This is a genomic window from Nocardia pseudobrasiliensis NBRC 108224, assembly GCF_001613105.1.
Taxonomy (GTDB): domain Bacteria; phylum Actinomycetota; class Actinomycetes; order Mycobacteriales; family Mycobacteriaceae; genus Nocardia; species Nocardia pseudobrasiliensis.
In genome coordinates this window covers 226,317-283,418 of sequence record NZ_BDBS01000002.1, presented here as the reverse complement: position 1 = coordinate 283,418, position 57,102 = coordinate 226,317, and the positions used below count along the sequence as shown (strand labels likewise).

Genomic DNA, 57,102 nt, shown 5'->3' with positions numbered 1-57,102 from the left:
GGCACATGAGACTGAACGATGAGGCTCGCGCGCTGATCGGGGCCGGGGCCGATGCGACCCTGGTTACCCTCAATCCCGATGGGAGCCCGCAGGTCAGCGTCGTGTGGGTGGCGCTGCGGTCCACGCCGGAGGGCGATGAACTGGTTTCGGCGCATCTGGGCGCCTATCAGAAGGTCCGTAATGTGCGCCGCGACGGCCGCGTCGCGCTGACCATCCTGTCCCCCGAGCGCGGTGAGGTCATGCGGCCTTACCTCACGGTCACCGGCACCGCGCGCATCGTCGAGGGCGGGGCCCCCGAACTCCTGCGCGAACTGGCCCAGACCCTCGCCAGCCCCGAATCCCACTTCCCGCCCGACGACGCCCCGCCCGGCTACCTCACCCGCGTCCGCATCGAGAAAGTCGCCGGCATCGGCCCCTGGGCCTCCTGAGAAATACTGCGCCACGCCCGAATACGCGGCACGCGGCGTGGCGCATCACAGTGCGGCCACGAACACACTCGTCGGTCCACGATGTCCTGCTACCTTCGGTATGCCCGTATCAGCCTGCCGCAAGGAGCGAATGTCATGGGCAGCATCATCGTGATGATCATCATCGGTCTGGTCGCCGGCGCCATAGCCCGCCTGATCGTTCCCGGCAAGGAGAACTTCGGCATCATCTGGACCATCGTCCTGGGCATAGTCGGCGGCTACGTCGGCGGCACCCTCGGCAGCCTGGTCTTCGCCCCCCACAAATTCGACGTCCGCCCACCCATCAACCACGCGGTCCTGGGCGCGATCATCGGCGCGGTCATCCTGCTGGTCATCTACAAGGCAATTCGAGCTCGGGTCTAGTTGGCCCAGTAGGGCCCCAATTTCCCCCGCCGAGGCCGCTTGCGGCCGAGGCGGGGGCAGGCGGTCACTTCAGACGGCGCTTTCCGTGCAGGATTGTCATCGCCTTGCCGATGAAGGCATCCGTCTTGGCCGTCCTGTCGAAGGTCGTCATCGCCATCAACGGCGCGAAGCGCTGACGCGCGACCGCGTGGGCGTAGGTGAACTCCCGCAACCCATCCGGCCCATGAATGCGCCCGAAGCCCGAATCGCCCACGCCGCCGAACGGCAGGGACGGGATCTGCGGGAAGTTGAATACCGCGTTCACGCTGACCATTCCGGCGCGCAGACGCTCGGCGAGTTCTCGGCCGCGGGCCTTCGAGTAGACCGCCGCCGACAGTCCGTAGCGGCTGGCATTGGCGCGCTCGATGGCCGTGTCCATATCGTCGACGGCAGCCACCGTCAGTGTGGGACCGAAGGTTTCCTCGGTGACGGCGAGGGCGTCCTCGGGGACGTCTACCAGGACGGTCGGCTGCACGACCTGGCCATTGATCTCTCCGACGCCGCCGGTGAGTACTCGCCCGCCGCGCACGATCGCGTCCTCGAGGTGATGACGGATCACATTGACCTGCTTGGGCATGGTGATCGGGCCGATCTTCGCCTCGGCGTCGATTCCGGCGCGCAACGAACGCGCCCGCGCCACCAGCCGAGTCACGAACGGCTCATAGACCGAACGATGCACATAGACCCGCTCGGTGGCGATACAGGACTGTCCGGCATTGGCCATTCCGGCCCATACCGCGGCCTCGACGGCCTCGTCCAGATCCGCGTCGGCGTCGACGATGAGCACATCCTTACCACCGCATTCGGCCACCATCGGGGTGAGCGATTCCGCGCATACCGCCATGACCCGCTTGGCCGTCTCGGTCGAGCCGGTGAAGGCGATCTTGTCCACCCCGGACCGGCACAGCGCCTCGCCGGTGCTCGCATCGCCGGTGAGCAGTTGCAGCACCGGCTGTTCGGGCACCACCTCGCCGAACATCTCGACCAGCCAGGCGCCCACGCCGGGGCTGAACTCACTCGGCTTGAACACCACCGCATTTCCCGCCGCCAGCGCATAGACGATGGATCCGAGCGGGGTGAACACCGGATAGTTCCACGGCCCGATCACCCCGATGACGCCCAGCGGCTTGTACTCCACCGACGCGGCTTGATTGAAGGTCAGCAACCCGACTCGAGCACCCCTGCGCCCCAATACCTTCCGAGCATTGCGTCCGGCCCATTTCAAATGATCCAGCACCAGCGCCGCCTCCAGCGCCGCGTCGGAGAACGGCTTACCGGTCTCGTCGTGGATCACCGCCCCCAATTGCCCCATGCGCCGGGAGATCACCCCGGCGAAGCGCGAAAGTCGTTCGGCGCGTTCGCGATACCCGAGCCCGTACCACCAGGCGAAGGCTGCGCGGGCCCGCTCGACCGTCGCGGCGACATCCTCCGGACCATGTACGGGATAGGTCCCGACCAGATCACCGGTGCCGGGATTGCGGACCTCGAAGACGGGACGCGTTGCGACGTCGTGGATTTCCCCGGTGGCGGTCATCGGCTGCTCTCCTTCGCGGCGGGAACGACCGCGGTGGCGACGCCGCGGCCACGGATGAGATCGGCGGCCTTCTCGCCGATCATCACGACGGGTGCGTTGGTATTACCGCGCACGATGCGCGGCATGATCGAGGCGTCCACCACGCGCAGACCCTCCACCCCGCGCACCCGCAATTCGGCGTCCACCACCGCCATCTCACCCGTACCCATCGCACAGGTGCCCACGGGATGGAACAGCGTCTGGGTCCACCGCGCGATGTGGGCGCGCAGTCCGTCCTCGTCGGCGGTGTCGGCTGATTCCGGAAGGTAGGGCCGCGCAATATATTTCGACAGCGGCGCTTGACGGGTGATCTCGATCAGCAGCCGCATTCCGGCCAGCAGCGCGTCCAGATCGCGCGGATCGGACAGATAGGCGGGATCGATCTCCGGTTTCCACAGCGGATCGGCCGAGCGCAGCCGCACCCGACCCCGGCTGTGCACATCGACCAGCGTGGGCCCGGCGGTGAACATCGGGGCGAGACTCTCGTGAAGTCCGTTGTCGTAGAACGCCGTCGGGGCCACATGGAACTGCATATCCGGTGCGGCCAGCTCCGCGGTGGTGCGCGTGAACCCGCCGCCCTCACCGATATTCGAGGCCAGCGGCCCGCGCCCCAGCGCCTGCCACTGCGCCAATCGCAGCGGCGTCTCGAACTGCGCCAGATCCGAGGTGGCGCGGGTATGCCACAGCATCGGCGTGGCCGGATGATCGTGCAGATTCTCCCCGACCCCGGGCAGCTCGGCCACCACGTCGAGCCCGTGCTCGCGCAGCTGTGCGCCCGGTCCGACGCCCGAAAGCAGCAGCAGCTGCGGCGAATTGATCGCCCCGCCGCACAGCAGCACCTCGGCATCGGCGAAAACCGCATGCTCGTCCGCGCCCTGCCGATACTCGACGCCGATCGCGCGCGTTCCGGCGAACCGCACCCGGGTGGCGTGCGCACCGGTGCGCACGGTCAGATTCGGTCGCCCCGCGACGGGATGCAGATAGCCGTCCGCGGTCGACCAGCGTCGTCCGCGCCGATGCGTCACCTGGTATCGGCCCACCCCGTCCTGTTCGGCGGCATTGAAGTCCGCGGTGCGCGGCAATCCGGCGGCGACCGCGGCCTCGACCCACGCGTCGGTGAGTTCGTGGACGTAGCGCGGATTTTCGACATGTAGCGGACCATCGGTGCCGTGATACGGCGAGCGCAGACCGGTATTGGTCTCCGATTTCACGAAATACGGCAGCACATCCTCATAACTCCAGCCGACCGCGCCGAAATCGCGCCGCCAACCGTCGTAGTCGACGCGGTTGCCGCGGATGTAGATCATGGCGTTCATGGAGGAGCAGCCGCCCAGCGCCTTCATTCGCGGCCAGTACGCGCGCTGCCCGCCCAGCTGTTTCTGCGGCGTGGTCTCGTAGCGCCAATCCCATTGTGTGCGAATGAGTTTTCCCCAGGCGGCGGGAATGTGGATCTCATCGGCGTCGTCGGCCGGACCGGCCTCCAACAGCGCGACGGTGACCGTCGGATCCTCGGTGAGCCGATTGGCGAGAACGCAGCCCGCGCTGCCCGCGCCCACGATGACGTAGTCGAACGATTCCCGGTCGGTCATAGTGACCTCCAATGCAGGACCGGTCCAGCGTGATCCCACCCATTGTCACGCGACGGCAGGGCCGGTTCGTTCGATTCGTCAGATCCCCAGTGCCGGAATATCTCCCGGTTCCGCACCGTGGGCCGTGAAATGTTCCGGAGCGACCTCGATGAACAGCGCCTCGGCCCGCGCGGCGACGCGATCGTCCGATTCGAGGGCGACGGTGATGTACAGCTTGCGACCGTCGCGATGATCGAGGCGCGCCCGCACGCTCAGCTCACGTCCGAGCGGAATCGGTTCGGCGAAGGACACATTCAACTGCGCGGTCACCGCGGGCAGTCGCAGCGGCATCAGCGCGGTCCCGGCGGCCTCGTCCAGTGCGGCCGCCACCGCGCCGCCGTGCGCCAGCCCCGGCGCGCCCTCGTGTCGCTTGTCGAAGGCGAAGGCGCCGCGCACCCCGTCACCGTCGCGGACGAAGGCGATGCGCAGCCCGGATTCATTGGCCGGGCCGCAGCCCAGGCAGTTGGGCTGATGATGCGGCAGGCGTCGACCGGCCTCGTCGTCGCGCGACAATAGCGAGGTCATCGGCATTCGCCCTCCGCGGCGGGAACAGTTCGCTTCCCGAAATTAGGTTCTAATTGGCGCTGTGTCAATAGACCTTCAGGGCCGGCAGACCGCCGAGCGGGACTGCCCGCCGATCTGCGGCAGCAGTCCGCGCGGCAGCAGGATGCCGTAGAGCGAGACGTCCAGACTGCACAGATACGACGTGGTGTAGGTGCCCTCACTGGTCATACGGCCCAGATCGCCCAGCAACGCGGGCAGATCCATCGCGGCCCGGTCCAACTGCGCGCCGTGGTCGATCAGCAGTGTCAGCGCGTCGCGCGCCGAATTCTGGGCATCGGTCAGCAGCGGCCGAACGCGGGTGGTCAGCCGCAGCAGGCTGTCGGTATCGCGCGCGATCCGCGTGGTCGAATCCAGCAACGATCGACCCTGCTCGTAGAGTCCGGCGATCAGCGCGCGAGTCTGCGTCACCAGCGTCTCGAGTTCGTTGCCGCGCGCGGCCAATCCGCTCATCACCCGGCTCAGATTGGCGATCACATCGGCGAGGATCGCGTCGCGGCGATGGAAGTCCACGGCGAGATCGGCGGCCTGGGTGATGAACGCCGCCAAGGAGACCCGATCGCCCTGCAGCGCCTGCACCAGCGTGCCGGACAGATTGTTGACCTGTTCGGGGGACAGCACCTCGAACAGCGGCTGAAATCCGCTGAGCAGCCCCGAGATGTCGAACGAGGGTTCGGTGCGGTCGAGCGGAATCGCCGCCCCCGCGGCCAGCGGCCGCGCGTCCCCCGCGACGCCCGGCGCGAGCGCCACATATCGCTGGCCGATCAGATTCTGATAGCGCACCAGGGCCTTGGTGTCGGTGTAGAGCGTCTGCGCGCGCTGCACGACGAAGGAAACCTTCGCGACGTGTCTGCCCGAACGTGCGTCCCGGGCCAGTTCGATACCGGTCACCTTGCCGACCCGCACCCCGGCCATACGCACATCATCGTCGACCCGCAACCCCAGGACATCGGTGAACGTCGCGGAGTAGCCCGCGGTCGGCCCGGGCACGGTGCGCGCCAAGGTGTTCCAGACCGTCGCCGTGACCAATAGCGACACCACCGCGAACACACTGAATACCGATGCGGGCAGCAACATGCGACGCATCTTCGGCGAACCTCCTCGACCCTCCGCGAATACGCTGCTATGGCAATCGGTCAGTTATCGGTGCGCACTGTAGGGCCGATTCGCCGCGCGCGGCGGTCCGCCACGCCGAGCCCCCGAAATCGGGGGCCGCGAATTGGTTCACATCGGAAGTATCGCCCGCCATAGTCGAGGTCATGTTCCACCCGCGCGTCACCCACCCCACCCGCTTCGCCCGCATCGTCGCGGCGAGCGTGGCGGGGACCACGATCGAGTTCTACGATTTCTTCCTCTACGGCTTGGCCGCCGCGCTCGTCTTCGACAAGGCCTTCTTCCCGGTCCACGACCCGCTGACCGGCGTCCTGCTCGCGATGGCGACCTACGCGGTCGGCTTCGCGGCCCGCCCACTGGGCGGAATCCTGTTCGGCCACCTCGGCGATCGCGTCGGCCGCCGCCGCACGCTGTCGCTGAGCCTCGTCGTGATGGGCGGTGCCACCGTGGCGATCGGCCTGGTACCCGGTTACGCCACCATCGGCGTGGCGGCTCCCCTGATCCTCGTCGCGCTCCGACTGATCCAGGGTCTGGCCCTGGGCGGGGAATGGGGCGGGGCGGTTCTGCTGGTCTCCGAACACGGCTCGCCCGCCCATCGCGGATTCTGGAGCAGCTGGCCGCAAACCGGCGGGCCGCTGGGCAATCTGATCGCTACGGGCGTCCTGGCCGTACTGGGTCGGATGGTCACCGCCGATCAGTTCGAGGACTGGGCGTGGCGGATTCCATTCCTGCTGTCGATAGTGCTTGTGGCGGTGGGTATCTGGCTGCGACACTCGGTCGAGGAGTCACCGCTGTTCGTCGAGGCGCGGCAACGCGCGGGGGACGAACGCGCGCCCGTGCGCGTGGTACTCGCACACCATCGCGAAGAGGTGCTCATGGCCGCACTCGCCGATGTCGGGGAGAAGGCGACCTACTACACCTTCAACATCTTCCTCCTGGCCTATCTGACCAAAATCGTGCATGTCCCGAGGGGCACCGCACTGGCAGCGATTACGATCGCCTCGTTCAGCCAAGCCGTAGCAATCGTGCTCGGGGGCGTATTGGCCGATCGATGCGGTCGGCGTATCTCGAGTATCGTGCTGGCCGTGTTGATCGCGTGTTGGTCGTTGGTCGCCCTCCCCTGGGTGGATACCGGCCGCTTCCTCGCGATCCTGGTGGTCATCGCGGTCGGTTTGACACTGCACGGCCTGCTCACCGGCGCTCAGGCGCCCTTCTTCGCCGAACTGTTCCCCAGTGCGGTCCGCTATACCGGAGCTTCATTGGGCTATCAACTGGCGACCGTGGTCGGAGGCTCGGTCGCACCGATCGTGGGAGTCGCGTTGCTGCACCGTTATCCATCCACCCGCCCGGTCGCCCTGCTGCTGTGCCTGATGCTCGCCGCCACGGTGACGGCGTTCCTGTGGGCCGGTGAGACCCGCTCGCGGGATCTGCGCACCATCGGCGTCTCGGAGTCGAAGGCGGTGCGGTCGTGAAGCTGCCGGTACTGGCCGTCGACCTCGGCAAGACCAACTGCCGCAGCTCACTGCGCGTCGACGGGAACGAGGTGCGCACCACCAAGAGCGCGGGCTCGCGCGGACTCGCCGATATCGACGGCGGCCCCGCGGCCTATCGCGCGATCGTCCGGATAATCGACGAAACCACCTATCCCACACCGCCTTTCGCGGTATCGATCGGCGCGGCGGGCGCCTGGTCGGCCCCCAACGCGGCCACGGAACTGGCCGACCGGCTGGTCGAACTGGATTCGGTGGCCGCGGTCGCGGTGACCTCGGACGCGGTGACCGCGCACGTCGGCGCGCTGGGCGGTAATCCGGGCGTGGTGCTGACCGTGGGCACCGGCGTGGTCGCGACGGCCGTGGACGGCGGCGGCGAACTGGTCCGCGTGGACGGCTGGGGTCCGCTGCTCGGTGACGAGGGTGGCGGCGCGTGGATCGGTCTGGCCGGTCTGCGCGCGGCGCTGCGCTCGTTCGACGGCCGCGGACCGGATACCGAACTGGCCGGCGAGGCGATCGAGGAGTACGGCATCCCGCTCAGCGATCTGCCCTACTACCTGGGCCGTCACGATAATCCCCCGCTGCTGACCGCGCGCTTCGCCCCGGTCGTCGCGGCCGCCGCCGAGACCGATTCGGTGGCGGCCGCGATCATGTCCGAGGCAGCCCGCGCCCTGGCCGCCACGGTACTGTCGGCCGCCGAGCGCTCCGGGCTGCGATCACCCGTTCCATGTGCAATTATCGGCGGACTGATCAATCTCGGTGCGCCGCTACTGGATCCACTGGACGCCGCCATCGCGCATCGAGTCGAGCGACGCGACCCGCTCGGCGGGTCGATCGACGGAGCCGCCCTGCTGGCCGTCGACACCGCGACCGCAGTGGAGAAATTGGTGATTCGCCGTGCTGACAATTATTGACAGAAGTGACACGTCAATTGAGAATTGCTCACTAACCGTCCAGCCTGCCTTCGGGGAGTCACGATGAACGCACTCAATGTCGCAGTCATCATCGTGTATCTCGTCGTGGTCGGCTGGGTGGGCCTGCGACGCTCCGGCAAGCAGCGCTCGAGTGGGGACTACTTTGTCGGCGAAGGCAAAATGCCCTGGTGGGCGGTGTGCTTCTCGGTCGTGGCCACCGAGACCAGCGTCCTGACGGTCATCTCCATCCCGGGCGGCGCCTACACCGATCAGGCCTTCGGCAACGTCGAACTCGCACTGGGCTACATCATCGGCCGCACGGTCGTGGCCTTCGTGTTGATCCCCCTGTACAAGCGCGGCGGATTCGTCAGCGCCTATCAGTACCTGCTGCAGCGGTTCGGCCGGTATCTGCAGGGCGTGGCCTCACTGACCTTCGTGGTGACCCGATTACTCGCCGAGGGTGTGCGCCTGTTCGCCTCGGCGATCCCGCTGCAGCTGCTGCTGGACGAATTCGGCGTCCATCTGGGCTACAACGTGATCATCGCGGTGCTGACCATCGTGACGGTGATCTACACCTATCTCGGCGGTATCAAGGCGGTCATCTGGACCGACGCGCTGCAGATGGGCCTGTATCTACTCGGTGCGCTGATCGCGATCGGAGTACTCACCGGACATGTCGGCGCCGACGGCTGGTCGAAGGCGTTCGAGGCCGGGAAGTTCCACGTCTTCGACACCGATTTCGATATCGCGCACATCCTCACCAGCAGCTTCGCCCTGCCCACGGCGATCATCGGCGGCGCGCTGTTCTCGATGGCCTCGCACGGTTCGGATCAGCTGATCGTGCAGCGCATCCTGGCCACCCGCTCACTGCGCGACAGCCGCCGCGCGATGATCGGTTCGGGTATCTTCGTCGCCCTGCAATTCGCCGCCTTCTCCCTGGTCGGCGCGCTGCTGTGGGTCTACAACGAGGGTAAGACGCCCAAGCAGCTCGGCCTGTCCACCACCGACAACCTGTATCCGAATTTCATCCTGCACGGGCTGCCGGTGGTGATCTCGGGCCTGCTGGTCGCCGGAATCCTGGGCGCGGCCATGGGTTCGCTGTCGGCGGCGCTGAATTCGATGGCCAATTCCACCGTGGCCGATATCGTGCACAGCTTCTCCACGCGGGAGCTGTCCGATGCGACCATGTTGCGGTTGGCGCGGATCATGACGCTGGTGTGGGCGGTGCTGATGGCCATCTTCGCGATGGGCTTCAGCGCCACCACGGGCAATGTCTATCTGACCGCGCTGGCCATCGCGGGCTACACCTACGGCGCGCTGCTGGGCGCGTTCCTGCTCGGTCGACTCATCAAGCGGGCCAACCAATTAGACGCCATCGTCGCCTTCGTGGCGACGGTGGTGGTGATGACGTTCGTGGTGCGGGTGATCAAGATCGACGTGACCGTCGCGGGCACCGTCGCGCACAAGGGAATTGCCGCACAGTGGCTGGTGCCCATCGGGGTGGTCGTAACCCTCGTGGTGGGTGGCGTGGCGAGCCTATTGCATCCCGCCCCGACACCCGCCGAACCGGTCAAGGCAGACTGGTGAACCATGGCCGAGGATGACGATGTCCGCACCCGCCTGTTGACGGCGATGCCGCGGCTGACGCCGACCGGATTGCGGGTTGCCCGCGTGATTCTGGACGATCCGCCCGGCGCCGCGCAGCTGACGGTGAATCAGCTCGCCGATCGCGCCGACACCAGTACCTCCGCGGTGGTGCGGTTGGCCAAGACGCTGGGCTATGACGGCTATCCCCAGCTACGGCTGGCACTGGCGGCCGTGGGTGGCGAGGGCGGCACCACGCCGGTGTTCGCCACCGATATCGTCGCCGACGATCCCCTCGGCAAGGTGCTGCACAAACTCACCGCCTTCGAGACCGAGGGGATGGTCGCCACGGCCGATCTGGCCGATCCGGCCACGCTCACCGCGGTGGTCGACGCGCTGGTCGGCGCGCGCCGGGTCCAGTTGCTCGGTATCGGCGCATCGGGTCTGGTCGCCACGGATCTCGAGCAGAAGCTCACCCGCATCGGCAGATGGTGTCGCGCCAGCACGTCCGAGGACGACGCGCTCGTGCAGACCAGCCTGCTCGAGGCCGAGGATGTGGTGATCGCGTTCTCGCATTCGGGGGAGACCGCCGCGATCGTGGAGGCGGTGCGCCGCATCGGAACCCGCGCGACGACCGTGGCGGTCACCGCGACCCCGCAGTCGCGGCTGGCGCGCGCGGCCGCCTACACGATTCTGGTGGCCGGGCGCGAGGACGGTTTCCGCTCCGCGGCCATGGCCAGCCGGATGAGTCAGCTGCTGGTGGTCGACGCGCTCTACATCGGTGTGCTGCAACGAACTCCGTCGGCGGCGCTGGCGCTGCGCCGCACCCACGACGCGGTGGCCGATCGCCGGAGCAACAAGGAAACGTAGTCGATCCTCCAGGAGGCATAGTTGTTCGAGTTCGGTGCCCTCACCACCGAAGCGGTCGATCCGTCGACCGTGGACCTGGACACCATGCCGGTCGAGCGGTTGCTGCGGACGATGAACGCCGCCGACACCTCGGTGGCTCCCGCTGTGGCACAGGCGATTCCGCAGATAGCCCGCGCGGTCGAACGGGTCGTCGCGGCCCGACGCACGGGCGGACGGATGCTGTATGTCGGCGCCGGGACCAGCGGGCGGATCGGGGTGCTCGACGCCTCGGAGTGCCCGCCCACCTTCGGCACCGATCCCGGTGAGGTGCTGGGCATCATCGCGGGCGGACCGACCGCGCTCACCCGTTCGGTGGAGGGCGCCGAGGACGACGCCGAACGCGCGGCCGTGGATCTGGCCGCGGTCGAATTGAACGCCACCGACGTAGTGATCGCGCTGGCCGCCAGCGGGCGCACGCCCTATGCGATCGGCGCGCTGCGCTATGCCCGTTCGGTCGGCGCGGGCACGGTCGCCGTATCGTGCAATCGCGGCGCGGAGATGAGCACCGATGCCGATATTGCCATCGAAATCGCCACGGGCCCAGAGGTTCTCACCGGATCGACCCGATTGAAGGCGGGCACCGCGCAGAAGCTGGTGTGCAATATGATCTCGACCGCGGTCATGGTGCGCTCGGGCAAGGTGTACGGCAATCTGATGGTCGATCTGAATCCGTCCAACGTCAAACTGCGCGATCGCGCCCGGCGGATCGTCTCCGAGGCGACCGGTGTGGATACCGCGGCGGCCGCGGCGCTGCTGGATGCGGCGGACGGACATTCCAAGACCGCGATCGTCATGCAGCTGACGGGTGTCGACGCCGAGCAGGCGCGCCGATTGCTGCGCGACGCACACGGATTCGTCCGGACAGCCGTACGGGAGTAGCGGCGTTTCGCCCGAAAACTTTTGTCATCCGAGTAGCCTTTCCGCCAATGTTTGTTCATTGATAGTCGGAGGTGCGCGTGCAGTACGTGATCGGAGTCGTAGGGCTGCTGGTCTTCCTGCTGCTCGCCTGGCTGCCCAGTTCCGACCGCCGGGGCGCGGTCGGAAAACTCGGGCGGGTGGCGATCCTGCTGGTGGTCCAATTCGGTCTCGGATTCCTGCTGCTGCGGACCGGCGTGGGCACCGCGGTCATCCGAGTCATCCGCGACGGCTTCCAGCACATCCTCGACTATGCCGGGCAGGGCACCACTTTCGTCTTCGGCGATGTGGCCACCTACGGCAAGATGCCCGCCTTCCTGTTCTCGGTGCTGATGCCGATCGTGTTCGTCTCGGCGCTGATCGGCATCCTGCAGCACATTCGGGTGCTGCCGCTGATCATCAAATATCTCGGTCTGGCGCTGTCGTGGATCAGCGGCTTCGGCAAGGTGGAGTCGTTCAATGCCGTGGCCTCGGCGATCCTGGGCCAGTCCGAGGTGTTCATCTCGCTGCGCGGCATGCTGGATCGCATTCCGCCGCAACGGATGTACACGCTGGCGGCCTCGGCCATGTCGACGGTGTCGGCCTCGATCCTGGGCGCGTACATGCAGCTCATCGATGCCAGATTCGTGATCACCGCGATCGTGCTGAACCTGCTGGGCGTCTTCGCGGTGACCGCGCTGATCAATCCGTACCGGATCGAACCGGAGGAGGACGCCGAACTGCTGGCGGCCGAATCCGAGGACGCGCGGAGGGCGCAGTCGTTCTTCGAGATGCTGACCGACTACATCCTGGTCGGCTTCCGCGTGGCCTTCACCGTGGCCGCCATGCTCATCGGCTTCATCGCGCTGCTGGCCATGGTCAACGGCATTTTCGCGGCGATCTTCAACGGCACCACCTTCCAGGACGTGATGGGCCACGTCTTCTCCCCGCTGGCCTACATCACCGGCATCCCGTGGCACGAGGCCGCCGACGCCGGAAAGTTCATGGGCACCAAGCTGGTCTCCAACGAGATCGTCGCCATGCAGGAACTGCACGAGAGCCACGGCGGCCTGTCCGAGCACACCATGGCGATCGTCTCCACCTACCTCGTCTCCTTCGCCAACTTCTCCAGCATCGCCATCATCATCGGCGCGGTCCGCAGCCTCAACGAGAAACAGGGCCTCGTCACCGCGGGTTTCGGTCTGCGCCTGCTGTATTCCGCGACCCTGGTCAGCTTCATCACCGCCACCATCGTCGGGCTCCTCAGCTGACCCTTCGCCCGCACCCCGGAATGACCGCCGGGCGCGGGACGTAAGAATAAGCGGGTGTACGGAACAGGAGACGACCATGAAGATCTGTAGCACCTGCGGCGTAGAGCACGACGATGCCGCGGCGCTCTGCCGGATCTGCGCCGACGAGCGGCAGTGGATACCCGCCGACGGCCAGCACTGGACCACCCTCGACGAATTGGTCGGCGCGGGCCATTCGATCGCCGTGCGTGAACTCGAACCGGATCTGTTCGGTCTGACCGTGGAACCGTCGTTCGCCATCGGGCAGCGCTCGCATCTGATCCGCACGCCCGCGGGCGCGGTGCTGTGGGATCTGGTCGGCTATGTCGACGACGCGGTGGTCCGCCGCATTCGCGAAATCGGCGAGGTGGTCGCCATCGTGCCCAGCCACCCGCATCATTTCGGCGTCCAGGTGGAGTGGAGCCGCGCCCTGGGCGGGGTGCCGGTCATGGTGTCGGAGGCGGATCTGGAGTGGGTCGCGCGGCCCGATCCGGTGATCCGCACCTGGGCCGGCAAGCTCGACGTGCTGCCCGGCGTCACGGTGCGTCAGGTCGGCGGACATTTCCCGGGCAGCGCCGTATTGCACTGGGCCGCAGGGGCCGACGGCGCGGGCGCGCTGTTCAGCGCCGATACGATCCACGGCAATCCGGATCACGGCTCGGTGACCTTCATGCGCAGCTATCCCAACCGCATTCCGCTGTCGGCGGCGGTGGTCCAGCGCATCGCCGCGTCGGTGGAGGAGTTCGAATTCGACCGGCTCTACGACAATGTCGGCAAGATCATCGGCCCGAACGCGCGTGAGATCATCCGCCGATCGGCCGACCGCTACACCGGTTGGGTCCGTGGCGATTTCGACCATCTGACCTGATCGACCGGCGAAAAGCCTTCGGGCCCTCGACACTTGTCGAGGGCCCGAATGTCAGGCGGCGAAATTCCTACTCGTCGTCCCCGGCGCCATTGGTCGCCCCGGCGCGCGTCTGCTTCTTGGCGCGGGCGCGGCGGCGTTCGGCACGCAGTTCGGCGAGCTCCTGTTCGAGGGTTTCGGCGATGCGGAACTGTCCGGTGTCGTACAGATTCATCGAATCGGTGTCCGCGTCGGCCTCGGGCTGACTCTTGGCCTTCTTGCCGTTGCCATTGGCCTTCGGCGCGTCCTTCAGATCCGACATCCAGCTCTTGGCCGACGAATCATTGGCGGCTGGCTTGGATTTCGGCAGCCAGATATCCGGCTCGGACGGGTCGACGGTCTCGGCGTCGCGCACATCGGCGTCGGCCTTGGCCCCGGCGGGCTGAACCGGCTCGGCGGGCGCGGTCGGCAGCGCGGGCAGCGGCGCCGCCTGCCTGGTGTCGGGCGCGGCCTGGCGAATGAAGCTGACGAAGGTCGGCAGCGTCCGCCGGATCTGCTCGGCCGGATCGGGAATGTCCTTGACCTGGTCGGTGGCGCGAGTGATGGCCTGGCCGTAGCGGTTACTGGCCGAATCGTGCACCAGCAGCGCCACGCCGACCATGACCGGCGCGACCGCGTGCACGCCGACGTCGTACCACGAGCCGTTGCGCAGATACGGATAGGTGTTCAGGCCGACCGTCAGTGCCAGCAGCGCCAATTCGGCGATGATGATCTGCCTGCGGCTGTCCAGAATCCCCCACTCGGCGACCTTGTTGGTGCCGATCATGATGATGACCAGACAGACGCTGATCATGCCTTCCAGCAGGTAGCTGAACCAGTACAGCGGATCGGTGGGACCGCCGGGAGCGATATTGTGCTGAACGTTGACGGCCGACCACAGCATACCGGCCACCACGACGCCCGCGAGGGCGCGCTGGGACCAGGCACGATGGCGATACAGCGAGGCCAGTTTGGCATGCGGGCTGGATTCACGCCGCTGGGCGGCGATCGCCTTGCGGGCCATGAGGAGATCTCGCATGTCGGCCTTCGCGATCTCTTCGGACGTCTGCCGTGCGCGGTCGGACGCGGAGGCAGCGGCCTGCACGTTCTTCCAGCGTTGTTCGCGTTCCTGCTCGCGAATCCGTTCCGCGAGTTCGCGTTCGGCCTTGAGCTCGTCCTCCGACAGCGCCTCTGTCAACGACGGGTCGAACTGGAACGCCATGCGACCGCGGGCCTTCTCGACCCGCCTCGCCAGCTGCGTGACCTCGTCTCCCATTGGGTGTTCGAGGGTCACCTCGACCACCGCCCTGTGAGATGCGGTGGCACACACGTGATCACGGGTGGAAACGACACAGGACATTAATAGTCGATTCGACCCGCAAGCGAAACTGTAGATTTGCCGAAAAGCGTGTCGCACCGGCGTGGCGCGCAAGACACGCCGGAGACGGCAACTCTAAATCAGCTGACCAGCAGGACAATTCGTCGTTTTCGGAAACAGGGCGAACCTCGCCATCCCGACACGCCCCGCCCGCCTACGCCGCCGCGGCCGAGACCAGCATCCGCCGTACCGATTCCGGATCCTCGACATCCACGACCAAGCGGGTGAAATCCGCACCCGCCAGATCGATCCGCAGCGCGCCGCCGTCGAACAACGTGTCCCAGAACTCCTTACGCCCCTTGCCACGGAACGTTCCGGCGGCGATCACGCCGGGAAAGAACGTACCGGGCGCGCGCACCCACGGCGGTCGCTGATCGACCTCGGCCGGGGCCACCGCGGTAACCGCCGACAGATCGAAACTGAGCTGCTCACGCAGGCCCAGGAACCGGTGCGCGCCGAGCACATGCACCGTCACGGTCGTACCCGAGACCTCGATTTCGACCATCGTCCACACCTCACTACCGCCGAGAACGCGTACCGACTCCACAGTGACCGCGGACTCTGGCGTGAGCCTGTGCCATTCCTATGATTTCTCGATCATTTTCACAGGATTCCACGCGTGTGCCCGATGACCTGCGCGAACGCCCTGACTAGGCTTCCCCCATGAAACTGAGCACACGCAACCAACTCACCGGTACGGTCGCGTCGATCACGCGCGGCGAGGCCATGGCCGTGGTGCGGGTCCGGCTCGCGGGCGGCGAGGAGATCACCTCGTCGATCACCCGCGACGCCGTCGACGACCTCGGCTTGGCCGACGGCGCACCCGTCACGGTCCTGATCAAGTCGACCGAAGTGGCCCTGGCCGTCGAGTGATCGACCGGCCGTCGGGCCGGATGTCGAAAATTAACTAGCACGAGTGTGTCAAAATAACCGTGTGCCCAAGATCGTCGATCACGACGCGCGCCGCCGCGAACTCGCCGAGGCGGTGTGGCGGGTCATCGCGCGCGACGGCGTGGACGCGGTGTCGGTCCGGGTCGTCGCGGCCGAATCCGGCTGGTCGACCGGAGCGCTGCGCTACTACTTCACGACCCGGGCCGAACTGCTCGCCTTCGCCTGCGAGCAGGTGATCGACCGGGTGAGCGAGCGCATCGCGCGGATCACCCCGACCGAGGACGCCCGCGCCTGGGCGCGTGCGGCGCTGTCGGAGACCATGCCGCTGGACCCGCGCAGACATACCGAGGCCACGATCGCCTTCTCCTTCGTGGCGCTCGGACTGTCCGATCCCGAGCTGGCCCGGGTGCAGCGCCGCCACTTCCGATCCATGCGCGAGCTGTGCGAGCGGGCGGTGGCGGCGTTGGAATCGCGGCCGAGTCCGGCCGCGGCTCGCACCCGCCGCGCGGCGCATCTGCACGCCGTGGTCGACGGCCTGGCTCTGCAGGGTCTCGCGGGATTCCTCACACCCGAGCAGATGAGCGCCGGACTCGACGCCTGTCTCGACGAAACGAACTGATTAGGATTTCACGCATGCGGCCAGGCCCACGCCTTTCCGGATTTCTCGCCTTCACACTGCTTTTCGCGATCGCGGTCGCGACCGCCTGGACCCTCCAGCCGCACGGACACCGCACGGAATCGGCCCCGCGCGAGGCGTTCAGCGCCGGGCGGGCCCTGGGCGTCGTCGAATCCATTGCCACGAAACCGCATCCGGTCGGGACGGCCGAACACGACCGCGTTCGCGACCATCTCGTGGCCGAGTTACGAAAGCTGGGCCTGGACACCGAGATCCGCTCGGGTGTCGGCCGCTATCCGGAGACGCTGAAGCGTGACGTCCTCGGCGTCGGGCGGGTGGACAATATCGTGGCCCGCATTCCCGGCTCCGGCTCGACCGGCACGATCTATCTTGCCGCGCACTACGATTCGGTGCCCTCGGGCCCCGGCGCCAATGACGACGGCGTGGGCGTGGCGACCGTACTGGAGTCGGTCCGCGCGCTGCGCGAGTCGGGTAGGACGTTGCGCAACGACGTGGCGGTGCTGCTGACCGACGGCGAGGAGATCGGACTGCTCGGCGCGGAGGCGTTCGTCGCGGCGGGCGGATACGACCCGCACGGGCTGGTGATCAATCACGAGGCGCGCGGCGCGGGCGGCCCGCCGCTGCTGTGGCGCACCACCCGCCCCGACGGCCCGCTGGTCGCCTCGGTGGCCGCGGCGGCGCCGCATCCCAACACCGATTCGCTGTCGACGGCCCTCGCGGGCGATACGACCTCGAGCAATACCGATTTCGCGGCCCTGAAACCCGGTGGCCTGCGGGTGCTGGACTGGGCCTTCGCCGGGCACAGCGCCTACTACCACAACATCTTCGACGATCCCGCGCATGTGAATCCGGCGACCCTGCAGCAGATGGGCGACAACACCCTGGCCCTGATCGGCGAATTCGGCGATCAGGATCTCACCGCCTCGGGCGGTGCCGATCGGGCGTATTTCCAGCTGCCGTTCGGCCTGCTGGTGGTGCTGCCGCCGTGGGTGATCATCGCGCTCGCGATCATCGCCGTACTCGCCGTCGGCTGGACCGTCGTTCGAGTCCGGCGCACGGGCGAGACCACGCTCGGGCGCGTCTTCGTTTCCGCCGCAACGGCTCTGGTCACGACGCCGATCGCGATGGCCGCGACCTACGGCCTGTGGGAGGCGATCCGGGCGGTCCGGCCCGACTACCGCGCACTGTTCGTGGATCCGTACCGGCCCGAGCTGTACTACGTGGCAGCCCTCGCGCTCTGCGCGACGGTCACGGTCGCGTGGTATGCCGTGTCCCGCAGGCTGTTCGGGCCGACGGCGACCGCGGTGGGCCTGTCGGTCTGCGTCGCGGTCCTGGCCGCACCGGGCGCGGCGCTCGCACCCGCCGCGGCGCAGATCCTCGTGATCCCGGCCGTCGCGGCGACCGTGGCAATCGCGCTGACGTACGAGGTACGGGACCGGTGGCGGCTGCCGCTGCTGACCGTATTCCTCGTCCCCGCGGCCGTTTTCCTCGGCGCGGGCACCTGGACGACACTGCAGTCCGGCATTACCGGCGCACCGTTTCTGGTCGCGCCCACCATGGTGCTGCTCGGCGGTCTGCTGCTCCCGACCCTCACCCACGCCTGGCCGAAGCGCCGCGCCGCGCTGATCCCCCTCACCGGTCTGGCCCTCACCATCGTCCTGGCCGCCTCCGGCGTCGCGATCGACCGCTACGACGACCGCCACCCTCAGACCGTCCAACTGGCCTATACCCTCGACGCCGATACCGGTACGGCACAGTGGATTTCGCGCAACGCCCCCGACCGCTACACCTCCCGCTTCGTCCATTCCGGCCCACCCGACCCCGCCATATCCGCCTTGTGGCCCGATGGCGCCGCCGCGGGTCCCGCCCCCGTCCAGAACCTCACGCCCCCGAAGGCCGAAATCCTCTCCGACACAACCACTGCCGACCAGCGCACCATCCGTCTGCGCCTGAGCTCCCCGCGCGGCGCGACGGCCATCGGCCTGCGTTACGACACTCCGGTAACCACCCTCCGGGCCGCGGGCCGCGACCTGTCCCCCGTCCCCACCAAGGGCTTTCAATTCTCCGCACCCCCGGCCCGGGGCCTCGACGTGGAACTGACCGCTCCCGCGGGCCCGCTCTCCCTGCGCGTGGCCGACTACAGCTGGCTGCCGGACGCCGGGATCGACGCCCTGCGGGACCGCCCGGACGACATCTTCTTCCGCCAGGACAGCACCTGCGTCGTAACGGCCGCGGTGCGGGGGTTGTAAGGATGCCGAGAGTGAGTGTACAGTCACTCACATGGCCAAACGAGGTGCGACGCTCTCGACATCCGACGCCCGGCGCGAGGCCGTGGTGGATGCCGCGATCGTCGAATTCGCCCGGACCGGGTACCACGGGACGCCGATCAACAATGTGGCCGCCAAGGCGGATATCTCACCCGCCTATGTGTTCAAGTTGTTCCCCGGCAAGGTGGCCCTGTTCGTGGCGGCGCTCGAGCGCTGCTTCGAGTTGATCGAGCAGGCGCTGGCCAAGGGTGCGGCCCGGGCCGCCGGGCGCGATGCCGAGGAGATTCTGCACGAGATGGGTGGGGCCTATGCCGAACTCATCGCGGACAAGAGTTTGTTGATGCTGCAGGTGCACGCGCAGTCCGCGGCGGATATTCCGGAGATCGCCGAGGCCGTGCGCCGCGGACTGGCCCGGGTGACCGAGTTCGCCAAGAGTCGCTCGGGCGCGGCCGATCAGCGTGTGCAGCACTTCATCGCCTTCGGTCAGCTCTGCCATCTGATCACGACCCTGGGGTTGGACGGAAACGACAGCGCGTGGGCGGCGATCCTGACCGCGGGCATTCGCCACCCCAAGGCTCCCTGACGAAAACCCATGCCCCACCGGGGCATTTCATTTTACCCATCGAGTGATTGACTAGTCACACACTAGGAGAACATCATGACCACCACCATCGCCACCGAAATCGTCCTGCCGGGCAAGGTCGAGCCGAGCGGACTGCGGGTCGCCGAGCGGGTGCTGCCCGCGCCCGGGGCCGGACAGGTGCTGATTCGCGTCGAGGCCTCGGGGATCTCCTTCGCCGAACAGCAGATGCGGCGCGGGAAGTATTACGACCAGCCCGCCTACCCGTTCGTACCGGGATACGACCTCGTCGGGACCGTGACCGCCGTCGGCGCGGATATCGACCGGAACCTGATCGGACGCCGGGTCGCCGCGCTCACCAAGACCGGCGGCTGGAGCAGTCACGTGGTGCTCGACGCCGACGAATTGGTCCGGGTGCCCGGCGGATTGGATGCCGCCGAGGCCGAGACCTTCGTCGTCAACGGCATCACCGCCTGGCAGATGCTGCACCGGACAGCGAATGTGCGAGCGGGACAGACGATTCTGGTGCACGGCGCCAACGGCGGGGTCGGCTCCACGCTGGTGCAGCTGGCTCGCGCGGCCGGGATCCGGGTGATCGGCACCGCTTCGGCCCGCAATGCCGAGGCCGTCGCGGCCCTGGGGGCCACCTGGGTGGACTACCGCGGCGATGTGCCCGCGCAGGTGCGCGCGCTCGCGCCGGGCGGCGTGGACGCGGTCTTCGATCACGTCGGCGGACCCGGCATCGTGGATTCGTTCCGCCTGCTGGCCCCGCACGGCACCCTGGTGTCCTACGGCACCGCCGCCACCAAGAACGACGAGGGCAATTCCCGCCTGCCGGTGCTGCGCCTGTTCGCCCGCCTGCTGCTGTGGAACGCGCTGCCCAACAAGCGCGGTGCGCACTTCTACAACATCTGGGCGGGTAAGCGCAACGCCCAGCGCTTCCAGAAGCGGATCATCGAGGATCTGAGCGCGGTCTTCGGCCTCGCCGCATCCGGCGACCTGCGCGCCCAGGTCGCCGCCCGCATCCCGCTGACCGACGCCGCCCGAGCCATGGAACTGGCCGAATCCGGCACCGTCATCGGAAAGGTCGTCCTGGTTCCGGGCGAGTGAGCCGCCGCCTACGTGTGGGCCTTGCGCAGCGCTCGCAGTTCCTCACCCCGGGGGTCTATCGCATCGGTCGACTCCGGGAAGTCGAAGCGATGCACCACAAGGGATTCGGAGGTGGCCGCCGCCCAGCCCGGGTCGCCGTGGGTCGCGAAACGCACCCAGGCCGCGTGGGTTTCGTCGGCCAGGGCCTGGGGCGGATTCGGGCCGGTCAGGTTGTGCGCGGCGGCCAGTTGATCGAAGACGAACGGGACCTCGATGACGTGGCAGGCGCCCAGGTCGGGAAGGGCCGAGGGCCAGGCGAATTCGTAGAGGTGGGTGGCGCCGGGAGTTTCGGCCAGGCGGGTGACGTCGTCGCGGAATATCGCGTCGGTGAGGATGGCCGCGTACAGATCCGCCGCGCCGGCGCCGGGACGCTCGGCCCGGTAGATATCGGCGATCGCGGGGTCGAGACCGTAGCGGGGCAGCAGGACCGACAGCGTGTCGTCGGTGATTCCGGCGGCGATACCCGTGGGGAAGGTGAAGAAGCGGAATTCCTCGGCGGTCCACCCGGCCAGCAGCGGGACCCGATTCGATTGGGCGGCAACCACATCGATCGGCCGCGCCGGGAGCAGCTCGCCGTCGATCACCGGGAAGAAGCTCAGCAGGCCCAGACCGCCCGCGAGCACGGAGGCGCCCCAGCGGGCCGGATCCGGATTGATCATGAGCTCGAGGCCGATCGTGTTCTGCGCCTCCAGCAGTTGTCGCGCGCTCACCCGGCCGAAGGCCTCGGCGCTGGCCTCGATGCCGAGCCGGTCGGCCAGCACCTCGCCGAGCCGGACCGCGTCCTGGGCCTCGCAGACACCGGATCCGTTGCCGCTCTGCACGATCGCGCGCCGGAACAGCCCGCGCGCGGCGGGGGCTGCCAGCAGATTCACCACGCTCATCCCGCCCGCGGACTCACCGAAGATCGTGACCTGATCCGGATCGCCGCCGAAGGCCGCGACATTGTCCCGAACCCATCGCAGCGCGAAGATCTGATCGTGCAGACCGCGATTGAGCGGCGCACCGGGCACCGCGGCGAAACCCGAGGCCCCGAGCCGATAGTTGATCGACACCACCACGATCCCGTCGCGGGCGAACGCCCCGCCGTCGTAGATCTGGCGCGCATTGGAACCGCGCGTGAACGCGCCGCCGTGGATCCAGACCAGCACCGGCAGTCCGGAACCGCCCGGATCCGGGGTCCACACATTGACATTCAGATACTCGTCACCGGGTATGCCGTCACTGCCCAGCAGCGCGTGGATCGGCGGCGGATAGGGCGCCTGCACGCAGGTGGCGCCGAATTCGGTGGCCGACCGCACGCCCTCCCACTTCGCAACCGGTCGCGGCAGCTCCCACCGGGCCGGGCCGACCGGCGCGGCCGCGTACGGAATGCCCAGGAAGACGCTCACTCCGTCCCGGATGAAACCACGAATATCGCCGCCGGTGACGGACACGATCGGTGCCATACTCACTCCTCCACAGTCCCCTCGATTATGCGGGTCGCCGCGCGGCGTACCAGTCGAGCAGTTCGGGATCGTCGACCGCGCTGCGCTCCACCACACTCGCCGGATCCGCGCCCTGCAGCACCCGTTTGATCGGCACCTCCAACCGCTTACCGGTGCGCGTGTGCGGGATACCGGGCGCGGAGATGATCTCGTCGGGGACGTGGCGCGGGGAGATCTGTTCCCGAATGACCCGAGCGATCCGATCCCGGATCACCTCGCCGAATTCGAAACCGTCGGCCAGCACCACGAACAGCGGCATCCAGTAGTCACCGTCGGGCCGTTCGATGCCGAGCACAAGTGCCTCGGCGATCTCCGGCAGCTGTTCCACGGCCTGATAGATATCCGCCGAACCCATCCGGATGCCGTGCCGGTTCAGGGTGGAATCGGAGCGCCCGTGTACGACGATGCTGCCGCGCTCGGTGACGGTGATCCAGTCGCCGTGCCGCCACACCCCGGGAAAGGTGTCGAAATACGCAGCGCGGTAACGAGATCCGTCCGGATCGTTCCAGAACCGCACCGGCATTGACGGCATCGGCCGGGTGAGCACCAGCTCGCCGACCTCGTCCCGCACCGCCGCACCGGAGCCGTCGAACGCCTCGACCGCCGCGCCGAGATAGGGAACCGAAAGCTCCCCCGGCCACACCGGCACGATCGGTGATCCGCCGAGGAACGCCGACACCACATCGGTACCACCGCTGATCGAGGCCACCTGCACATGGTCACCGATATTCTCGCCCAGCCAGATCGACGACGGCGCGGGCAGCGCCGATCCGGTGACCCCCACCGACCGCAGCCGCGCCAGATCGAACTCCTTGCGCGGCACCGAACCCGCCTTGATACACCCCAGCACATAACCCGGGCTGGTGCCCAGCACGGTGGTCTCGGTCCGAGCGGCCAACTCCCACAGCGCATCCGCGCGCGGACGGCCAGGGCTGCCGTCGTAGCAGACGATGGTCGCCCCGACCAGCAACCCCGCGACCTGGAAGTTCCACATCATCCAGCTCGGACTGGTGTACCAGAAGAATGTATCCGACGGACCGATATCAAACTGCAGCGCAACGGCTTTCATATGTTCGAGCAGCACTCCCCCGTGGCCGTGCACGATACCCTTCGGCGGTCCGGTGGTCCCGGAGGAGAACAGCACCCACAGCGGATGATCGAAATCTACCGGTTCACAGCGCAATTCACCGCCATCGGCACTGGCGAGCGCCCAGTCGAGCGCGCCGGGCATCGGATCACCCACCCGCGACACCACGACCGTGCCCAGCAGTCCGGGCAGACCCGCGCGAATGGCCTCGATCTCACCGCGTTTGTCGTGGATGCGACCGCCGTAGCGATAACCGTCCGCGGTCACCAGCACCACCGGCTCGAGCTGCCCGAGCCGATCCAGCGCCGCCTTTGCCGAATAGTCCTGTCCGCAGGCGCTCCACACCGCACCCAGGCTCGCGGTCGCCAGGAATGCGATCACGGCCTCCGGAATATCGGGCAGATACCCGGCCACCCGATCACCGGGCCGCACACCCAATTCGAGCAGGGTGCGGGCGAAAGCCGCGGTGCGGTCGAGCAATTCGGCCCACGACAGGTCGGTGAGCCCGCCGTCCTCACTCACATACCGCACGGCCGGGCGGTCGGTGCGCGCATTGCGCCGCACCCGGTCCACGTAGTTGAGCCGCGCATCCGGAAACCACCGCGCCCCCGGCATATCCGTACTCGTCAGCACCCGTTGCGGCGTCGGGCCGAAATCGAAGTACTCCCACAGCACGGCCCAGAACCCGGCCACATCCTCTACCGACCACTGCCACAACGCGTGATAGTCGGGGAACCCACGACCCGTGCGCGCGGCCGCGAACCTCGCGAAGTCGGTCACGCGGGCGCGCTCGACCTGCTCGATCGTGGGTTCCCACTGCGGTTCTCGGCAACCCCTCATCGCGCCGACCAGCCGCCGTCCATCACATAGGACGAACCTGTCACCATGCCCGCGGATTCGCCCGCCAGCCAGCCCACCAGCGACGCGACCTCGCGCGGCTCGATGAGCCGTTTCACCGCGCTCTCGGTCAGCAGCACCTTCTCCACCACCTCCTGTTCGGCGATGCCGTGCGCCTGGGCCTGATCGGCGATCTGCTTGTCCACCAGTGGAGTTCGCACATAGCCGGGGTTGACGCAGTTGCTGGTGACCCCGTGCGGGGCGCCCTCCAGCGCGGTCACCTTCGACAGGCCCTCGAGTGCGTGCTTGGCGGTGACATAGGCGGCCTTGTACCGCGAGGCCCGCAGTCCGTGCACCGAGGAGATGTTCACGATCCGCCCGAATCCGCGGTCGTACATATGCGGCAGCGCCGCGCGCACCAGCAGGAACGGGGCCTCCACCATCAGCGCGAGCATGGTCCGGAACCGCACCGGCTCGAACTCCTCGATCGACGAGATGTGCTGTATCCCAGCATTGTTGACCAGCACATCCACCTCGAGCCGCAACCGCTCGAGCGCGGCGACGTCGAGCAGATCCACCACCCATGCCTCCCCGGCGACCTCCTCGGCCAGCGCCTTGGCCGCGACACCGTCGACATCGGCCACGGTCACCGTCGCGCCCCGGGCGGCCAGCTCCCGCACGCACGCCGCGCCGATCCCGCTCGCGCCGCCGGTCACCAGCGCCGAGCGTCCGGTCAGATCGCTCACTGCGCATTCACCTCCAACTTCTCCACGCGCGCGCCCGAATCGGCGCGATCAACGGTTTCCAGGTCCAGACCGTGGGTTTCGCGTGCGAACGCGACGGCGACCAGAGTGATCGCCGCGGCCGCGGCCAGATACACCGCGATGGGCACCGACGAGCCGAACTGCTCGAGCAGCCGCACCGCGATGATGGGCGCCAGCGATCCGGCCACGATCGAGGTCACCTGATAGCCCAGGGACACACCGGAATAGCGCATCCGGGTCGGGAACATCTCGGCCATGATCGCGGGCTGCGGCGCGTACATGAAGGCGTGGAACACCAGGCCGATGATCACCGCGCCCAGGATCAGCGCACTGTGCTTGCTGTCCATCAGCGGGAAGGCGAAGAAGCCCCACGTCGCCGTCGCGACCGTGCCGATCAGATAGACCGGACGCCGCCCTATGCGATCGCTGAGCCGCCCGACCAGCGGAATCACCACGAAATGTACGGCGTGCGCGATCAGCAGCCACCACAGGATCGTTTTGGTGTCGACCTTGACGTGCACCTTCAGGTACGTAATCGAGAACGTGACCACCAGGTAGTACATGATGTTCTCGGCGAAGCGCAGGCCCATGGCGGTGAAAACCCCACGGGGATAACGCTTCAGCACCTCGACCACGCTGAACGAGGTCGCCTTGATCTGCTCGACCTCGCGCTGCGCCGCGGCGAAGATCGGCGCGTCGGTCACCTTGGTGCGCACGTAGTACCCCACCAGCACGACCACCGCGGAGAGCCAGAACGCCACGCGCCAGCCCCAACCGAGGAATGCGGCATCCGACAGCGTCGAGGTCAGTACCAGCAGCACGACCGTCGCCAGCAGATTGCCCATCGGCACCCCGGCCTGCGGCCAGCTTGCCCAGAATCCGCGCTCGCGACTGGGGCTGTGCTCGGCGACCAGCAGCACCGCGCCGCCCCACTCGCCGCCGACCGCGAAGCCCTGCACGAATCGCAGGATCACCAGCAGCGTGGGCGCCCAGTAGCCGACCTGGTGATAGGTCGGCAGACAACCCATCAGGAAGGTCGACGCGCCGACCAGCACCAGACTCAACTGCAACAGCTGCTTGCGGCCGTACTTGTCGCCGAAGTGCCCGAAGACCACGCCGCCCAGCGGGCGCGCCGCGAATCCGACGGCATAGGTGATGAAGGCGGCGAGGATGGCGTCGAGATCGCTGGTGCCCTTGGCGAAGAACACCTTGCTGAACACCAGCGTCGCCGCCGTGCCGTAGAGAAAGAATTCGTACCACTCCACGACAGTCCCGGCCATCGACGCGGCCACCACGCGTCGAAGTCCGGTGGGTGGTACTGCACTGCGCGCGCTCATCAGAACTGCTCCTTCATGACCCCGGACACATCACTCATTGATTGTGATGGCCAACACAATTCATTGGTCACGACGAGTATTGGTGCAGATTCGCCCGCCCGCAATGCCCAGATCCGCAGGGCCCGTCTGCAAGAATGCAGATATGGCCGAACCGAGCCGCCGACCCAGCGCGGACGATCTACTCGTCCTGCTCGCGGTCGGCCGCTCCGGTCGATTCGTCTCGGCCGCCGAGGAACTCGGTATCAACCACACCACCATCTCCCGGCGCATCGCGGCGCTGGAACAGGCGCTGGGCGGGCGGGTGCTGACCCGGGCCGCGGGCGCGTGGGAGCTGACCGAACTCGGGCGCGAGGCGCTGGCGGCGGCCGAGGCGGTGGAATCGGCCGTGCGATCGCTGAGCGCCGGCGACGACGGGATGCGCACTCTCGAAGGCGTGGTGCGCGTTTCGGCCACCGATGGATTCAGCGCCTATATCGCCGCGCCCGCCGCCGCGCGCGTGCAGCGCCGCCACCCCCGCATCGCGGTCGAGATCGTCGCCACCACCCGGCGCGCCTCGGTCCAGCGCTCGAGCGTCGATCTCGAGGTCGTGGTCGGCGAGCCGAAAGTGCTTCGCGCGCAGGCCATGCGGCTCGGGGACTACTGCCTGGGCCTCTACGGTTCCCGGGATTACCTGGCCGAGCACGGGATTCCGCGCGATATCGAGGAGCTGTCCCGATATCCACTGGTGTACTTCATCGAATCGATGCTGCAGGTCGACGATCTGGATCTGGCCACCAGTTTCGCGCCGATGATGCGCGAATCGGTGTCCTCCACCAATGTCTTCGTCCACGTGGAGGCCACCCGCGCCGCGGCCGGGCTGGGCATGCTGCCGTGTTTCATGGCCGACCGCCACACCGATCTGGTCCGCGTACTGCCCGAGAAGGTATCCGTGCGGCTGACCTACTGGCTGGCGGCCCGCGCGGAGACGCTGCGGCGTCCGGAGGTGGCAACGGTGGTCGAGGCCATTCAGGCCACCGTGCACGAGCAGCGCGAAGTTCTGCTCGGCATTGTCGGCTAATCGCCCTATATGAGGGTCGTCACAGTTCAACGCTGACATGCCATACATCACAAACTTGTTAGCAAATCTTTAGCAACACGTACCGTATGCCGACCGATACGTCTTCCGAGCGCACCACCACGCGCTCGCCCTGCGGCCCCCCCGGTGGGCCGCTCGAGCGAAAGGTCGACAATATGCGAAGGAATCGGGGTACATGGTTACGCCGGTCGGTGCTGGGCGTAGCGCTGGCGATGCTGGCTCCACTGGGCATCTCGGTAGCCGGGTCGGGGGCGGGCGCCTCGGCGGCCTTCACTCCCGCGGCCTTCGATTTCTGGGTCGATTCCGCGGCCATGGGACCGATCAAATCGCGCGTGCTGCGCGCGGCCGACGGCAATACCGACCGGGTCGCGTATCTGCTCGACGGTATGCGTGCCACCGAGGACATCAGCGGCTGGGAACACGAGACCAATGTCCCCGACCTGCTGGCCAGCTGGAATATCAATGTCGTGATGCCGGTCGGCGGACAGTCCAGCTTCTATGCCGACTGGAACGCGCCCAGCTCCTTCTTCGGTGAGCCCGCCGGTTCGGGCTCCTCCAGCGGTTCGGCCGGGCCGGGAAAGAGCTACCGCTATGACTGGGAGACCTTCCTGACCCAGGATCTGCGCGGGGCCCTGCGCGACCGCCTCGGCTTCCGCGCCGACCGCAACGGCATCTTCGGACTGTCCATGGGCGGCAGCGCCGCGCTGACCCTGGCGGCGTATCACCCGGATCAGTTCAGCTTCGCCGGGGCGTACTCCGGCTATCTCAATATCTCCGCACCCGCCATGCGGGAGGCGATCCGCGCCGCGATGGTCGACGCCGGTGGCTACAACGTGGATTCGATGGCCCCGCCGTGGGGCCAGCAGTGGCTGCGGATGGATCCGTTCGTCTTCGCGCCGCAGTTGATCGCCAACAACACCCGGCTGTGGGTGTCGGCGGCCAGCGGACGGCCCACGGTGAACGACGGACCGACCATGGACACCGTCAACGGCATGGCCCTGGAAGCCTTGGCGCTGGCCAATACTCGCGCCTTCCAGGCTCGTATGGCCAGCCTCGGCGGCGGCAATGCGGTCTACGACTTCCCGGAGTTCGGCATCCACGCCTGGAACACCTGGCAGGACGAGGCGTACCGGATGATTCCGGATCTGTCGGCCAATATCGGCTGATCCGGTGGTGCCAGCACCACCGCGCATGCACGCGTAGGCCCCATGGTCCGGCCCGCTTCCGGGCCGGACCATGGAGTGCATGGCCCTGTCGCGCATCGTGTTTCGCCTGCCCGCCCTGCTCGCCGTCGCCGCGGTGGCGATCGGCGCGGCCGCGGGCGGCGCGCGGGCCCGCGACGGGATCGAGTACTGGGAGGTCCAGGACTACGGGACGGTGCTGGCGGTGCGCGCCGACGGATTCGATACCTATCAGGTCACCGATATCAGTTGTCTGCCAGTCGTTTCCGATGAGGCCTACGTCATCGTTACAGCGTCGGCCACACTGCGGGTGGACGGTTCGCCGGGCCACCGCACGCTGCGTCGCCTGTCCGGACTTCCGCCCCTGTGCGACACGACCGTTCAACCATCGGTATTCGATGTGTTCTGGCAGACCTTCCACGAGCACTATCCCTTCTTCGACGCGAAGGGTATGGACTGGAACGCGATTCGCGACATCTGGCGCGATCGGGCGAATGACGCGCAGGCGCGTGGCGACGACGCGGCGCTGTTCGCGGCGCTGCGCGATACGGTCGAGCCGCTGGGCGATGCCCACGTGATGATCTCCGCCGGTACCACCGGACACTTCGGTTCCGGGCGACCCGGCACGGTCGTACCGGGCCCGGAACTCGACGCCAAGGTGAAAACCTTTGTCCAGCACCGTGATCTGCGCGATCATCCGCTGACCGACTACGCCCGCGGCCGCATCTCCTATGCCGACCTGCCCGATCGCCCGGATTACGGCTATCTGCGAATCTCCGGATTCGGCGGATACTCCGACACCGACACCTTCGCCGCCGACAGCGCCGCACTCGATCACGCGCTCGCCGATATCCTCACCACGGACCGCCGCGCCCGCCTGCGGGGTCTCATCCTCGACCTGCGCGTCAACGGTGGCGGCTCGGACAGCCTCGGCCTGCGACTGGCCGGATGGTTCACCGACCGGCCGTATTTCGCCTACGCCAAGAAGACCCGCACCACCGCGCCCCAGCCGCAGCGGATCACACCGTCTCCCAACGGTTTCCCGGTGCCGATCGCGATCCTCACCGGCGGCTCCACCGTCAGCGCCGGAGAAACCTTCACCCAGGCCATGATCGAGCGCCCCGCCCGCACCGTCCGGATCGGCGAGGCCACCCAGGGCGTGTTCTCCGATGTACTCGAGCGCAAGCTGCCCGGACCCGGGCACGGCGACTGGTGGTTCGGGCTGCCCAACGAACTGTTCCTCGACGGCGGCGGAAAAACCTTCGACGGCACCGGAATTCCACCGCAGCTGCCGGAACCGGTGTTCACCGACGAGGAATTCGCCCGCGGCGCGGATTCGGCGTTCGACCGCGCGGTGCGGTGGCTCGCCGAATAGCCCCGCTCACCCCCGAGTGCGCACCGGCAACGCGGTCATTCCGCGCATGAGAAAGCTCGGCTGCCAGTGCGGTGTGAAATCCGGATCGTCCAGGGTGAGCCCCGGAAAGCGCTGCAGCAGTGCGGAGAACGCGATCCGCCCCTCCAACCGGGCCAGCGGCGCGCCCACACAGTGGTGGATGCCGTGCCCGAAGGCCAGATGACCCGCGGTATCGGCGGCGATGTCGAAACTGTTGGGATTTGAATAGCGCGACGGATCGCGATTGGCCGCGGTCAATGCGACATAGACGATCTCGTCGGCCGGAATCTCGACGCCCGCGATGGTGACCGGCTCGGTCGTGTAGCGCAGGGTGGCCCAGCCGACCGGGCCCTCGTAGCGCAGGAACTCCTCGATCGCGGCCGGGATCAGCTCCGGATCGGCGCGCAGCGCCTCGAACTGGGTCCGCTCGCGCAGCAGCGCCCAGGCGCCGTTGCCGATCAGGTTCACCGTGGTCTCGTGCCCGGCGACGAGCAGCAGGAAGGCCGTGGCCACCAGTTCGTCGGCACTGAGCTCGTCACCGTCGTCGCTGGCCTGCACCAGAGCCGACAGCAGATCCTCGGCGGGTTGAGCCCGCTTGTCCGCCACCAGTTCCCGCAGATACGCCGACATATCCGTCACGGCGACGCCGCGCTGTTCGAAGGTGCTGCGGGCATCGCCGACCAGGATCTTGGTCCAGCCCTGGAACGCGGCCCGATCGGCGAACGGCACTCCGAGCAGTTCGCAGATGACGGTGACCGGAAGCGGAATCGCGAACGCCTGCAATAGATCCACCACGTCGTGACGCCGCATGTCGTCGAGTAGTTCGGCGGTGATCTGCTCGATGCGCGGGCGCAGGGCGGCCACCTGACGCGGCGTGAACGCCTTGTTCACCAGCTTGCGCAACCGGGTGTGATCGGGCGGATCGCTGTTGAGCATATGCGCCGCGAGCGTCTCCGAGGTCGAGCCGTAGGGCAGGTTGGGATTCTTGCGCCGAATGAGGGCGTAGAGGCCGTGCGCGTCCTTGCGCAACATCGGATCCGACAGCGCCGCACGGGCTTCGGCGTATCCGATGATCACCCAGCCGGCCGTGCCGTCCCGGACCCCGATCTGGTGAACCGGGCCGTGCGCGCGCCATCGTTCATAGTATTTGTGCGGATCAGCGTGGAAATCGTCCCCGACGAATTCGATCCGGTCCACGGCCCCGAGCTCGACCATGTCACACTCCCGTTCGACAGCCACCTTCGCATGGCACTTCGCCTCACGCTACCGAAACCGAAGGGTATGAGACCTAGCTTCTGGTGGCAACGATATTGACGTCGACGATCGCGGGGACGACGTGCTCGATGCGCACGCGCGCGGCGGCCTCGGTCGCGGCGGTGAGCGCGATGTGGTGGACGATCCCGATCAATGCCTGCCCCAGTAATTCCGGCGTGGCGGCGGAGGTCAGTCGGCCCAGTCGCTTCTCGGCGGAAAGGTATGCGGCGATGTACTTTTCGACGGCATCCAGGCCGATGGAATCGCCGAGCGCCTCCCGTACACGCACGCTCAGCTCCGGACGCGCGACGAGCAGTCGCGTCGAGGCCATCACGGTGTCCAATGGCACCGCAAGCAACGTCGCGCACAAATTCTTTGTCACCTCGCCGCCGCCCGCGCGCGGCGGCAACGTCGCGGCCTCGGCGGAGATCACGAAGGCGCGGTCGACGGCGTAGGCGACCAGGAATCCGTCGAAATCGGTGAAATGCGCGTAGAGCAGTCCGGTGGCGACCCCGGCCTCGCCGGTCACCGCCCGCCCGTTCAACCGGCCCGGCCCGTCGCGCACGATCACCCGCTCGGCGGCCGCGAACAGCTGCTGCCGGATCTCGGGAATGGCGATACCTCGGGGCATGGTCACGAGTTTATCGGGCCGTGACCGGGTCAACTTGGGGTTGACGAAAGTTTGAGCAGATGCTCATACTCGTGGGCATGACACAGCATCGACGAGCGATCATCGCGGGCGCGGGGATCGCCGGACTGGCCACCGCACTGCGACTGCACCGGGCCGGATGGGAGGTGCTCGTGATCGAGCGCTCCCCCGCCCGGCGCAGCGGCGGATATCTGGTGAACATCAACGGTTTCGGCTACGACGCGGCCGAAAAGCTCGGCCTGCTACCGGCTTTGACGGCATGTGATATCGGCTGGTTCACCACGATCCTGGTGCGCGCCGACGGCAGCGCGAAATTCACCGTCCCGGCCGAGATCGCACAGGCCGCCGTCGGGTCACGGATGGTGTCGGTCTTTCGCGGTGATGTGGAAAACGCGCTCTACGAGAAGGTTTCGGCCCTGCTGCCGATCCGCTTCGGCACCGTGGTCGAGGCGGTCGAACAGCGCGCGGACGGGGTCCGGGTACGGCTGAGCGACGGCGGCGACGAACTCGCCGATCTGCTGGTGGGCGCGGACGGATTGCATTCGGGAGTGCGGCGACTGGTCTTCGACGACGTCGATCCGCTACGTGACCTGGGCTATCTGGTCGGCGCGTTCCCGCTGGACCGGGTGCCCGATGGGCTACCGGAGTCCACGGGTACCACCTTCATCGGCCCGGGCCGGATGGCCGCGGTGATCAATGTGGGCCCGCGGCGCTCCTCGGCGTTCTTCGCCTATCGCTCGGCGGATCCGCGGGCGGAGGCGGCGCGGGGTCCGGCCGCGTCGCTGGGCGCGGTGTTCGGCGATCTCGGCGGCGGGGTGCGCGATGTGCTGCGGCAGCTCGAAAGCGATTCCGGCCCGGCCTATTTCGACTCCGTCAGCCAGATCGTGCTGGACCGCTGGAGCCGGGGGCGTGTGGTACTGGTCGGCGACGCGGCCTGGTGCGTCACGCCGTTCGCCGGATACGGGGTGGCGCTGGCTCTGGCGGGCGCGGATCGACTCGGCGACGCGCTCGGCCACGGCGACGGCGATATCGCGGCGGCGCTGGCGGACTGGGAGTCCGGATTGCGCGCCGAAGTACGCAAACGCCAGGCCCTGGCCCGCAAGGGCGCGGCCCGCTTCGTCCCGCCCTCCCGATTCCACGTGGCGATGAACGAGACGACGATGCGCGCGATCGGGCTGCCGGGCATCCGCGGCGTGCTGCGCCGGTCGATCGCACGCGCGAACCGGTAGGCGCGAAATGCGGCGCGGCAGCGCGTGAACCGAGCATGATGCAGCCGTGGCAACTTCTGCGAATCGCGTCGACGAATCCCCCGCGCTGACCTACGGATCCTATCTGGCCCTCGACGAGGTGCTCGGTGCGCAGCATCCTCGCTCGGCCGAGCACGACGAGATGTTGTTCATCGTCATCCACCAGGTCTACGAGCTGTGGTTCAAACAGCTGCTGCACGAGACCGCGCAGTTGCAGCGTGCCCTCGAGGCGGGCAATACCGCGCATTCGCTGCACACGCTGCGCCGGATCCTGACGGTGCTCAAGGTCGTGGTCGCCCAGATCGATGTGCTGGAGACCATGACCCCGCGGCAGTTCACCAGCTTCCGCGATCGGCTCGACGCGGCGAGCGGCTTCCAGTCCGCCCAGTTCCGGGAGCTCGAGGCCGCCCTGGGCCGCCGCGACGACCAGGCGTGGGCCCACTATCCGACCGGCAGCGACGGCCGCGAGCGGATTCTCGCGGCGATGGCCCGGCCCTCGCTCTACGACTCGTTCCTGCGCTATCTGGCTGCCCAGGGCTATCGAATCCCGGAGACCGGACTGCACCGCGACGTCCGGGCGGCGGCCGAGCCGTCGCCGGAGATCCAACAGATCCTGCACGTGGTCTACTCCGACGACGGCGGCGCGGCCCAGGTCGCCGAGCGGCTGGTGGACCTGGACGAGGGCCTACAGGAATGGCGCTACCGCCACGTCATGATGGTGCGCCGCACCATCGGCGACAAACCCGGCACCGGCGGCTCCTCCGGCGCGGACTATCTGCGCGGCACGCTGTTCCGGCCGGTATTCGCCGATCTGTGGGCCATCCGGAGTCGCCTGTGATCACCGTCGATCGACTGCGCGCCGATCCGAATGCGTTGGCGGAGCACTATTCCCGCTTTCGCGTGGCCGAACGTACACTGCTGACCGGACATTCGCATCAGGCGTGGCCGGATGTGGCGCTGCGCGGCCAGATCGAGGCCTTCGAGGACGCCGCCCGGGCGGTGGATGCCAAATGGGAGCTCGCCCTCGCTCGCGCCGACGAGGTCCGGGCCGCCTTCCGGGGCTGGCTCGGCGATCCCGGGGCCGAGATCGCCCTGGGCGCCAATACCCACGAGTTGGTCGTGCGCTTCCTGTCCTCGATCGATTTGCCGCACCGGCCGCGCCTGGTCACCACCGGCGGTGAATTCCACAGCATTCGAAGGCAATTGGGCCGCCTGGCCGAGGAGGGCGTGGAGGTGGCCTGGCTCGATCCCGAACCGGTCGAAACCCTGGCCGCGCGGCTCGGCGAGGCCATCGACGGGCGCACGGCGGCGGTGCTGGTCTCGGCGGTGCTGTTCGAAACCTCCCGCATCGTGCCCGGCCTGACCGACTTGGCGGCGGTCTGCTCCTGGCGCGGGGTGGAGTTGCTGGTGGACGCCTATCACGCGCTCGGGGCGGTGCCGATGTCGGTGCCCGAGGACGGACTGGATTCGGCGTGGGTGGTGGGCGGCGGATACAAGTATCTGCAACTGGGCGAGGGCAATTGCTTCCTGCGGCTGCCGCCGCACGCCCTCGGCGCGCGGCCGGTGATCACCGGCTGGTACGCCGAATTCGGGGAGCTCGCCGATGAGAAGGACCACGGGCCCGTGCCCTACGCGGCCGGTGCGGCCCGATTCGCCGGAGCCACTTACGATCCCACCTGTCACTATCGGGCGAGCCATGTCGCCCGCTTCTTCACCGACCACCGTCTGGATCCAGCATTGCTGCGACGAATCTCGTTGCACCAGAATGAATTACTGGCGCGCTTGTTCGACGATCTGGATGCCCCAACGGAATTGGTGGATCGCGACCGAGACGCGCCGCGCTCGGCATTCGGCGGATTCCTCGCGCTGCGTTCCCCGCAGGCGGCCCGGCTGTGCCGGGAATTGGCGACCAGGGGCGTGTCGACCGACAATCGCGGAGACTATTTACGACTGGGCCCAGCGCCGTATTTGTCCGATTATCAACTGGAAACCGCCATCGCGACATTGGGCGATATTGTGCATTCCTGGGACCATTCGCACGGAGCTGAGTAACGTCGAATAGGTAATGCCCGAGCGGAAACACATTATCGCCGAGAACAACCCGCTCCGATTACCCCGTCCCGAGGAAGGTTCGTCATGCGGAAGTTCATCACCCGATCCGCCCTCGCCGCCGTCACCGGTTCCGTATGCGCCGCCGTTTCCGGCGTCGCGGCCGCGGGTCCGGGGCCGGACGCGTTCGCACCGCTGGTCACCGTCGGTACCTACGATCGTGGCGGCGCCATCACCTGCGCCGGATATCTCGACGTCATCGGCGACGTATATCCGGGTCAGCAGCCGGGCCCGGCAATGGTCATGCTGAAAAGTCATTTCGCGGGCGTGAGTCCGCGCTGCCTGGTCGGCGGCACCGTGACCTGGACCAACCTCGACAGCGGCGCAACGGGTTCGAAGAATTGGGAACTATCCGGTTTCGACGGCCCGGGCGCGCCCACCGCGGTCTACTTCGATCCGGGCCCGGGCCGATTCACATTCACGGTCGACTCGTCGACATGGTGCGTTCCGAGCCGAGGCCAGATGACCGTTCCCGCGTGAGCCGGGATTCGAATTCGGCGAACGCCGCAATCGGCCCCGTGGCATCGAATGGCACGCCGAACGGCTTCAGCCCATTGCCGAACAGGCAGCGATCCCCGCACAGATGGATCGGAATTGCCAGCAGCGCCCATTCGAACCCGAATGCCCAGATCCACGCGCCCGCCACGACGGCCTGCGTGACGAAGCTGTGCGTGCCGTTGTAGAGCACGTAATACATTTTCGGCACCACGCCGCCACCGGCCCGGGCCCGGCGCTGGGCGAACATGCCGGGGAGATAGCCCACCACATCGATATACCCGAACAGAATGATCGCCGGAATCCAGCGCACCTGGTTCAGATGCGCGGCGAACAATGCCACGCAGACCACCAGGGCGACCCCGTATTCCAGGCGATACAGCCGGAAGGTGGCCGGACTTTCGAAGCGGTTGTGGGCGTCCATCGGGCCAGTGTGGCCGCCGGGCGCTGACGCGACGCTGAAACGGGTGTGCGAAGTCCGGCTTCGCACACCCGGTTCGGCTAACCCTCGCGCAGCGAGGACTGCAACTGATCGAACTGCTGCTTGGTCATCTCCTCCGGCGACCGCTCGCGCGCCGAGCGCGGCTCGGCCGTCGCCACGCCGACGTCACCGCCGTCGAATACCACCGACGCCCAGTTGTTCTGGGCCCGCAGTGTGCCGTAACCGTCGTCGTTGTTGACATCCGAGCGTACGGTGCCGCTGTTGATGCCGCCGCTGCAGTTCCAGTCGATCGCCTGATCGGCGCCACCGCTGGTGCGCCGGCGGGAATTGTCCGGGCAGAAGTACACCGTCTTCCAACCGGCCGCGGACTGCCCGAGCCCCGCACCCTCGCTGAGCGCGGATTCGTTGAGCGCGTTCGGGTTCACGTTCGAGTAGCCGAAGTAGTAGCTGCCGTCCGTGCGCGGCACGCCGGAGAACTGAAAACTGTAGTTCATCACGCTCAGATAGTTCGGCTTGTAGTTGACGTGGTCGACCCCACCGTGTTTCAGGCCCAGGTTGTGGCCGAGTTCATGGATGAAGGTGCCGACATTGGAGTCGTCGTTGGGGTTCCAGCCGCAGCGCGGGCCGAGCGCCACGACGAAGGTGTCGGCCGGGATGCCCAGCGAGATGCCGCTGCTGCAGCCGCCGTCATAGCCGTCGCCCCAGATCATGTAGTGGAAGATGCGGGAGCGGTTGGAGTTGAAGTTGTTTCGCTTGATTCGGGCGACCTCGTCGTCGACGGGGTTCAGATCGCTGTCGTAGCCGATCTGGTTGCCGCCGCCCAGGTTGTACTTGTCGCCGCGGGCGTTGCCCGCGTCCAGATGGATCTTGACGCCCTGCTTGCCGTCGGGATTGGCGACGGGGGCGGTGGCGAAGACGTTGACGACGCGGTCCAGGGCCGTTCCGCTCGGCAATCGTCCGTTCATGTAATCCATCTCGACGAACAGATCCTTGTGCTTGGGATCCGCGCCCATGGCCGGAAGATTCACATCGATCTTGCCGTCACCGTTGGCGTCGTATCCCTTCAACTCCCAGTCGTCGGGCAGCCCGTCGCCGTCGCTGTCGACGAGGGCGGCGGGCTGGGGCGCGGCGACCGAGACCGCGGGGGCGGCCCCGATCCCGAACCCCGTCAGCAGGGCCATACAGGCGATCAGTGATTTTCGATACGTAGACACAGCAACTGATTCCAATCGGAATAAATCGGACAGATGCTGCCATTGAACACCAACCGACCGGCCTCCAATTGGCCTACACTCGTCGATATGCGTTGCGGCCCAACGTCTACCGAGCCTGCCACCGAAACGCGCGCCCACTAGGGGTTCGGCCCCTAGGACCGCCGCCCCGACAATTGCGGGCACCCGCCGCGGCTAACGCGGCCCCACGCGCTCCGATCACGTCATCGAAGGTTCGGGAGCGGAGGCGGTGTGCGCGGTCGGTCGAAAAGCATTGTGGTACTCGTTATCACGACGGTGGTCACCCTGTTGGGTCTCGGGATGCCCGGCGCGCGAGCCGAATCCGACGGGTTGCGGCGCTGCGCGGTCAGCGACGGCCGCGCACCGCAGACGGCGGCCCCGGAGGAGGTCGGGCTGGATTCGGCCGCGCTGCGACGGGCCATCTCCTTCGCATCCGATCCGACCCGGCTGACCGTGCGGGTGTTCCGCAACAACTGCCTGATCGCCTCGGGACCCGGCAGCGACCGCTACGGGCATCTGGCCTGGAACATGTGGAGCAGTACCAAAAGCGTGGTCTCGCTGGTGACCGGGATCGCCGTCGACGAGGGCACGCTGCGCATCGACGACCCCATCGGCCTTCATCTGCCGCCCGGCCTCGGCGATGCGGCGCATCGGGCGATCACGGTGCGCAGCCTGCTCACCGAGACCTCGGGTATGCGGGTCGCGGTGGCCTCGGAGGGGATAACCGGTCTACCGCAACTGGATCCGAATGTGGTGGCCCAGGCGCTGGCCATGCCGATCGACCATCCGCAGGGCGAACTCTGGCAGTACAGCCAGCGGGCGATCGATCTGCTGGCGTATGTGGTGGGCCGCGCGGTGGGCGAGGATTTCCAGGATTACGCGCAGCGGAAGTTGTTCGATCCGTTGGGAATCGCGCGCGGCGACTATCACTGGGGACGCGATCGCAGCGGAAACACCTACGGCTACGCCCATCTCATGCTCCCGGCCGACGATTTCGTCAAGATCGGGCTGCTGCTGGCGAATCGCGGTGACTGGCACGGTGTTCGGGTCGTCTCGGCCGACTATCTGACCGCGGCGTCCCGCCCGACCGCGGCCAATCCGTGCTACGGCTTCCTGTTCGTGGTCAACGGGCCCGGCTGCGGCGATGTGTACTTCCCCGGCCTGCCGCCCGACGCCATCCAGATGTCGGGCATGATGCGCCAGGACAACTTCATCGTGCCCAGTCTCGGACTGCTGGTGAGCTGGACCGGAATCACCGTGCCGGGCAGTGCGCTGAGTTTTCCGCACGATGTGCTGCGCGGTATCGATGCGGCGTTCCAGCAGCCGCGCATCCCCGATCCGGGGCCCTATGTGCAGCAGCCCGATATCAGCCTGTCCGATCCGATGATCACCAATCCGGACGCGACGCTAGCCGCCCTGGGCCTGGGCCCCGACGCCTACCCCGGCTGCGGTCCGCTGAGCTGCCTCGGCAAGCCGCTGGCCCCGCCCTTCGGCGATTGGCCGCCCGGCTGCTTCATCGTCGCGTGCGTCGGCGCCGATCCGGCCACGCCCGGCATCCGGTAGGAACTCCGCGCGGATCCGGCGACGGTACTGCGTGATGTACCCGCTGTAGGCCAGCAGGACGGCCACTGCGGGCATCCCGAAGGCGGCTGCGATCAGCGGTAACACGGTCTCTCCATTCGTTCGAGTGGGCCTCACGGCTATAACCGCCTGCCTGCGACTCAAACATCACGGATTCTCACAGACCGATGCAGAACAGAGCGGAACCCGTACTCAACAGGCAGTTGAACGGATTCGGCACCGCGTCGAACGGGGAAAGCACGGGCGTGGTGGGCGGCGCGGGGGCCTCGGCTCGGGCCGAAGCGGCGGCCCCGCCGATGAGCGCGACGCCGAGTACGGCGCACGCGCCGTGGGCGAGCAGACGACGGTTGAACATCGCGACCTCCTGCGATCCTGCGGCTCCTGGGCCGGGCATACCCATCGCGGGCGCGGCCATACCCGGATACCCCCTATTCGGCCCCCGGTCCGGATCGCCGGCCGTGGCATCGCTCGAGTGCGCGATCGTTCCCGTCGCGGGGCCCGGAAGATCGCGCACGGTGATCATGTGCGGTATTTCGGTCAATCACTGTGGAATACAGTCGTTTTCACCGCGTTATCGGCGATATCGGCCGATTCGAATCGCGCAATCGCTCGTCCATTTACCGATCGCGCATCCGACACCGGCGCACCCGAAACGATAAGTAGCGGAGTTCAATTGATCCACACACCCCGGACCCCCTTGTAATCTGATTCGCGCCCGACCCTCCTCGTCCATCGGAGGTGCAACTTGCGAAAACTACTATCCCCCTTGGTATTCGGTGCCATTGCCGGTATGGCCGTGCTCGGCCTGCCCGGTATCGCCGCCGGCGAACCGGCGGCCGCCGCGGAACGCGCGGTCACCGATATCGTGCCCGTACCCGTCGAGGCCAAATCCGATCCCGCCGGGAACTACACCCTGCCCGCCGACGCGGTGATCCGCGCCGAACACCAATCCAGGCAGGTCGCGGACTATCTGGCCGGTCTGCTGCGCCCGGCCACCGGCTTCAAGATCCCCGTCGTGGAGCGCTACGACCTGGGCAGATCCGGTATCACGCTGCAGCTCGGCGACGCCGGTCCCCGATTCGGCGGTGAGGGGTATCGACTCACCGTCGACAAGAAGGGAATCACCCTGGCGGCCAACAGCACCGACGGCCTGTTCGAGGGCGTCCAATCGCTGCGGCAGCTGTTCCCGAGCGCGATCAACAAGTCCACCAAGCAGAATCAGACCTGGACGGTCGCGGGCGGTTCGGTCGTGGACTACCCGCGCTTCGCCCGCCGCGGCGCGATGCTCGACGTGGCCCGGCACTTCTTCAAGCCCGACCAGGTCAAGCGCTATATCGATCAGATCGCCCAGTACAAGATCAATACGCTGCATCTGCATCTGACCGACGATCAGGGCTGGCGCATCGAGATCAAGAGCTGGCCGAAGCTGGCCGAGATCGGCGGCAAGACCGCGGTCGGCGGGGATCCGGGTGGTTACTACACCCAGGATCAGTACCGCGACATCGTGAACTACGCGGCCTCGCGGCACATCACGGTGGTGCCCGAGGTGGATATGCCCGGCCACACCAATGCCGCGCAGGCCTCCTACGGCGAATTGAACTGCGACGGTAAGCCGGTGCCCCCACGCACCGATATCGAGGTCGGTTACAGCTCGCTGTGCATACCCAAGCCGATCACCTACAAATTCGTCGAGGATGTGATCCGGGAGCTCGCGGCCCTGACGCCCGGACCGTATCTGAACATCGGTGGCGACGAGGCGCATTCGACCTCGCCGGAGGATTACAAGGCCTTCTATCAGAAGGTCATGCCGATGCTGAAGACCTACGACAAGAAGATGACCGGCTGGCACAACTTTGTGGTGGCCAACCCGCCCGCCTCGGCGATTCCGCAGTACTGGGACACCGCCCGTACCAATGCGGATGTGGTCGCGGCCGCGGGCCGGGGCAACAAGATCCTGATGTCGCCCGCCAACAAGGCGTATCTGGATATGAAGTACACCCCCGAAACCCCGCTGGGCCTGCACTGGGCCGGTTATGTGGAGGTGAAGGACTCCTACGATTGGGATCCGGCCACCTTCGTCCAGGGTCTTTCGGAGAATCAGATCGCCGGTGTCGAGGCGCCGCTGTGGTCGGAAACCCTGCGCACGAGTGCGGATATCGAATTCATGGCCTTCCCGCGCTTGGCGGGTATCGCCGAAATCGGCTGGTCTCCGGCCGCCACCCACAATTGGGACAGCTATCGGGCCCGCCTGGCGAAACAGGGTCCGATCTGGGCGGCGCAGGGGATCAATTTCTACCGCTCACCGCAGGTGGATTGGAAGTAGTGGGGTTGGTCGGCGAATGAGGGGCCGACCGATCTTTCCTCTCGCCCCGGCATGTGAACGCCGGGGCGAGAACCGTTTTCGACGAATTACAGATTGGGCGTGCAGGCCAGTTCGGCGACCGAGCTCGGATCCAGGGCTTGCAAGACGATCGACGTCGCGCGCGGCGAGTACGGCACGCCATTGTGCGTGGAGGTCTCGATCGGGCAGCCGTCCTGCAGCAGGACGTTGTGCACGGTCGCGCCCGGCCCCGCGGTCAGAAAGGTCGAGTAGTTCGGCGTGGTCACCTCGTCGTACCGGGTGGAGATGACCGTGTATTCGATCCCGGGCACGGTGTCGCCGTCCGCGTTCAGTCGCGTGAGGAACGGCGATCCCGGCAGTTGTTCGATACCCGCGGGGCCGATGAACTCCTCGATCAGCGGGAGGAACCCGGAACCGAGATTCTGCTGGATCGCCAGGGCGAGGCTGCCCAGCCCGAGCAGTGTGGTGCCGTGATTGGTGGCCCCGAAGGTGATGACCTTCCGAACCTTGTTCGCGGCGGGGTCATTCGGATCTGCGCCGCCCTCGTCCTTCAGATACTGGCGAATGACCAGGCCACCCTGTGAATGCCCGATCATGTCCACCTGTTCCGCGCCGGTGGCGGTGCGTACCCGCTCGACGAATCGGGCCAGCTGGCGAGCCGACTGCTCGATCGGGCCGACCGCGCCGATCCAGGGCTGCACCAGTCCGGCGCCGGAGACGTCGGGCCGACCGTAGTTCAGCGCGAAAACGCAGTATCCGGCCTGTGCCAGTTGCGGGGACAGACGCGAGTAACTGCCCAGAGCACTGTTCCAGCTACCGTGCAGCAGGATGATCGGCCGGGGATGCGCCTCGCTCGGTTTGCAATCCCAGTCGTTCGATCCCTGCGGCGCCAGATCGGTACTCGTCAGCATGCCGTAGGTCACCCAGGCCACACTCCCGTTGGGGAGAACCGGGCCGTAACCAACGGTGTCCGAGGAATGCGAGCTCATCTCCGACTCGGCCGCGGCCGCGCCGGATAGAGAACCGAGCGACACGAGGGCCGCCACCGCCGCTACCGCGCACCCCCAACGCATCATCGCCTACTCCCTTCACTGCCGGGCCGACCGGACCTGGTGCAGGTTATGGCTATCTTTCAGTAACCTACACCCGGATCAGTCCGAATCCAGCCAGGCCAGCAGTTCCGCGTCGTCGACCCCGAGAAGCGGTGGGGCCGTGCGGTATTCGACGGGAGTCTCGGACAGGCCGATCGGATTGGCGACCAGATCGCCCGCGACGCGCGGATGCAGGCCGAGTCGTTCGGCCAATGCGAACGCCCCGGCCAGATCGTTGACCGGACCGCACGGCACACCGGCCGGAGTGAGCAGTTCATACCATTCGTCGGCTTTTCGAGTGCCGAGGATTTCGGTCAGCCGGGCTCGCAACGCCTCCGCGTGCGCGACACGGCTCGGATTGTCGGCGAATCGGTCGTCGCCGAGCAGATCGCCCGCACCCAGCGCCCGGCACAGCGCGGCGAACTGGGCGTCGGTGCCAACGGCCAGGGCCAGCGGTCGGTCCGCGGTGTCGAAGACCTCGTACGGCACGATCGACGGATGTCTGTTGCCCATGATGCCCGGCACCACACCGGCCATCGTGTAGCCCGCGCTCTGATTGACCATGCCCGACAGCAGGCTCGACAGCAGATTCACCTCGACATGCTGCCCTCGTCCGGTGGCCTCGCGATATCGCAGCGCGGCCAGGATGCCGACCGAGGCGTGCAGTCCGGCCAGCACGTCCACCAGCGCGACGCCGACCTTCGTCGGCTCGTCCGGTCGCGATCCGGTAATGCTCATCAGGCCGCCGACCGCCTGCAACAGCAGGTCGTAACCGGGCAGCGCCGCGCCCTCGGCCGCGCCGAAGGCCGAGATCGAGCAGTACACGACACCCGGATTGCCCGCCCGCACCCGCTCGTAGGACAGGCCGAATTTGTCCATGGTGCCGGGCCGGAAGTTCTCCACCACCACATCGGCCCGCCGGGCCAGCTCGCGCGCCCGGCGTCGATCCCGTTCCTCGCCGAGATCCAGGGTCAGTGACCGTTTGTTGCGGTTGACCGACCGAAAATAGGTGGCCTGATCGGCGACATAGGGTGGCCCCCAGGATCGGGTGTCGTCGCCGCCGCCGGGTCGTTCGACCTTGATCACGGTCGCGCCCAGGTCGGCCATCAGCATCGTGGCGTACGGCGCGGCCAGAACCCTGCTGAAATCGGCCACCAGCACACCCGACAGCGCCGAACGATCACCCGTCACGACTCACCACCTATCCATCCGAACGGAAATATTCGATGACAAACCGTCAACCGGTGGCCGCCCGAATGTCACGGGCGGTTTGCCGGGCGCCGGTAGAACTCAGAGTACGACTGGACGATCGTCCAATCACGACCGGTGGCCCACCACCCAAGGGGTCACCGAAACAGCTGTTGTGCGTTGAGGATTGGCGCCCCACCCATCGGGTATGGCCCTGGGCGAAGGCGGTGTTCACCGCCTTCGCTGCCCGGAAGTGGGCGAGAACGGATCGCTTCAGGAGAACAGCGTGATCGAGAACACCAAGTCCAAGCAGGAGTCCCGTAAAGTCGCCAACCCCGTCGTCTGGCCCGACCCCAGCCCGCTGCAATCGTGGTGGGACGCGGTGATGCGCGGTGACGGCGGCTTCAACCACCGTGTGGCCCAGGCCACTTCGTAGGTGGCCGGTCAGTAGTCCGCCAGGTCGATGGCATTGGCGGCCTCGTCGAGGGGCTTGGTGATCGGCCGCAGCGCCAGGCCCTTCCACGGCAGATGCCGCAGCAGTCGCAGCATCGTGGTCTGCATGCGGATCGCCCGGGTGCTGCCCGCGACCATGCCGGTGGCATTGTTCCAACCCAGAGTCAGATTGCGCTCGATGTAGTCGCCGATCGTCCGCTGATAGCCGTCGAAGCCGAGGCGATGATCGCCTCCCGCCGACTTCAGTTCTCCCGCAAGCACATACGCGCCCACCAGCGCCATACTCGTCCCCTGTCCGGACAGCGGCGACGGACAGTACGCGGCGTCTCCGACGAGTGCGATCCGGCCGTCGGACCAGCGATCCAGATGCACCTGGCTGACCGAGTCGAAGTAGAAGTCCGGGGAATCGGCCATGGCGCGCAACAGTTTCGGCGTCTCCCAGCCCGCGTCTGCGAAGGCCGCGGCGACCAGTGCGCGCTGGCCCGCCACATCGCGGCGATCCGGAAGCTGTTCGGGCGCGGGGAAAATGAACTGAGCCTTGGCCGTGGTCCTGTGGGTGGCGTAGAGCTGCACGATATGACCCGGGGTCGGGTGCACCAGCTCCCAGTGATCGAGGTTCAGGTGGTTGGGCACGGAGATGACACAGGCCATGGTCCCGGTGTGCCGCACGAACCGCTCCTCGGGGCCGAAGGCGATGCGGCGCACCGTCGAATGCAGACCGTCCGCGCCGATGACCAGATCGAACATCCGGGGTTCGGCGTGGCGGAAGTGTGCGGCCACACCGTCTTCGTACTGGACCAGGTCGGTGATCGAATCGCCGAACAGGTATTCCACATCGCCCTTGGTGGCGTCGAAGAGGATGCGGGCCAGATCACCGCGCAGCACCTCGTCATCGCCCGGGGCGCGCAGCCCGATCAGATCGGCGTCCAGAGTGGCCAGTGGTTTGCCGGATTCGTTCACCCACGCGCCGCCGCGAATATCGGTGGAGGCGTTGCGGATCTCGTCGAGCAGGCCCATGCGTTCGATGACCTCCATGGCAACGCCGCGGATATCGACCTTGTAGCCGCCCTCGCGCAGGGCGGGCGACTGTTCGACGACGGTGACCGAGAAGCCGTGCCGGGTGAGCCAGTAGGCCAGGGCGGGGCCCGCGATGCTGGCGCCGGAGATCAGGACCGTCTTGTTCGCTGTGTTCATGAGATGAGCTTCGGCGGGGGCGCTCACCATCGGCTCACCGTGGGCTCACCGTCACTCACCGAGCAGGTCGGACGCCCGGTCGGCGGGGATTTCGAGACCTCGGCGGCGGGCGATGCCGAAGCGTTCGGAGCCCAGGGCCGCCTCGCATTCGGCGCTGATCCGCGCGACATCGGGGTCGCCGTCGTCGCGCAGACCGGACAGACCCTCCGCCATGCCGAGCAGCAGCGCCGCGTGCTCGGGATCGGTGCGGGTCGCGGACATTCCCACCACCGCCGCGGCCGCGATCGGGCGGTGTCCGACCGTCCAGGCGACGTCGAAGGCTCGCCTGTGCAGCGAGAACGCTTGGGCCGCATCCTGTTCGGACCGAGCGATCCAGCCCAGCCCGATGAGGGCACGAGCCCGGGCCTCCGCCGCGCCGACCGTCCCGTCCGGGCATCGGGACAGGGCCTGGTCGTACAGCTCCCGGGCCCGCGCCGGATCCCCTTCGACCCGGGCCAGATCCCCCAGCCCGCGCAGGGCATTGGCCCGCAGGTCCACGGCCCCGACGACGCGGGCCAGTTCGGCCGCGCGTTCGTAGCTCGCGCGCGCCTCGGGCAGATCGCCCGCGCGGGTGAGGATATCGCCGCGGCGATTGAGCAGATCGGCGGTGTCGTCGACGGTGCCGAGTTCGGCGGCCAGGGCGATGGCCTCGTCCATATGGGCGAGGGCGATGCGGTGCCGACCTCGGATTGTGGCGATGGCGGCCAGTTTGTCGAGGGTGGCGGCGGTGGCCCAGCGGTCGCCGGTGCCGCGGAAATCTGTTGCTGCGGCGCGGAATTCGGGTTCCGCGGCGAGCGGGTCGCCGGACAGGAGCAGGCGCAGGCCGAGGCCGAGGCGGTGGAAGGCCCGAGACCAGGGGGTTCGGTCGAATCGGGGATCGCTGTCGAGGAAGCCGCCCGCCATGGCGAGCAGGAATACCGCGTGCGGTCGGAGCAGTGGGCGATCGAGTGCGGCGAGAGCCTGTGTCGCGCGGTCGATTTCGGAGTCCGCGAGCGTGCCGGTGCGGGTGGCGACGGCGACGCACAGCGCGAACTCCTCGGGTGATCGGGCCGGATCCACCAGCGGCAGCAGCCTTTCCACCACCGCCGCGGCGACACCGGTGCGCCCGGTGAGCCACCAGTACCAGGCCGAGGCCGCCGTCAGGCGCAGCGCGAGCTCCGGGGCGGCCTCGGCCGACCAGTGCAGGGCCGCTTGCAGATTCGCGCGTTCGGCGTCGAGCCGAGCGAGCCAGTCCAATTGGTCGCCGCCGCGCAGGTGGGTGTCCGCGCGTTCGGCCAGTTCGGTGAAATACCGGGCGTGGGCGTGGCGCAATCGGTCGTATTCACCCGCCTCGATCGACCGCGTCAGCGCGAATTCGCGGATCGTCTCCAGCATGCGACAGCGTCCGTCCGCCGACTCCACCAGAGACTTCTCGACCAGCGATGCGAGCAGTTCGTCGGCCTCGTCCATCTCGCACACCCGCGCCACCGCGGCCGGGGTCGCGCCGCCGCTGAAGACCGTGAAGCGTTGGGCCAGTAAGCGTTCCGCCGGATCGAGCAGGTCCCAGCTCCATTCGACGACCGCGCGCAGCGTGCGGTGGCGCGGTTCGGCGGTGCGCTCGCCGCGGCCCAGTAGGCGGAAGCGATCGTCGAGACGCGCGTCGATCTCGTCCAGGCCCAGTGACCGCAGCCGGGCGGCGGCCAATTCCACGGCCAGCGGCAGACCGTCCAGGCGCGCGCAGATTCGCCGGACCGTGCCGATGGTCCCGGCGTCGAGGGCGAATCCGGGGCGGGCCGCGGCGGCGCGGTCGGCGAACAGGCGCACGGCCGGGGCCGACAGCTGAGCGGCCGGGGGCGCGTCGGGCTCCGCGATGGCCAATTGCCCCAGCGGGAAGACGGTTTCACCGGTGATGCGCAACGCTTCTCGGCTGGTGGCCAGCACACGCAGCGCCGGACAGGCCCGCAGCAGGCGGTGGGTCACCGCGGCGGCGTCGTCGATCACGTGTTCGCAGTTGTCGAGAATGATCAGCATCGGCCGTTCGGCAAGGATGGCCAGTACGCGGGCTTCGGGATCCGCACTCGCCGTATCCGTGGCGATGTCGCGGCCACCGAGCGCGTCGGCGATCGCCCGCACCACCCGCCCCTGCGCGCCCAGTGGCGCCAGATCGACGAATGCCACCTCACCGCGCAGGCGCTGGCCCGCTTCCAGCGCGAACCTGGTCTTCCCCGTCCCGCCCGGACCGAGGACCGTGACCAGGCGCGTCCCCGCGAGCAGCGGCAACAGCCGGGCGAGTTCGTCCTCGCGGCCCACGAAGCTGGTGAGCTGCGCGGGCAGTCGGGTCGAGGCGGGCGCGGCCGTACTGCGGGCCCGCAGAATCGACTGATGCGCCTCGAACAGCTCCGGTGACGGATCCGCGCCGAGCTCCTCGGCCAACAGCCGCCGCCCGTCCTCGAACAACTCCAGCGCCGCGGCCTGCCGCCCCGCGGCGTACAGCCCGCGCATGAGCAGCGCCCGGGCCCGCTCCCGCAGTGGATGCGCGGCCACCAATTCCGACAGCGCCGCCACCACCGCCTGATGCTCCCCCAGCGCGAGCGCGGCCTCGGCCCGATCCTCGATGGCGGCGCAACGCTGCTCACCCAACCGAGCCGCGGGCGCGGCCGCGAAGGGAACGTCCAGCACATCGGCCAGCGCCGACCCCCGCCACAATTGCAGCGCGGCATCGATCAACGCCACAACGGCGGCGAAATCCTTGCGCCGCAACCCCTCCCGACCCTCCCCCACCATCCGCTCGAACCGATGCGCATCGACCGCCCCCGCATCCACGACGAGCCGGTACCCCGCCGCGGACGATTCGACCTCGACCCCCTCCCCCCGCAACGCTTGCCGCAACCGCGAAACCTGCGACTGCAACGCATGCCCCGCATCCCCCGGCGGCTCCTCCCCATACAACCCATCAATCAGCCGCTCCCGCCCGACCACCCGCCCCGCCTCGAGCAAAAGCAACGCCAACAACGCCCGCACCCGAGGCCCACCCACCGCAACCGGACTCCCATCCGCCCGATGGACCGCGACCGGACCGAGAATTCCGAACTGCACGGTCGCAAGTATGGCCAGGGCGCAAACCGAGGCTCACGCCGGGGGTGAGACAGGCCAGGGTGACGGTGAATATTGCCGATTCACATAGGCGACGGTGACGAACAACGGAAGATATACCCATGCCGACATCGGCGCCCTTCAGGCATGCCACAACAGACCCCGAAGTCGCAAACCGACCATTCCGGGTCTACTTCGCACGGGCAATGGAAGGCGAGGCCGAGCACGATGTCGAAAATCTCGCGGACATTGTGCGAGGCGAGCTCGAACTGGTCGGCATGGATATCGTGGATACCTTCACCGAAGTGCCACTACCGATCCGGGCGGCACATTCCGCCGGGTTGGACCGGATCGCTGCACGTGTCGTATCACGCGACCTCGCATTACTCGAGCAATCCGATGCCGTCCTGATGGACATGACCATCCCCGGGAGAAATTACATCGGGTGTTCGTGCGAGCTCGTCTATGCCCACCTGCTCGAACTCCCCATCTTCGTGTACGTCGGCGCAACGGGCTACGGGGACCGATACTGGCTCAGATATCACGCCACATCGATTACGAAAACTCGGAGCGAGTGCATCGAGGCGATGGTTGCATGGATCAGACGGGCTCACCGAATATGACTACGACCGATTGCTTCCTGTGCGGCATCCTGCTGGGGGCGAGCACGGCCCTGCCCTGGCACGACCGCATCCTGATGTCCCTGGAGGGCGTCGGATACGCCGTCTGCGCGCTCGGAGCGCTCGCGCCCGGGCATGTTCTGGTCGTACCCGAAGAGCACTGGACCTCCACGAGCACGATCTTCGAGGGAGCTTGCGCCTTTTCGGTATTCGCGATGCAGGTACTCGGCAGAGTCGAGGCCATATTCGGTCCGACCACGGTATTCGAACATGGGACCTGCCCAGGTGACGTCCGTCGTTCGGCCTGCGTCACCCACGCGCACCTCCAGCTGATCCCCGGCATCTTTTCACTGGCTACCCTCGCGCACGAACGTCCCCGCCGCAGCCTGCCATCCCTCACGGATTTCATCGGTTCGGGTCGCGAACCGAGTGGATACGTCATGTATCAGGAGCCCGGGAGTGCCGTACATTTCATGGCCGATCCACAGATATCGCAGATCGTTCGCCGCCACATTGCCGCGAAACTCGGTCACCCGTTCGAATGGGATTACCTCACCTTTCCGAACGACAGGTTCATAAGCCAGACCATCGACGCATTCCTGCCCGCCGGAACATGAACGCATACGAGCAGAAAGGAGAATTCAAAATATGACCGCGCACATCGGTGTGTCGCAAGTCGAAATCTGGGACGAATGGCACAGCGAACGAGATATCCGCGATCGAACCAGGACGCAGGCGGAACTGGCGAGTAGGCTGTCACGATCGATCGGATCGTTCGATGGAAAGGCCATCCTGGACGTGGGCTGCGGCCAGGGGATCGACTCCATCTGGTTTGCCAACATGGGCGCGAATGTATGCGCGTTCGATCTCTCCACGGTGGCGATAGACAAGGCAAAAAGAAATGCTGCCGCCGCGGGCACTCAGGTGAAATTCTCACACTTCGACATCCGAAATGGAAAACTGCCGACGTTCGAAACAAATGGATTCGACGGAATATTTTGCAATCTCTCACTCCACTACTTCACCGATCAAATCACCAGGATATTGTTTTCGGAGATATATTTGGCCACGAAACCCGGCGGCGCCTTCGCATTCACAGTGAAGTCGGACAAGGATCCCTACTTCGGACTCGGCGACAAGGTCGCGGATCGGATGTACGAGCGGAAAGGGCATATCCGGCATTTCTTCACGGTCGACTACGCATACGAATTGCTCCGTGACTGGAGCATTCTCGGCATAGACGAGACTATCGACACCTACCAGAGCGACGCACCGAGCGCGATTATCAGCGCCGTCGCCGTGAAACGAGCTCGGAAAAAGATCCTGTGACCATCAGATTCGACCTGGACTCCCTCGACCGTGCCGCCGAAAGGACATTCGAACTACTGCGCACGACACATTCCCGGACGACATCGCGCGGAAGCGGCTGGTACCACCGACTCGACGACCCGAATCCGGGGCCGTCGGCCACCGCGGTCGCACTGGAACTTTTCCATCGATGCGCGGTTCCCTCCCCCTTCCTGCACGACGGCCTGAGATTCTTGCAAGGCAGGCAGGTGTCCGACGCCGACGATCGCACGGATGGCGGCTGGGCCGTCAATACGAGTTTCGGACATCCGGTCCTCGAGGCCACCTCCGTGGTGACCCGATTCCTCGGCACCGCGAAGGTGGAGTTCCTGCCCGCCAGTCCCGATATCCGGCGCGCGGTCGCCTGGATTGTCGCCAACCAGGATTCGAGTGGCGGATGGGGTTCCTTCCACGGCCAACCACCCCGCACCTGGCTCACCGGCCTCGCTCTGCAGGCGCTGAGCGCCACAAGTCCGTACGAGCCCGCCATCGAACGAGCCGCGGACTGGCTATTGCGTCAGCGATCCCGCAACGAGCCGGTCGCGTGGGGCGAAACCCAAACATCGGAACCGACCGTGGTGCACACCGCCTTCTGTCTTCTCATATTGCGTCAGTTGACCGGTCTGCGGACTGATTCGCGATACGGCGAAGCGATTGCCGATGGATACGAATGGCTCACCGAATATCTCGACCCGAACACCATTTTCGACGACGCTTCGCGCGTGGAGAGCTACAACATTACCGGAACGGTGGACCACCGGCCCGTCACGTGGCACGGCCAGATCTGGCATCACGGACTGCCGTATGCCTTTTCCGCCCTGATGCGACATCCCAGGGGCGCACCCCCTGTCGCATTCGCCGCGCTCACGACGATAGTGGCAGAACAGCTTCCAGATGGCCACTGGCCGAATATCGACGGATCGGCGACCAGATCGATATGGGATGTCTATCCGTTCCTGGCGGCGATTTCGGATGCCCGGACCCTGACGCCGCTGTCCGGGCAGGAACGCCTGGATTGGTTGCATGACGATATTGTGTTGGCGCGCCGAGGAAAAGCGCGCGACCAGCGCTTGGAAACCCTGGGATGGAAGGTTCGCGGCACCTGGGTGGGAGTCGCGCTGAAGGACAACTGGGCAACCATTCTGCTCGCGATCTGCATCGCCTCGAGCATCGTCCTGTTCGCCTTGAACCGGGTGGAGGTCAAAGATATCGCGTTGGGGTTGCTGCTTCCGCTGCTGTTGTTCTTCGTGCAGGAGGGGCGGAGGCGAAGACGGTAGGGGTGGGTCGATTTCGGTGGTGGGGGTGGGGCCGGTGGATAGGGTGCGGCGGTCCGGGTTCCGAGGGAGAGGAGTTGTCGTGGTGGGTCGGGCGGTTCGGGGTGGGGTGCTGGGGGTTCTGGTGTTGGTGTGGGTGGGGGTGAGTGGGCCGGTCGGCGGGACCGCTGGGGCCGATCCGGGGGGCTGTGCGCCGGGGGATCCGTTGCGGGTGCAGGCGGAGTTGTTCGCGACCGACAAGACCGCGATCATTACCGATCCAGGTGATCCGCGGTTGCGGGATCGGTTGCAGCCGTTCGAATTCCAGGTCGATGCCATGGTGTTGGAGGGGTTGGCGTTGCCGGTGGGGTCGGAGTTGCTCGACGGGGTGTTCTGGTCCGAAGATCAGCAGGCGGTGACCTATGAGCGGTCGCGGGAGTTTCGGTTGGCGTGTGTGAGTGCGCCGGAGTTGCGGGCCGTGGCCCAGCGGGTGCGGGGGCGGTTCGGGCAGGAGTCGGTGCTGACCTTCCGCCCGCTCGCCGCCGACGATCCGGGAGCCGATGCCGTGCAGGTCGAGGCGCGGGGGCTGGACGTGCGACGGTTGCACGATGTGCTGGTCTCCGATGCCGTTGCGCGTGAGGAGCTTTCGGGTGGGTCGGTGACCGAGGCGGGCGTGGGGCTGCTGATCATCGAGCGCGCCGATCTCGACACCGCGCGCCGGACCGTCGAGACGTCCGGCGCGTCCTGGGCCGATGTCACGGTTCGCTACGGTACGCGGGAGTTCGTCGAGGCTCCCGGGAGCTGATCGCCGGATACCGGCGCACGACCTCGGCCGATGCGGTGATCGCGCCGATATAACCGTCGGGCCGCACGAGTACGTAGGTGCCCGGGGCCACGTCGTAACCCTCGGTCTCGGGCACGGCGATCGTCGGGACGCCGAAATCCCCGATCGGCGCGCCGAATGCCAGTACGGTCGCGTGCGGCCCGCTGAATATGTCGAAAAGCCTTGTTCCGGAAGGCAGTACGCCATCGGGAGCCCGATCCCCGGCGCGCAGCGTTCCGGGTTCGGCCCGATCGTCGACCGCCAGCGGTCCGCCGCGATAGGTGTTGTCGAGCTGATGGATGGCCGGTGCGCCGCCACCGCGGAAGTCCTGTCGATGCATCCGCGTCGTCAGCCCGAGCACATTCGCCGCGACCGGCATCCGTTCTGCCGCATAGGTATCCAGCAGTTCGTCCCCGGCTCCGGAATACACCGCCGCCAACTTCCACCCCAGGTTGTAGGCGTCCTGCACGCCGGTATTGAGTCCCTGTCCGCCCGCCGACGAATGCACATGGGCCGCATCGCCGGACAGGAACACCCGTCCCACCCGATAGCGGTCGACCATGCGCACATTCACCCGGTACAGCGAGATCCAGCGCAGATCGTACAGCCGAATATCGTTACGCCCGGACCGTTCCCGGCACAGCCGACGCACCGTCTCCAGATCGAGCGCACCGACCTCGTCGGCGGGCATCGAGGCCACGAACTGATAGTGCTCACTGTCGGGCAGATTCCACAGCGAGAAGCGTTCACCGACATTGCCCGCGCGCGTGAGGATGTGGCAGTACCTGCCGTCCAGCCCGTCCGCGCGCACATCGCCGATCAGGGTGCGTTCGGCCTCGAGGGTCTCCCCCACGAACCCGACGCCCAGCGCCTTGCGCACGGTACTGCGACCGCCGTCGGCGGCGACCAGATACTCAGCGCGAATGTCTCCATCGACAGTATGCGCGATCACGCCGTCGGAATCCTGTGTGACGCCGATGATTTCGGTATTCCACTCCACCCGCCCGCCCAGTTCGGCAAACCGATCGCGCAGAATCTCCTCGGTCCGCCACTGCGGAATCAGCCAGGTCTTCGGATACGGCACCGTCGCGGTGACCGCGGGCTCGGGCACCCCGAGCATTTCCTCGACCGTACGCTCCCACACCGGTGAATCACCCTGATAGAGGCGAAATTTCGGAAACGGCTCACCCCCGGCGAGAATCCGGTCCAGCACACCCAGATCGTGGAACACCTCGAGCGCGCGCGGTTGCAGTCCCTTCGCCCGCGAGCCGACGAAGACGCCGTCGGCCCGGTCGACGATGCGGCACGGTACGCCGTGACGGGCGAGATCACAGGCCAGGGTGAGTCCGGTCGGCCCGGCGCCGACGATCAGTACGGTCATGATCAAGCCCTCTCGGTGTGCAGCAGAGCCAGCAGAATGTCGTCGACCAGTCGGGTGATGAACGGCTCGTCGAAGCCCGCGCCGAGTTGTAGTTGCCGCAGGATCATCGCCTCGGCCACATCGTGGATGAGGTCGGCATCGGTATCGGCGGACAACTCCCCGCGGTCGATCGCGCGGTGCAGCGCATCGTGGAACGGGGACAGCTCCTCGTTGTCGATATGCTCGCGCAGCGCGGCGGCCAACTCCTCGTCGTGGCGCATGGCCGCCACCAGCCCACCGAGCATCGACAGATAGCGCTCCGAGGATTTGGCGCACAGCGCCTCCAGCACCGCCACCAGATCGCCACGCAGACTTCCGGTTTCGGGTATCGCGGCATTGTGGTCGGCGTCGTAGGCGTCCAGCGCGGCCTTCACCAGCTGCGCCTTGTTACGCCAGCGACGGTAGATGGTGGCCTTGCTGGCCCCCGCCCGCTCGGCGACCGCGTCCATCGTCAACGCCGGGTATCCGCGTTCGGCTACCAGATCCAGTGTGGCGGCCAGGATCACGTCGACCCGCTGCTGTCCTCGAACCATATTCGAAGTGTACGAAACGGTTTCGTACACTTCAATACCGGCTGGCGCTACGGCCGGGGCACGTTGCGCAAATTGGTCCTGGCCAGGTCGATCATCTTGCCCACGCCACCGTCGAGGACCGTGCGGCCCGCGGCGAGGGCGAAACCGCGGACCTGCGCGGCGGTGATCTTGGGCGGAATGGACAGCGCATTGGGATCGGTGATCAGCTCGATCACCGCGGGACCCGGCCGGTGCAGGGCCTCGGTGAGGGCGTCGCGGATCTCGGTCGGCCGCTCCACCCGCACCGACGCGATGCCGCAGCCCGCGGCGATGGCGCTGAAATCGACCGGCGGATGGTCGGTTCCGAAATCCGGATACCCGTCGACCAGCATCTCGAGCTTCACCATGCCCAGCGAGGCGTTGTTGAACACCACCACCTTGACCGGCAGCTCATAGGTGGCCACCGTGAGCAGATCACCCATGAGCATGGCCAGGCCGCCGTCGCCGGAGATCGAGACGACCTGGCGATCGGGATGGGCCAGCTGCGCGCCGATGGCATGCGGCAGCGCGTTGGCCATGCTGCCGTGCCGGAACGAACCGATCACCCGGCGACGGCCGTTGGGCGTGAGATACCTTGCGGCCCAAACATTTCCCATACCCGTATCGACGGTGAAGATCGCATCGTCGGCGGCGACCTCGTCGAGAACCGCGGCGGCGTATTCGGGATGGATGGGTGTGCGGTGTTCGATATCGCGGGTGTAGGCGTCGACCACGCGCTGCAACCCGCGTTCGTGATCGCGCAGCATCTTGTCCAGATACGAGCGATCGGTGCGCGTACGCAGCCGCGGCAGCAGCGCGCGGATCGTCGCGCCGACATCGCCGTGCACCGCCAGATCCAGCGGGGTGTGCCTGCCCAGTCGCGCGGGATCGATGTCGACCTGAATGGTGCGCGCCTGCGGCAGGAAGTCGTCGTAGGGAAAGTCGGTGCCCAGCAGGATGATTCGATCGGCCGCCCGCATGGCGTCGTAACAGGCCCCGTAACCGAGCAGACCGCTCATGCCGACATCGAACGGGTTGTCGTATTGGATCCACTCCTTACCGCCCAGCGAATGCCCGACCGGTGCGGCCAGCGCGTCGGCCAGCGCCATGACCTCCGCGTGCGCGTCGCGACAGCCCGCGCCGCAGAACAGCATCACCTTCTCGGATTCGTCCAGGAGCCGGGCGAATTCGGCGATGCGCTCCTGCGGCGGCACCACCGGCGAGGGCGACGCGAGCGAGACGGCGTCGGGGGTGGGATGGGCCGCGGCGCGCGCGGCGATATCGCCGGGCAGCGTCAGCACCGACACCCCGCCGCGCCCGACCGCGGTCTGCATGGCGATACCGAGCAGCCGCGGCATCTGCTCGGGCTGGGAGATCAGTTCGCAGAAGTGGCTGCATTCGACGAACAGCCGCTCGGGATGGGTCTCCTGGAAGTAGCCGGTGCCGATCTCCTTGGAGGGAATGTGCGAGGCAATGGCCAGTACGGGCGCGCCGCTGCGATGGGCGTCGTAGAGACCGTTGATCAGATGCAGATTGCCCGGCCCGCAACTGCCCGCGCAGACCGCGAGCCGCCCGCTGACCTGGGCCTCGGCCGCGGCGGCGAAGGCCGCGGTCTCCTCGTGCCGCACATGCACCCAGTCGATGCCGTCGGTGCGGCGTATCGCGTCGACGATCGGGTTGAGACTGTCGCCGACCACGCCGTAGACCCGGCGCACACCGGCCTCCCGCAACATCCGTACCAACTGTTCGGCAACCGTGGCCATCCGCGCTCTCCTTTCATCCAGAAACGATCTTGACCGATCGCGGGCCTCGGAAACGTGTTCTTGGTCGCCCGTTTCCGATCACACCGCTCGGGTAGCCGCACAGGGACCGTCGTATCTCGGAGGGAGGCGCACGTGCAGATCGGCTACAAGCTGGCCGCGGAGGCATTCGGACCCGCGGAATTGATTCGTCAGGCGGAACTGGCCGAACGAGCCGGATTCGATTTCGTCGAGATCAGCGACCACTATCACCCGTGGTTGGACAACCAGGGCCATTCGCCGTTCGCGTGGACGGTACTGGGCGCGATCGCGGCCCGTACCGAGCGCATCGGACTGGCCACCGGCGTCACCTGTCCGACCGTCCGCTATCACCCGGCGATCATCGCGCAGGCGGCCGCTACCCTGGCCCTGGTGTCCGACGGCCGGTTCACCCTGGGCGTCGGATCCGGTGAGCGGCTCAATGAACATGTGGTCGGCCCGGGCTTCCCGGAATCGGTGCGGGGACGTCACGACCTACTGCGTGAGGCGCTGGAGATCATCCGGCTGCTGTGGCAGGGCGGTTACCAGTCCTACGAGGGTAAATATCTACAGCTGTCCGATGCCCGGGTCTTCGATCTGCCGGATGAGCCGCCGGTCATCGCGGTCGCGGCGGGCGGTGAGCGCGCGGCCCGGCTCGCGGCGGAACTGGGCGACGGCCTGTTCGCCACCGAACCGCGGGCGGATCTGGTCGAGCGGTATCAGCGGGGCGGCGGCAAGGGCCCGCGCTATGCGGAGGTGCCGGTGGCCTGGGCCCCCGACGAGCACACCGCGGCGCAGGCGGCGCTGGAAACCTCCCGCTGGGCCCTGACCGGTTGGAAGGTGATGAGCGAGCTGCCCAATCCGGTGAATTTCGCGGCGGCCTCGAAAACCGTGCGCGAGAGCGATATTCGCGAGCAGTTCACCTGCGGCAGCGATCCGGCTGCCTACGCCGAGGCCGTACGCGAATACACCGATGCCGGATTCGACCATGTCGTGTTGCAGAACGCCGGACCGGATCCGGACGGCTTCATCGAATTCTTCAGTGGTGAACTGAGCGCTCGTCTGCGCGCGCCGCACGCAGACTGAGGGCGCGAATCACGCCCAGTGCGAACACGATCGGCACCACCGAGAGCAGCACCGCCGGGGCGATGCCGTT

Annotated in this window: 53 protein-coding genes (1 of these 53 cut by a window edge); 30 read left to right on the top strand and 23 right to left on the bottom strand. The window is 67.1% G+C overall.

Annotated elements, in window-relative coordinates:
* Positions 1-5 precede the first annotated feature (5 nt).
* Entirely contained in the window at positions 6-428 is a 423-nt protein-coding gene (locus NP4_RS02605) for a PPOX class F420-dependent oxidoreductase (protein ID WP_067991174.1), read from the top strand.
* 135 nt (positions 429-563) lie between these two features.
* Positions 564-830, top strand: coding sequence for a GlsB/YeaQ/YmgE family stress response membrane protein (locus tag NP4_RS02600; protein ID WP_067991173.1), 267 nt, complete (start codon positions 564-566; stop codon positions 828-830).
* Positions 831-894: 64 nt separating this feature from the next.
* On the opposite strand, the gene NP4_RS02595 is transcribed toward NP4_RS02600, so the two are convergent.
* From NP4_RS02595 to NP4_RS02580, 4 genes are all read right to left on the bottom strand, one after another.
* Positions 895-2,403 (bottom strand): aldehyde dehydrogenase family protein, encoded by a 1,509-nt coding sequence (locus NP4_RS02595; protein WP_067991166.1) that lies wholly within the window; start codon positions 2,401-2,403, stop codon positions 895-897.
* A complete protein-coding gene (locus NP4_RS02590; RefSeq protein WP_067991163.1) occupies positions 2,400-4,031 on the bottom strand; it encodes a GMC family oxidoreductase in 1,632 nt (543 codons plus the stop codon). Before NP4_RS02590 ends, NP4_RS02595 begins: the two co-directional genes overlap by 4 nt.
* Before the next feature lie 78 nt (positions 4,032-4,109).
* Positions 4,110-4,595: a PaaI family thioesterase gene (locus tag NP4_RS02585; RefSeq protein ID WP_169813640.1), complete on the bottom strand. Its 486-nt coding sequence runs from the start codon at positions 4,593-4,595 to the stop codon at positions 4,110-4,112.
* Between the two features lie 75 nt (positions 4,596-4,670).
* Complete coding sequence (locus NP4_RS02580; protein WP_067991157.1) at positions 4,671-5,717, bottom strand: MCE family protein; 1,047 nt, start codon at positions 5,715-5,717, stop codon at positions 4,671-4,673.
* Between the two features lie 173 nt (positions 5,718-5,890).
* Between NP4_RS02580 and NP4_RS02575 the strand changes: the two genes are divergently transcribed.
* The 7 genes from NP4_RS02575 to NP4_RS02545 all read left to right on the top strand — a co-directional run bounded on the left by NP4_RS02575 (position 5,891) and on the right by NP4_RS02545 (position 13,692).
* The gene (locus NP4_RS02575; protein ID WP_067991154.1) at positions 5,891-7,216 is read left to right on the top strand and encodes an MFS transporter; all 1,326 of its coding nucleotides are present in this window, start codon (positions 5,891-5,893) and stop codon (positions 7,214-7,216) included.
* Positions 7,213-8,148: an N-acetylglucosamine kinase gene (locus tag NP4_RS02570; protein WP_211335724.1), complete on the top strand. Its 936-nt coding sequence runs from the start codon at positions 7,213-7,215 to the stop codon at positions 8,146-8,148. The genes NP4_RS02575 and NP4_RS02570 overlap by 4 nt, the downstream gene beginning before the upstream one ends.
* A 63-nt stretch (positions 8,149-8,211) precedes the next feature.
* Positions 8,212-9,735, top strand: coding sequence for a sodium:solute symporter (locus tag NP4_RS02565; RefSeq protein WP_067991151.1), 1,524 nt, complete (start codon positions 8,212-8,214; stop codon positions 9,733-9,735).
* 3 nt (positions 9,736-9,738) lie between these two features.
* Positions 9,739-10,602 carry a MurR/RpiR family transcriptional regulator gene (locus NP4_RS02560; protein WP_067991147.1) on the top strand — a complete coding sequence of 288 codons (864 nt, stop codon included), beginning with the start codon at positions 9,739-9,741 and terminating at the stop codon, positions 10,600-10,602.
* Between the two features lie 21 nt (positions 10,603-10,623).
* Positions 10,624-11,520 carry an N-acetylmuramic acid 6-phosphate etherase gene (gene murQ, locus NP4_RS02555; RefSeq protein ID WP_082875456.1) on the top strand — a complete coding sequence of 299 codons (897 nt, stop codon included), beginning with the start codon at positions 10,624-10,626 and terminating at the stop codon, positions 11,518-11,520.
* A 77-nt stretch (positions 11,521-11,597) separates the two neighbouring features.
* Positions 11,598-12,806 (top strand): NupC/NupG family nucleoside CNT transporter, encoded by a 1,209-nt coding sequence (locus tag NP4_RS02550; RefSeq protein ID WP_067992001.1) that lies wholly within the window; start codon positions 11,598-11,600, stop codon positions 12,804-12,806.
* 76 nt (positions 12,807-12,882) lie between these two features.
* A complete protein-coding gene (locus NP4_RS02545; protein WP_067991144.1) occupies positions 12,883-13,692 on the top strand; it encodes an MBL fold metallo-hydrolase in 810 nt (269 codons plus the stop codon).
* Positions 13,693-13,759: 67 nt separating this feature from the next.
* Here the strand turns inward: NP4_RS02545 and NP4_RS02540 are convergent, their stop codons facing one another.
* Together NP4_RS02540 and NP4_RS02535 are read right to left on the bottom strand one after the other, a co-directional pair.
* Entirely contained in the window at positions 13,760-15,001 is a 1,242-nt protein-coding gene (locus NP4_RS02540; RefSeq protein WP_067991998.1) for a hypothetical protein, read from the bottom strand.
* 238 nt (positions 15,002-15,239) lie between these two features.
* Positions 15,240-15,590: a hypothetical protein gene (locus NP4_RS02535; RefSeq protein ID WP_067991142.1), complete on the bottom strand. Its 351-nt coding sequence runs from the start codon at positions 15,588-15,590 to the stop codon at positions 15,240-15,242.
* Between the two features lie 158 nt (positions 15,591-15,748).
* Here NP4_RS02535 and NP4_RS02530 point away from each other — a divergent pair, with 158 nt between their 5' ends.
* The 5 genes from NP4_RS02530 (at position 15,749) to NP4_RS02510 (ending at position 20,570) form a co-directional block, all read left to right on the top strand.
* The gene (locus NP4_RS02530) at positions 15,749-15,958 is read left to right on the top strand and encodes a TOBE domain-containing protein (protein WP_067991140.1); all 210 of its coding nucleotides are present in this window, start codon (positions 15,749-15,751) and stop codon (positions 15,956-15,958) included.
* Between the two features lie 61 nt (positions 15,959-16,019).
* On the top strand, positions 16,020-16,595 hold the full coding sequence (locus tag NP4_RS02525) for a TetR/AcrR family transcriptional regulator (protein ID WP_067991138.1): 576 nt from the start codon (positions 16,020-16,022) through the stop codon (positions 16,593-16,595).
* A gap of 14 nt (positions 16,596-16,609) precedes the next feature.
* Entirely contained in the window at positions 16,610-18,862 is a 2,253-nt protein-coding gene (locus NP4_RS02520) for a M20/M25/M40 family metallo-hydrolase (protein WP_067991131.1), read from the top strand.
* Positions 18,863-18,893: 31 nt separating this feature from the next.
* Positions 18,894-19,463: a TetR/AcrR family transcriptional regulator gene (locus NP4_RS02515; protein WP_067991128.1), complete on the top strand. Its 570-nt coding sequence runs from the start codon at positions 18,894-18,896 to the stop codon at positions 19,461-19,463.
* A gap of 75 nt (positions 19,464-19,538) precedes the next feature.
* Entirely contained in the window at positions 19,539-20,570 is a 1,032-nt protein-coding gene (locus tag NP4_RS02510) for a medium chain dehydrogenase/reductase family protein (protein WP_067991125.1), read from the top strand.
* A gap of 8 nt (positions 20,571-20,578) precedes the next feature.
* Here the strand turns inward: NP4_RS02510 and NP4_RS02505 are convergent, their stop codons facing one another.
* From NP4_RS02505 to NP4_RS02490, 4 genes are read right to left on the bottom strand one after another with little or no spacing between them, the layout of a single operon-like run.
* A complete protein-coding gene (locus NP4_RS02505; RefSeq protein WP_067991122.1) occupies positions 20,579-22,054 on the bottom strand; it encodes a carboxylesterase/lipase family protein in 1,476 nt (491 codons plus the stop codon).
* A 25-nt stretch (positions 22,055-22,079) separates the two neighbouring features.
* Complete coding sequence (locus NP4_RS02500) at positions 22,080-24,020, bottom strand: acetoacetate--CoA ligase (RefSeq protein WP_067991118.1); 1,941 nt, start codon at positions 24,018-24,020, stop codon at positions 22,080-22,082.
* Positions 24,017-24,763, bottom strand: coding sequence for a 3-hydroxybutyrate dehydrogenase (locus NP4_RS02495; RefSeq protein WP_067991116.1), 747 nt, complete (start codon positions 24,761-24,763; stop codon positions 24,017-24,019). Before NP4_RS02495 ends, NP4_RS02500 begins: the two co-directional genes overlap by 4 nt.
* Positions 24,760-26,118: an MFS transporter gene (locus NP4_RS02490; protein ID WP_067991114.1), complete on the bottom strand. Its 1,359-nt coding sequence runs from the start codon at positions 26,116-26,118 to the stop codon at positions 24,760-24,762. The genes NP4_RS02495 and NP4_RS02490 overlap by 4 nt, the downstream gene beginning before the upstream one ends.
* 142 nt (positions 26,119-26,260) lie before the next feature.
* Here NP4_RS02490 and NP4_RS02485 point away from each other — a divergent pair, with 142 nt between their 5' ends.
* From NP4_RS02485 to NP4_RS02475, 3 genes are all read left to right on the top strand, one after another.
* Entirely contained in the window at positions 26,261-27,175 is a 915-nt protein-coding gene (locus NP4_RS02485; RefSeq protein ID WP_114755452.1) for a LysR family transcriptional regulator, read from the top strand.
* Positions 27,176-27,348: 173 nt separating this feature from the next.
* A complete protein-coding gene (locus NP4_RS02480) occupies positions 27,349-28,359 on the top strand; it encodes an alpha/beta hydrolase (protein WP_067991995.1) in 1,011 nt (336 codons plus the stop codon).
* A 79-nt stretch (positions 28,360-28,438) separates the two neighbouring features.
* Positions 28,439-29,749: a S41 family peptidase gene (locus NP4_RS02475; RefSeq protein WP_067991111.1), complete on the top strand. Its 1,311-nt coding sequence runs from the start codon at positions 28,439-28,441 to the stop codon at positions 29,747-29,749.
* A 6-nt stretch (positions 29,750-29,755) separates the two neighbouring features.
* On the opposite strand, the gene NP4_RS02470 is transcribed toward NP4_RS02475, so the two are convergent.
* Positions 29,756-30,982 (bottom strand): cytochrome P450 family protein, encoded by a 1,227-nt coding sequence (locus tag NP4_RS02470; protein ID WP_067991110.1) that lies wholly within the window; start codon positions 30,980-30,982, stop codon positions 29,756-29,758.
* 73 nt (positions 30,983-31,055) lie between these two features.
* Positions 31,056-31,652 carry a TetR/AcrR family transcriptional regulator gene (locus tag NP4_RS02465; RefSeq protein ID WP_067991109.1) on the bottom strand — a complete coding sequence of 199 codons (597 nt, stop codon included), beginning with the start codon at positions 31,650-31,652 and terminating at the stop codon, positions 31,056-31,058.
* Between the two features lie 77 nt (positions 31,653-31,729).
* Here NP4_RS02465 and NP4_RS02460 point away from each other — a divergent pair, with 77 nt between their 5' ends.
* From NP4_RS02460 to NP4_RS02445, 4 genes are all read left to right on the top strand, one after another.
* Positions 31,730-32,899 (top strand): FAD-dependent oxidoreductase, encoded by a 1,170-nt coding sequence (locus NP4_RS02460; protein WP_114755480.1) that lies wholly within the window; start codon positions 31,730-31,732, stop codon positions 32,897-32,899.
* A 46-nt stretch (positions 32,900-32,945) separates the two neighbouring features.
* Positions 32,946-33,755, top strand: coding sequence for a tryptophan 2,3-dioxygenase (locus NP4_RS02455; RefSeq protein WP_067991101.1), 810 nt, complete (start codon positions 32,946-32,948; stop codon positions 33,753-33,755).
* Complete coding sequence (locus tag NP4_RS02450) at positions 33,752-34,969, top strand: kynureninase/PvdN C-terminal domain-containing protein (RefSeq protein WP_067991099.1); 1,218 nt, start codon at positions 33,752-33,754, stop codon at positions 34,967-34,969. The genes NP4_RS02455 and NP4_RS02450 overlap by 4 nt, the downstream gene beginning before the upstream one ends.
* Before the next feature lie 84 nt (positions 34,970-35,053).
* Positions 35,054-35,506, top strand: coding sequence for a hypothetical protein (locus tag NP4_RS02445; RefSeq protein ID WP_067991097.1), 453 nt, complete (start codon positions 35,054-35,056; stop codon positions 35,504-35,506).
* Here the strand turns inward: NP4_RS02445 and NP4_RS02440 are convergent.
* Positions 35,445-35,945: a hypothetical protein gene (locus tag NP4_RS02440; RefSeq protein WP_067991095.1), complete on the bottom strand. Its 501-nt coding sequence runs from the start codon at positions 35,943-35,945 to the stop codon at positions 35,445-35,447. The genes NP4_RS02445 and NP4_RS02440 overlap by 62 nt on opposite strands.
* A gap of 77 nt (positions 35,946-36,022) precedes the next feature.
* Entirely contained in the window at positions 36,023-37,177 is a 1,155-nt protein-coding gene (locus tag NP4_RS02435) for a hypothetical protein (protein ID WP_245996931.1), read from the bottom strand.
* A gap of 318 nt (positions 37,178-37,495) precedes the next feature.
* Here NP4_RS02435 and NP4_RS02430 point away from each other — a divergent pair, with 318 nt between their 5' ends.
* On the top strand, positions 37,496-38,758 hold the full coding sequence (locus NP4_RS02430; RefSeq protein WP_082875499.1) for a serine hydrolase domain-containing protein: 1,263 nt from the start codon (positions 37,496-37,498) through the stop codon (positions 38,756-38,758).
* Positions 38,759-38,933: 175 nt separating this feature from the next.
* On the opposite strand, the gene NP4_RS02425 is transcribed toward NP4_RS02430, so the two are convergent.
* On the bottom strand, positions 38,934-39,317 hold the full coding sequence (locus NP4_RS02425) for a hypothetical protein (RefSeq protein WP_147287832.1): 384 nt from the start codon (positions 39,315-39,317) through the stop codon (positions 38,934-38,936).
* A gap of 249 nt (positions 39,318-39,566) precedes the next feature.
* On the opposite strand from NP4_RS02425, the gene NP4_RS02420 reads away from it, so the two are divergent.
* The gene (locus NP4_RS02420; protein ID WP_114755451.1) at positions 39,567-41,099 is read left to right on the top strand and encodes a beta-N-acetylhexosaminidase; all 1,533 of its coding nucleotides are present in this window, start codon (positions 39,567-39,569) and stop codon (positions 41,097-41,099) included.
* Positions 41,100-41,185: 86 nt separating this feature from the next.
* Here NP4_RS02420 and NP4_RS02415 read toward each other — a convergent pair whose 3' ends face one another.
* Both NP4_RS02415 and NP4_RS02410 read right to left on the bottom strand, forming a co-directional pair.
* The gene (locus tag NP4_RS02415) at positions 41,186-42,193 is read right to left on the bottom strand and encodes an esterase/lipase family protein (protein ID WP_067991080.1); all 1,008 of its coding nucleotides are present in this window, start codon (positions 42,191-42,193) and stop codon (positions 41,186-41,188) included.
* Positions 42,194-42,268: 75 nt separating this feature from the next.
* On the bottom strand, positions 42,269-43,399 hold the full coding sequence (locus NP4_RS02410) for a CaiB/BaiF CoA transferase family protein (RefSeq protein ID WP_067991077.1): 1,131 nt from the start codon (positions 43,397-43,399) through the stop codon (positions 42,269-42,271).
* A 205-nt stretch (positions 43,400-43,604) separates the two neighbouring features.
* Here NP4_RS02410 and NP4_RS02405 point away from each other — a divergent pair, with 205 nt between their 5' ends.
* Positions 43,605-43,832 (top strand): hypothetical protein, encoded by a 228-nt coding sequence (locus NP4_RS02405; protein ID WP_067991073.1) that lies wholly within the window; start codon positions 43,605-43,607, stop codon positions 43,830-43,832.
* Between the two features lie 8 nt (positions 43,833-43,840).
* On the opposite strand, the gene NP4_RS02400 is transcribed toward NP4_RS02405, so the two are convergent.
* Positions 43,841-45,043 (bottom strand): FAD-dependent monooxygenase, encoded by a 1,203-nt coding sequence (locus NP4_RS02400; protein ID WP_067991992.1) that lies wholly within the window; start codon positions 45,041-45,043, stop codon positions 43,841-43,843.
* 51 nt (positions 45,044-45,094) lie between these two features.
* The gene (locus NP4_RS02395; protein WP_067991070.1) at positions 45,095-48,157 is read right to left on the bottom strand and encodes an AfsR/SARP family transcriptional regulator; all 3,063 of its coding nucleotides are present in this window, start codon (positions 48,155-48,157) and stop codon (positions 45,095-45,097) included.
* A 119-nt stretch (positions 48,158-48,276) separates the two neighbouring features.
* Here NP4_RS02395 and NP4_RS02390 point away from each other — a divergent pair, with 119 nt between their 5' ends.
* The 5 genes from NP4_RS02390 to NP4_RS02370 all read left to right on the top strand — a co-directional run bounded on the left by NP4_RS02390 (position 48,277) and on the right by NP4_RS02370 (position 52,179).
* Entirely contained in the window at positions 48,277-48,777 is a 501-nt protein-coding gene (locus tag NP4_RS02390) for a hypothetical protein (RefSeq protein WP_147287831.1), read from the top strand.
* Positions 48,774-49,391 carry an HIT family protein gene (locus NP4_RS02385; RefSeq protein WP_067991066.1) on the top strand — a complete coding sequence of 206 codons (618 nt, stop codon included), beginning with the start codon at positions 48,774-48,776 and terminating at the stop codon, positions 49,389-49,391. Before NP4_RS02390 ends, NP4_RS02385 begins: the two co-directional genes overlap by 4 nt.
* A 31-nt stretch (positions 49,392-49,422) precedes the next feature.
* The gene (locus NP4_RS02380) at positions 49,423-50,103 is read left to right on the top strand and encodes a class I SAM-dependent methyltransferase (RefSeq protein WP_067991064.1); all 681 of its coding nucleotides are present in this window, start codon (positions 49,423-49,425) and stop codon (positions 50,101-50,103) included.
* Positions 50,104-50,411: 308 nt separating this feature from the next.
* The gene (locus NP4_RS02375; RefSeq protein WP_147287830.1) at positions 50,412-51,398 is read left to right on the top strand and encodes a prenyltransferase/squalene oxidase repeat-containing protein; all 987 of its coding nucleotides are present in this window, start codon (positions 50,412-50,414) and stop codon (positions 51,396-51,398) included.
* Between the two features lie 79 nt (positions 51,399-51,477).
* Positions 51,478-52,179, top strand: a complete 702-nt coding sequence (locus tag NP4_RS02370) for a hypothetical protein (RefSeq protein WP_245996928.1) — start codon at positions 51,478-51,480, stop codon at positions 52,177-52,179.
* On the opposite strand, the gene NP4_RS02365 is transcribed toward NP4_RS02370, so the two are convergent.
* From NP4_RS02365 to NP4_RS02355, 3 genes are read right to left on the bottom strand one after another with little or no spacing between them, the layout of a single operon-like run.
* A complete protein-coding gene (locus NP4_RS02365; RefSeq protein ID WP_067991060.1) occupies positions 52,130-53,578 on the bottom strand; it encodes an FAD-dependent monooxygenase in 1,449 nt (482 codons plus the stop codon). The two genes, NP4_RS02370 and NP4_RS02365, sit on opposite strands and share 50 nt — an antisense overlap.
* Positions 53,579-53,580: 2 nt before the next feature.
* A complete protein-coding gene (locus tag NP4_RS02360) occupies positions 53,581-54,150 on the bottom strand; it encodes a TetR/AcrR family transcriptional regulator (RefSeq protein ID WP_067991057.1) in 570 nt (189 codons plus the stop codon).
* Positions 54,151-54,197: 47 nt separating this feature from the next.
* On the bottom strand, positions 54,198-55,931 hold the full coding sequence (locus tag NP4_RS02355) for a pyruvate dehydrogenase (RefSeq protein WP_067991055.1): 1,734 nt from the start codon (positions 55,929-55,931) through the stop codon (positions 54,198-54,200).
* Between the two features lie 132 nt (positions 55,932-56,063).
* On the opposite strand from NP4_RS02355, the gene NP4_RS02350 reads away from it, so the two are divergent.
* Complete coding sequence (locus tag NP4_RS02350; RefSeq protein ID WP_067991052.1) at positions 56,064-57,032, top strand: LLM class F420-dependent oxidoreductase; 969 nt, start codon at positions 56,064-56,066, stop codon at positions 57,030-57,032.
* Here NP4_RS02350 and NP4_RS02345 read toward each other — a convergent pair.
* Positions 56,986-57,102, bottom strand: the end of a protein-coding gene (locus NP4_RS02345; RefSeq protein ID WP_147287829.1) for an APC family permease. It continues 1,311 nt past the right edge of the window; the window shows 117 of its 1,428 coding nt (coding positions 1,312-1,428); the start codon falls outside the window, past its right edge; the stop codon is at positions 56,986-56,988. The two genes, NP4_RS02350 and NP4_RS02345, sit on opposite strands and share 47 nt — an antisense overlap.

Excerpts from the sequence above, each read along its gene's own strand:
- NP4_RS02520 (WP_067991131.1), top strand. The coding sequence starts at position 16,610 with ATGCGGCCAGGCCCACGCCTTTCCGGATTTCTCGCCTTCACACTGCTT.
- NP4_RS02575 (WP_067991154.1), top strand. The coding sequence starts at position 5,891 with ATGTTCCACCCGCGCGTCACCCACCCCACCCGCTTCGCCCGCATCGTC.
- NP4_RS02510 (WP_067991125.1), top strand. The coding sequence starts at position 19,539 with ATGACCACCACCATCGCCACCGAAATCGTCCTGCCGGGCAAGGTCGAG.
- NP4_RS02505 (WP_067991122.1), bottom strand. The coding sequence starts at position 22,054 with ATGGCACCGATCGTGTCCGTCACCGGCGGCGATATTCGTGGTTTCATC.
- NP4_RS02430 (WP_082875499.1), top strand. The coding sequence starts at position 37,496 with ATGCCCGGCGCGCGAGCCGAATCCGACGGGTTGCGGCGCTGCGCGGTC.
- NP4_RS02355 (WP_067991055.1), bottom strand. The coding sequence starts at position 55,931 with ATGGCCACGGTTGCCGAACAGTTGGTACGGATGTTGCGGGAGGCCGGT.
- NP4_RS02545 (WP_067991144.1), top strand. The coding sequence starts at position 12,883 with ATGAAGATCTGTAGCACCTGCGGCGTAGAGCACGACGATGCCGCGGCG.
- NP4_RS02515 (WP_067991128.1), top strand. The coding sequence starts at position 18,894 with ATGGCCAAACGAGGTGCGACGCTCTCGACATCCGACGCCCGGCGCGAG.
- NP4_RS02600 (WP_067991173.1), top strand. The coding sequence starts at position 564 with ATGGGCAGCATCATCGTGATGATCATCATCGGTCTGGTCGCCGGCGCC.
- NP4_RS02535 (WP_067991142.1), bottom strand. The coding sequence starts at position 15,590 with ATGGTCGAAATCGAGGTCTCGGGTACGACCGTGACGGTGCATGTGCTC.
- NP4_RS02390 (WP_147287831.1), top strand. The coding sequence starts at position 48,277 with ATGCCGACATCGGCGCCCTTCAGGCATGCCACAACAGACCCCGAAGTC.
- NP4_RS02530 (WP_067991140.1), top strand. The coding sequence starts at position 15,749 with ATGAAACTGAGCACACGCAACCAACTCACCGGTACGGTCGCGTCGATC.
- NP4_RS02445 (WP_067991097.1), top strand. The coding sequence starts at position 35,054 with ATGCGGAAGTTCATCACCCGATCCGCCCTCGCCGCCGTCACCGGTTCC.
- NP4_RS02360 (WP_067991057.1), bottom strand. The coding sequence starts at position 54,150 with ATGGTTCGAGGACAGCAGCGGGTCGACGTGATCCTGGCCGCCACACTG.
- NP4_RS02405 (WP_067991073.1), top strand. The coding sequence starts at position 43,605 with ATGGCCCTGGGCGAAGGCGGTGTTCACCGCCTTCGCTGCCCGGAAGTG.
- NP4_RS02500 (WP_067991118.1), bottom strand. The coding sequence starts at position 24,020 with ATGAGGGGTTGCCGAGAACCGCAGTGGGAACCCACGATCGAGCAGGTC.
- NP4_RS02590 (WP_067991163.1), bottom strand. The coding sequence starts at position 4,031 with ATGACCGACCGGGAATCGTTCGACTACGTCATCGTGGGCGCGGGCAGC.
- NP4_RS02605 (WP_067991174.1), top strand. The coding sequence starts at position 6 with ATGAGACTGAACGATGAGGCTCGCGCGCTGATCGGGGCCGGGGCCGAT.
- NP4_RS02380 (WP_067991064.1), top strand. The coding sequence starts at position 49,423 with ATGACCGCGCACATCGGTGTGTCGCAAGTCGAAATCTGGGACGAATGG.
- NP4_RS02475 (WP_067991111.1), top strand. The coding sequence starts at position 28,439 with ATGGCCCTGTCGCGCATCGTGTTTCGCCTGCCCGCCCTGCTCGCCGTC.
- NP4_RS02480 (WP_067991995.1), top strand. The coding sequence starts at position 27,349 with ATGCGAAGGAATCGGGGTACATGGTTACGCCGGTCGGTGCTGGGCGTA.
- NP4_RS02460 (WP_114755480.1), top strand. The coding sequence starts at position 31,730 with ATGACACAGCATCGACGAGCGATCATCGCGGGCGCGGGGATCGCCGGA.
- NP4_RS02365 (WP_067991060.1), bottom strand. The coding sequence starts at position 53,578 with ATGACCGTACTGATCGTCGGCGCCGGGCCGACCGGACTCACCCTGGCC.
- NP4_RS02580 (WP_067991157.1), bottom strand. The coding sequence starts at position 5,717 with ATGCGTCGCATGTTGCTGCCCGCATCGGTATTCAGTGTGTTCGCGGTG.
- NP4_RS02565 (WP_067991151.1), top strand. The coding sequence starts at position 8,212 with ATGAACGCACTCAATGTCGCAGTCATCATCGTGTATCTCGTCGTGGTC.
- NP4_RS02465 (WP_067991109.1), bottom strand. The coding sequence starts at position 31,652 with ATGCCCCGAGGTATCGCCATTCCCGAGATCCGGCAGCAGCTGTTCGCG.
- NP4_RS02420 (WP_114755451.1), top strand. The coding sequence starts at position 39,567 with ATGGCCGTGCTCGGCCTGCCCGGTATCGCCGCCGGCGAACCGGCGGCC.
- NP4_RS02560 (WP_067991147.1), top strand. The coding sequence starts at position 9,739 with ATGGCCGAGGATGACGATGTCCGCACCCGCCTGTTGACGGCGATGCCG.
- NP4_RS02595 (WP_067991166.1), bottom strand. The coding sequence starts at position 2,403 with ATGACCGCCACCGGGGAAATCCACGACGTCGCAACGCGTCCCGTCTTC.
- NP4_RS02385 (WP_067991066.1), top strand. The coding sequence starts at position 48,774 with ATGACTACGACCGATTGCTTCCTGTGCGGCATCCTGCTGGGGGCGAGC.
- NP4_RS02490 (WP_067991114.1), bottom strand. The coding sequence starts at position 26,118 with ATGAGCGCGCGCAGTGCAGTACCACCCACCGGACTTCGACGCGTGGTG.
- NP4_RS02440 (WP_067991095.1), bottom strand. The coding sequence starts at position 35,945 with ATGGACGCCCACAACCGCTTCGAAAGTCCGGCCACCTTCCGGCTGTAT.
- NP4_RS02400 (WP_067991992.1), bottom strand. The coding sequence starts at position 45,043 with ATGAACACAGCGAACAAGACGGTCCTGATCTCCGGCGCCAGCATCGCG.
- NP4_RS02485 (WP_114755452.1), top strand. The coding sequence starts at position 26,261 with ATGGCCGAACCGAGCCGCCGACCCAGCGCGGACGATCTACTCGTCCTG.
- NP4_RS02470 (WP_067991110.1), bottom strand. The coding sequence starts at position 30,982 with ATGGTCGAGCTCGGGGCCGTGGACCGGATCGAATTCGTCGGGGACGAT.
- NP4_RS02415 (WP_067991080.1), bottom strand. The coding sequence starts at position 42,193 with ATGATGCGTTGGGGGTGCGCGGTAGCGGCGGTGGCGGCCCTCGTGTCG.
- NP4_RS02585 (WP_169813640.1), bottom strand. The coding sequence starts at position 4,595 with ATGACCTCGCTATTGTCGCGCGACGACGAGGCCGGTCGACGCCTGCCG.